59 protein-coding genes, 3 pseudogenes and 2 riboswitches (1 of these 64 running past the window's edge) are annotated in these 57671 nt (G+C 39.2%); of the genes and pseudogenes, 43 read left to right on the top strand and 19 right to left on the bottom strand.

Annotated elements, in window-relative coordinates; genetic code table 11:
- From NST97_RS19025 to NST97_RS18970, 12 genes are all read left to right on the top strand, one after another.
- On the top strand, positions 1–144 hold the 3' portion of the coding sequence (locus NST97_RS19025) for a monovalent cation:proton antiporter family protein (RefSeq protein ID WP_341343603.1). It extends 1710 nt beyond the left edge of the window; 144 of the gene's 1854 nt are visible here — the last part of the coding sequence; its start codon lies beyond the left edge, outside the window; its stop codon occupies positions 142–144.
- Between the two features lie 54 nt (positions 145–198).
- Positions 199–307: riboswitch (TPP riboswitch) on the top strand.
- A gap of 123 nt (positions 308–430) precedes the next feature.
- Positions 431–1045 carry a thiazole tautomerase TenI gene (gene tenI, locus NST97_RS19020; protein WP_235600427.1) on the top strand — a complete coding sequence of 205 codons (615 nt, stop codon included), beginning with the start codon at positions 431–433 and terminating at the stop codon, positions 1043–1045.
- A gap of 1 nt (position 1046) precedes the next feature.
- Positions 1047–2159 carry a glycine oxidase ThiO gene (gene thiO, locus NST97_RS19015; RefSeq protein ID WP_327856669.1) on the top strand — a complete coding sequence of 371 codons (1113 nt, stop codon included), beginning with the start codon at positions 1047–1049 and terminating at the stop codon, positions 2157–2159.
- 7 nt (positions 2160–2166) lie between these two features.
- Complete coding sequence (gene thiS / locus NST97_RS19010) at positions 2167–2370, top strand: sulfur carrier protein ThiS (protein WP_339199181.1); 204 nt, start codon at positions 2167–2169, stop codon at positions 2368–2370.
- 6 nt (positions 2371–2376) lie between these two features.
- The gene (locus tag NST97_RS19005; RefSeq protein WP_066248317.1) at positions 2377–3144 is read left to right on the top strand and encodes a thiazole synthase; all 768 of its coding nucleotides are present in this window, start codon (positions 2377–2379) and stop codon (positions 3142–3144) included.
- Positions 3141–4154 (top strand): ThiF family adenylyltransferase, encoded by a 1014-nt coding sequence (locus tag NST97_RS19000; RefSeq protein ID WP_311067326.1) that lies wholly within the window; start codon positions 3141–3143, stop codon positions 4152–4154. Before NST97_RS19005 ends, NST97_RS19000 begins: the two co-directional genes overlap by 4 nt.
- A gap of 14 nt (positions 4155–4168) precedes the next feature.
- Positions 4169–4981: a bifunctional hydroxymethylpyrimidine kinase/phosphomethylpyrimidine kinase gene (gene thiD / locus NST97_RS18995; protein WP_341343602.1), complete on the top strand. Its 813-nt coding sequence runs from the start codon at positions 4169–4171 to the stop codon at positions 4979–4981.
- A 98-nt stretch (positions 4982–5079) separates the two neighbouring features.
- Complete coding sequence (fabI, locus tag NST97_RS18990; RefSeq protein WP_063387507.1) at positions 5080–5856, top strand: enoyl-ACP reductase FabI; 777 nt, start codon at positions 5080–5082, stop codon at positions 5854–5856.
- Positions 5857–6135: 279 nt separating this feature from the next.
- Entirely contained in the window at positions 6136–6522 is a 387-nt protein-coding gene (locus NST97_RS18985; RefSeq protein ID WP_339194752.1) for a CotO family spore coat protein, read from the top strand.
- 94 nt (positions 6523–6616) lie between these two features.
- On the top strand, positions 6617–6958 hold the full coding sequence (locus NST97_RS18980) for a DUF1360 domain-containing protein (RefSeq protein WP_339199969.1): 342 nt from the start codon (positions 6617–6619) through the stop codon (positions 6956–6958).
- Positions 6959–7025: 67 nt separating this feature from the next.
- Positions 7026–7757: a sugar nucleotidyltransferase gene (locus tag NST97_RS18975; RefSeq protein ID WP_339199188.1), complete on the top strand. Its 732-nt coding sequence runs from the start codon at positions 7026–7028 to the stop codon at positions 7755–7757.
- Positions 7758–7761: 4 nt separating this feature from the next.
- A complete protein-coding gene (locus tag NST97_RS18970) occupies positions 7762–9057 on the top strand; it encodes a glycosyltransferase family 2 protein (RefSeq protein WP_339211180.1) in 1296 nt (431 codons plus the stop codon).
- A gap of 294 nt (positions 9058–9351) precedes the next feature.
- Here the strand turns inward: NST97_RS18970 and NST97_RS18965 are convergent, their stop codons facing one another.
- From NST97_RS18965 to NST97_RS18955, 3 genes are all read right to left on the bottom strand, one after another.
- Positions 9352–9549 (bottom strand): hypothetical protein, encoded by a 198-nt coding sequence (locus tag NST97_RS18965; protein ID WP_339199195.1) that lies wholly within the window; start codon positions 9547–9549, stop codon positions 9352–9354.
- Between the two features lie 27 nt (positions 9550–9576).
- Positions 9577–9741, bottom strand: a complete 165-nt coding sequence (locus tag NST97_RS18960) for a hypothetical protein (RefSeq protein ID WP_339199198.1) — start codon at positions 9739–9741, stop codon at positions 9577–9579.
- 125 nt (positions 9742–9866) lie between these two features.
- The gene (locus tag NST97_RS18955; protein WP_339199201.1) at positions 9867–10946 is read right to left on the bottom strand and encodes a glycosyltransferase family 4 protein; all 1080 of its coding nucleotides are present in this window, start codon (positions 10944–10946) and stop codon (positions 9867–9869) included.
- 258 nt (positions 10947–11204) lie between these two features.
- On the opposite strand from NST97_RS18955, the gene NST97_RS18950 reads away from it, so the two are divergent.
- Together NST97_RS18950 and NST97_RS18945 are read left to right on the top strand one after the other, a co-directional pair.
- Entirely contained in the window at positions 11205–12209 is a 1005-nt protein-coding gene (locus tag NST97_RS18950; protein WP_339199971.1) for a mannose-1-phosphate guanylyltransferase, read from the top strand.
- A complete protein-coding gene (locus NST97_RS18945; RefSeq protein ID WP_339199204.1) occupies positions 12206–13321 on the top strand; it encodes a glycosyltransferase family 4 protein in 1116 nt (371 codons plus the stop codon). The genes NST97_RS18950 and NST97_RS18945 overlap by 4 nt, the downstream gene beginning before the upstream one ends.
- Here the strand turns inward: NST97_RS18945 and NST97_RS18940 are convergent.
- From NST97_RS18940 to NST97_RS18930, 3 genes and pseudogenes are all read right to left on the bottom strand, one after another.
- Entirely contained in the window at positions 13315–14262 is a 948-nt protein-coding gene (locus tag NST97_RS18940) for a GDP-L-fucose synthase family protein (RefSeq protein ID WP_327862821.1), read from the bottom strand. The two genes, NST97_RS18945 and NST97_RS18940, sit on opposite strands and share 7 nt — an antisense overlap.
- Positions 14259–15482, bottom strand: coding sequence for a glycosyltransferase family 2 protein (locus NST97_RS18935; RefSeq protein ID WP_339199208.1), 1224 nt, complete (start codon positions 15480–15482; stop codon positions 14259–14261). The genes NST97_RS18940 and NST97_RS18935 overlap by 4 nt, the downstream gene beginning before the upstream one ends.
- A 563-nt stretch (positions 15483–16045) precedes the next feature.
- Positions 16046–16423 (bottom strand): annotated as a pseudogene (locus NST97_RS18930) (transposase); the annotation flags it as partial.
- A 246-nt stretch (positions 16424–16669) separates the two neighbouring features.
- Here NST97_RS18930 and gmd point away from each other — a divergent pair.
- Genes gmd through NST97_RS18890 form a run of 8 tightly spaced genes read left to right on the top strand, consistent with a single transcriptional unit; the run spans position 16670 to position 25150 of the window.
- On the top strand, positions 16670–17650 hold the full coding sequence (gene gmd, locus NST97_RS18925) for a GDP-mannose 4,6-dehydratase (protein ID WP_327862823.1): 981 nt from the start codon (positions 16670–16672) through the stop codon (positions 17648–17650).
- 5 nt (positions 17651–17655) lie between these two features.
- On the top strand, positions 17656–18294 hold the full coding sequence (locus NST97_RS18920) for an acetyltransferase (RefSeq protein ID WP_339199211.1): 639 nt from the start codon (positions 17656–17658) through the stop codon (positions 18292–18294).
- Positions 18295–18335: 41 nt separating this feature from the next.
- Entirely contained in the window at positions 18336–19451 is a 1116-nt protein-coding gene (locus tag NST97_RS18915) for a DegT/DnrJ/EryC1/StrS family aminotransferase (protein ID WP_339199214.1), read from the top strand.
- A gap of 6 nt (positions 19452–19457) precedes the next feature.
- Entirely contained in the window at positions 19458–20495 is a 1038-nt protein-coding gene (locus NST97_RS18910) for a glycosyltransferase family 4 protein (RefSeq protein ID WP_327862826.1), read from the top strand.
- Positions 20492–20992, top strand: a complete 501-nt coding sequence (locus NST97_RS18905; protein ID WP_339199217.1) for a hypothetical protein — start codon at positions 20492–20494, stop codon at positions 20990–20992. Before NST97_RS18910 ends, NST97_RS18905 begins: the two co-directional genes overlap by 4 nt.
- Before the next feature lie 34 nt (positions 20993–21026).
- A complete protein-coding gene (locus NST97_RS18900; protein ID WP_339199219.1) occupies positions 21027–22661 on the top strand; it encodes a hypothetical protein in 1635 nt (544 codons plus the stop codon).
- Positions 22662–22682: 21 nt separating this feature from the next.
- Positions 22683–23387, top strand: a complete 705-nt coding sequence (locus tag NST97_RS18895; RefSeq protein ID WP_339211181.1) for a sulfotransferase family 2 domain-containing protein — start codon at positions 22683–22685, stop codon at positions 23385–23387.
- 26 nt (positions 23388–23413) lie between these two features.
- Positions 23414–25150: a DUF4214 domain-containing protein gene (locus NST97_RS18890; protein ID WP_341343601.1), complete on the top strand. Its 1737-nt coding sequence runs from the start codon at positions 23414–23416 to the stop codon at positions 25148–25150.
- A gap of 47 nt (positions 25151–25197) precedes the next feature.
- On the opposite strand, the gene NST97_RS18885 is transcribed toward NST97_RS18890, so the two are convergent.
- A complete protein-coding gene (locus tag NST97_RS18885; RefSeq protein ID WP_339199227.1) occupies positions 25198–25971 on the bottom strand; it encodes a sulfotransferase family 2 domain-containing protein in 774 nt (257 codons plus the stop codon).
- A 179-nt stretch (positions 25972–26150) separates the two neighbouring features.
- Between NST97_RS18885 and rfbC the strand changes: the two genes are divergently transcribed.
- From rfbC to NST97_RS18865, 4 genes are all read left to right on the top strand, one after another.
- Positions 26151–26714, top strand: coding sequence for a dTDP-4-dehydrorhamnose 3,5-epimerase (gene rfbC, locus NST97_RS18880; protein WP_327862832.1), 564 nt, complete (start codon positions 26151–26153; stop codon positions 26712–26714).
- Positions 26711–27691: a dTDP-glucose 4,6-dehydratase gene (gene rfbB, locus NST97_RS18875; RefSeq protein ID WP_339199230.1), complete on the top strand. Its 981-nt coding sequence runs from the start codon at positions 26711–26713 to the stop codon at positions 27689–27691. Before rfbC ends, rfbB begins: the two co-directional genes overlap by 4 nt.
- On the top strand, positions 27688–28539 hold the full coding sequence (rfbD, locus tag NST97_RS18870) for a dTDP-4-dehydrorhamnose reductase (RefSeq protein ID WP_327862834.1): 852 nt from the start codon (positions 27688–27690) through the stop codon (positions 28537–28539). The genes rfbB and rfbD overlap by 4 nt, the downstream gene beginning before the upstream one ends.
- 254 nt (positions 28540–28793) lie before the next feature.
- Complete coding sequence (locus NST97_RS18865) at positions 28794–30014, top strand: IS110 family transposase (RefSeq protein WP_341343600.1); 1221 nt, start codon at positions 28794–28796, stop codon at positions 30012–30014.
- A gap of 288 nt (positions 30015–30302) precedes the next feature.
- Here NST97_RS18865 and NST97_RS18860 read toward each other — a convergent pair whose 3' ends face one another.
- The 4 genes from NST97_RS18860 to NST97_RS18845 all read right to left on the bottom strand — a co-directional run bounded on the left by NST97_RS18860 (position 30303) and on the right by NST97_RS18845 (position 34279).
- Positions 30303–31049: a sulfotransferase family 2 domain-containing protein gene (locus NST97_RS18860; protein ID WP_339199232.1), complete on the bottom strand. Its 747-nt coding sequence runs from the start codon at positions 31047–31049 to the stop codon at positions 30303–30305.
- Positions 31050–31135: 86 nt separating this feature from the next.
- Positions 31136–32107 (bottom strand): CgeB family protein, encoded by a 972-nt coding sequence (locus NST97_RS18855; RefSeq protein ID WP_339199234.1) that lies wholly within the window; start codon positions 32105–32107, stop codon positions 31136–31138.
- Between the two features lie 17 nt (positions 32108–32124).
- Positions 32125–33162 carry a hypothetical protein gene (locus NST97_RS18850; protein WP_327862837.1) on the bottom strand — a complete coding sequence of 346 codons (1038 nt, stop codon included), beginning with the start codon at positions 33160–33162 and terminating at the stop codon, positions 32125–32127.
- A 397-nt stretch (positions 33163–33559) separates the two neighbouring features.
- Positions 33560–34279, bottom strand: a complete 720-nt coding sequence (locus NST97_RS18845) for a hypothetical protein (RefSeq protein WP_339211182.1) — start codon at positions 34277–34279, stop codon at positions 33560–33562.
- Positions 34280–34551: 272 nt separating this feature from the next.
- Between NST97_RS18845 and NST97_RS18840 the strand changes: the two genes are divergently transcribed.
- The 5 genes from NST97_RS18840 (at position 34552) to NST97_RS18820 (ending at position 36138) form a co-directional block, all read left to right on the top strand.
- Positions 34552–35019 carry a hypothetical protein gene (locus NST97_RS18840; RefSeq protein WP_327862839.1) on the top strand — a complete coding sequence of 156 codons (468 nt, stop codon included), beginning with the start codon at positions 34552–34554 and terminating at the stop codon, positions 35017–35019.
- A gap of 76 nt (positions 35020–35095) precedes the next feature.
- Complete coding sequence (locus NST97_RS18835) at positions 35096–35248, top strand: hypothetical protein (protein ID WP_327862840.1); 153 nt, start codon at positions 35096–35098, stop codon at positions 35246–35248.
- 10 nt (positions 35249–35258) lie between these two features.
- A complete protein-coding gene (locus NST97_RS18830) occupies positions 35259–35435 on the top strand; it encodes a hypothetical protein (protein ID WP_339199241.1) in 177 nt (58 codons plus the stop codon).
- Positions 35436–35570: 135 nt separating this feature from the next.
- Positions 35571–35711, top strand: coding sequence for a YjcZ family sporulation protein (locus NST97_RS18825; RefSeq protein WP_327862842.1), 141 nt, complete (start codon positions 35571–35573; stop codon positions 35709–35711).
- A 169-nt stretch (positions 35712–35880) separates the two neighbouring features.
- On the top strand, positions 35881–36138 hold the full coding sequence (locus NST97_RS18820) for a stage VI sporulation protein F (RefSeq protein WP_327862843.1): 258 nt from the start codon (positions 35881–35883) through the stop codon (positions 36136–36138).
- Positions 36139–36470: 332 nt separating this feature from the next.
- Here the strand turns inward: NST97_RS18820 and NST97_RS18815 are convergent, their stop codons facing one another.
- The 5 genes from NST97_RS18815 to NST97_RS18795 all read right to left on the bottom strand — a co-directional run bounded on the left by NST97_RS18815 (position 36471) and on the right by NST97_RS18795 (position 39860).
- The gene (locus tag NST97_RS18815; RefSeq protein ID WP_339199244.1) at positions 36471–36938 is read right to left on the bottom strand and encodes a hypothetical protein; all 468 of its coding nucleotides are present in this window, start codon (positions 36936–36938) and stop codon (positions 36471–36473) included.
- 284 nt (positions 36939–37222) lie between these two features.
- Positions 37223–37897 (bottom strand): DUF421 domain-containing protein, encoded by a 675-nt coding sequence (locus NST97_RS18810; protein ID WP_339211183.1) that lies wholly within the window; start codon positions 37895–37897, stop codon positions 37223–37225.
- A 217-nt stretch (positions 37898–38114) separates the two neighbouring features.
- Positions 38115–38549, bottom strand: a complete 435-nt coding sequence (locus tag NST97_RS18805; RefSeq protein WP_339199249.1) for a GNAT family N-acetyltransferase — start codon at positions 38547–38549, stop codon at positions 38115–38117.
- A complete protein-coding gene (locus NST97_RS18800; protein ID WP_094245364.1) occupies positions 38549–39067 on the bottom strand; it encodes a YjcG family protein in 519 nt (172 codons plus the stop codon). The genes NST97_RS18805 and NST97_RS18800 overlap by 1 nt, the downstream gene beginning before the upstream one ends.
- Before the next feature lie 61 nt (positions 39068–39128).
- Complete coding sequence (locus NST97_RS18795) at positions 39129–39860, bottom strand: alpha/beta hydrolase (protein WP_341343599.1); 732 nt, start codon at positions 39858–39860, stop codon at positions 39129–39131.
- 175 nt (positions 39861–40035) lie between these two features.
- Here NST97_RS18795 and NST97_RS18790 point away from each other — a divergent pair, with 175 nt between their 5' ends.
- From NST97_RS18790 to NST97_RS18780, 3 genes are read left to right on the top strand one after another with little or no spacing between them, the layout of a single operon-like run.
- Positions 40036–40821 carry an ABC transporter ATP-binding protein gene (locus NST97_RS18790; protein WP_063387523.1) on the top strand — a complete coding sequence of 262 codons (786 nt, stop codon included), beginning with the start codon at positions 40036–40038 and terminating at the stop codon, positions 40819–40821.
- Entirely contained in the window at positions 40805–41563 is a 759-nt protein-coding gene (locus NST97_RS18785; protein ID WP_094245366.1) for an ABC transporter permease, read from the top strand. The genes NST97_RS18790 and NST97_RS18785 overlap by 17 nt, the downstream gene beginning before the upstream one ends.
- A 17-nt stretch (positions 41564–41580) precedes the next feature.
- Complete coding sequence (locus NST97_RS18780; RefSeq protein WP_094245367.1) at positions 41581–42591, top strand: aliphatic sulfonate ABC transporter substrate-binding protein; 1011 nt, start codon at positions 41581–41583, stop codon at positions 42589–42591.
- A gap of 376 nt (positions 42592–42967) precedes the next feature.
- Here NST97_RS18780 and NST97_RS18775 read toward each other — a convergent pair whose 3' ends face one another.
- A complete protein-coding gene (locus NST97_RS18775; RefSeq protein ID WP_339211187.1) occupies positions 42968–43126 on the bottom strand; it encodes a hypothetical protein in 159 nt (52 codons plus the stop codon).
- A gap of 795 nt (positions 43127–43921) precedes the next feature.
- Positions 43922–44059: riboswitch (SAM riboswitch) on the top strand.
- A gap of 116 nt (positions 44060–44175) precedes the next feature.
- On the opposite strand from NST97_RS18775, the gene NST97_RS18770 reads away from it, so the two are divergent.
- From NST97_RS18770 to NST97_RS18750, 5 genes are all read left to right on the top strand, one after another.
- On the top strand, positions 44176–45291 hold the full coding sequence (locus tag NST97_RS18770; protein WP_339211188.1) for a methionine biosynthesis PLP-dependent protein: 1116 nt from the start codon (positions 44176–44178) through the stop codon (positions 45289–45291).
- Entirely contained in the window at positions 45284–46447 is a 1164-nt protein-coding gene (gene metC / locus NST97_RS18765; RefSeq protein WP_339211191.1) for a cystathionine beta-lyase, read from the top strand. Before NST97_RS18770 ends, metC begins: the two co-directional genes overlap by 8 nt.
- Positions 46448–46615: 168 nt before the next feature.
- Entirely contained in the window at positions 46616–47623 is a 1008-nt protein-coding gene (locus tag NST97_RS18760) for a TAXI family TRAP transporter solute-binding subunit (protein ID WP_339194769.1), read from the top strand.
- A gap of 74 nt (positions 47624–47697) precedes the next feature.
- Positions 47698–48216, top strand: a complete 519-nt coding sequence (locus tag NST97_RS18755) for a DUF1850 domain-containing protein (protein ID WP_339194771.1) — start codon at positions 47698–47700, stop codon at positions 48214–48216.
- A 37-nt stretch (positions 48217–48253) separates the two neighbouring features.
- On the top strand, positions 48254–50179 hold the full coding sequence (locus NST97_RS18750) for a TRAP transporter permease (RefSeq protein ID WP_341343605.1): 1926 nt from the start codon (positions 48254–48256) through the stop codon (positions 50177–50179).
- 464 nt (positions 50180–50643) lie between these two features.
- Here NST97_RS18750 and NST97_RS18745 read toward each other — a convergent pair whose 3' ends face one another.
- Complete coding sequence (locus NST97_RS18745; RefSeq protein WP_327847680.1) at positions 50644–50859, bottom strand: DUF3006 domain-containing protein; 216 nt, start codon at positions 50857–50859, stop codon at positions 50644–50646.
- A 323-nt stretch (positions 50860–51182) separates the two neighbouring features.
- Positions 51183–52010 (bottom strand): annotated as a pseudogene (locus NST97_RS18740) (ComEC/Rec2 family competence protein); the annotation flags it as partial.
- Between the two features lie 858 nt (positions 52011–52868).
- Between NST97_RS18740 and NST97_RS18735 the strand changes: the two are divergent.
- The 4 genes and pseudogenes from NST97_RS18735 to NST97_RS18720 all read left to right on the top strand — a co-directional run.
- A pseudogene (locus tag NST97_RS18735) lies at positions 52869–54097 on the top strand (IS3 family transposase).
- Positions 54098–55186: 1089 nt separating this feature from the next.
- Positions 55187–56344: an ISL3 family transposase gene (locus NST97_RS18730; protein WP_340881102.1), complete on the top strand. Its 1158-nt coding sequence runs from the start codon at positions 55187–55189 to the stop codon at positions 56342–56344.
- Positions 56345–56466: 122 nt separating this feature from the next.
- Positions 56467–56703, top strand: a complete 237-nt coding sequence (locus NST97_RS18725) for a mersacidin/lichenicidin family type 2 lantibiotic (RefSeq protein WP_340436148.1) — start codon at positions 56467–56469, stop codon at positions 56701–56703.
- A 129-nt stretch (positions 56704–56832) separates the two neighbouring features.
- On the top strand, positions 56833–57671 hold an 839-nt coding region (locus NST97_RS18720), incomplete at its 3' end, for a DUF4135 domain-containing protein (protein WP_341343597.1).

Below are 57671 nucleotides of genomic sequence, written 5' to 3'. Positions count from 1 at the left end.
TGTATCTTTGTCCGGATTTTTCGGGGTGAAGATTCCATTGTGCCTCACGGCGATACCGAATTGAAAAAAGGGGACCGCTTGATTGTAACGGGTTCCCGCAAATATGTAAATGAGTTAAAAGATGAGCTGGAATTTAGCAAATAATATTTGCAAACAAAACAAATTGTGATAGCATGAAATTAGTATGAAAATTTAATAAGCATCCACTAGGGGAGCCTTTGGAAAGGCTGAGATTAAAGTGTTGACTTTAAGACCCTTTGAACCTGATCTGGATGATGCCAGCGTAGGGAAGTGGGAATTTGAAACATGTGTCTGATATTCCATTACCACTTTCCAGCAAGGAAGGTGGTTTTTTATTGTTTCCAGTCTCACCCTTGGACAGCTGCTTTCCAGTTTTGAACCTTGAAAGACGAGTGTGGGCGTCTTTCTCATGAAAGGAATGTACATGTTGGAGCTTCATGCCGTAACAGACGGAACAAAACCAGTCAACGAGCTAATACGCATAATTTTGTCCATATCAGATCATGTTGATTACGTTCATATACGAGAAAAAAATAAAAGACCATGTGAGATCATTCATCTTGTAGAACAGCTTTTGGCAAACGGGATAAGGAGAGAACAGCTTGTTATCAACGATCGGCTCGATGTTGCGCTCCTAACAGGCGTTCAAAATGTTCATCTTCCGGGAACCGGCCTGCCGGTAAAAAAAGTGAAAAGTGCTTTTCCGCAAATAAAAGCCGGTGTCAGCGTCCATTCATTAGATGAAGCGGTAAAAGCAGAAAAAGACGGAGCAGACTATTGTTTTTTCGGAAACGTTTTTGAAACGAACAGTAAAAAAGGACTTCCGGCAAAGGGAACAGATTTGCTTGGGAAAATCGTTGGACACGTCAATATTCCTATTATCGCCATCGGTGGGATCACGCCTGATAATATGCAAAAGGTTTTAGAAAAAAAAGCAAGCGGTATTGCCGTTATGTCCTATATCTTTTCTTCGAAAGATCCAGAGAGCGCTGCCAAACTTTTCAGGAAAGGGGAAGCTTTTTAAAATGAACGTTTTTGATGTTGGAATCATCGGGGGAGGGGTCATCGGCCAAGGGATCGCCTATGAGCTATCAAAAGCAGGGCTGAAGACCGCCGTGTTTGAAAGCGGCGAAATCGGAGGTAAAGCGACATCCGCTGCAGCAGGAATGCTGGGTGCCCATTCTGAAAATGAAAAAAGAGACATATTTTTTGAGCTATGCTTAGAGAGCCGAAATTTATATCCGAGCCTTGCAAAAGAATTATTGGAGCAATCTGGTGTGGATATTGAGCTTGTGCAGGAAGGCATGTATCGGCTTGCATTTACTGAGGAAGAAGGCCGCTTTCTGCAATCGCTCGCAGATGAGAATGAACTAGAATGGCATTCAAGGGAAAACGTACTGGCAAATGAGCCACATGTTTCTGAAGACATTGCGGGAGCTCTTTGGCTTAAGCATGACGGCCAAGTGAAAGGTTCATCTGTTTGCCACGCATATGCGAAAGGCGCTAGAAAATATGGTGCATCTATTTTTGAACAATGTCCTGTTTTCGACGTGATTAAAGAGGGAAAAGCATACAAGCTTGTCACTTCCCAAGGAGTTTTTATATGTGGAAAAGTCGTCGTTTCAAGCGGAGTTTGGAGTGGCTTTTTCTTTGAAAAGCTGGGGCTGAGAAATCCAATGAAGCCCGTTAAAGGAGAATGCTTAGCCATAAAACCGAAAAAACTGGTGATCAACAAAACAGTGTTTTACGAGCACTGTTATATCGTACCGAAAAAAGACGGCACCGTTATTATTGGAGCAACTTCTTATGAAAACGACTGGGATACGCATCCGACAGTCAAAGGAGTATCCGAATTAATGATAAAGGTTCAGAAAATTATGCCAGAAATCGGGTCTGAACCGGTCGTTAGTGCTTGGTCGTCGCTCAGGCCGCAAACAGCTGACGGCTGGCCGTATTTTGCCGAGCACCCGGAGCATGAGGGAATCTTTTTTGCGACCGGCCATTATCGAAACGGCATTCTTCTAGCGCCGATTACAAGCTTGATCGTAAAAGACATGATTTTGAAAACGAATCAATATGAGCGTTATGTTCATAGCTTTTCTTTAAACCGATTGCTTTCTGATGCGAAAGGGAGGTGATTAAACAGTGAAACTTCGCATCAACGGCCAGCAGATGGAAGTGGAGAATAGTGTTCGAAGCATTGAAGATTTGCTGAACTTTTTTCAATTACAGGAAAGAATTGTTGTCGTTGAACGAAATGGTGAAATTGTTTCAAAAGAACAATACAGCTTCCAGACATTACATGATGGTGATCAAATTGAAATTGTCCATTTTGTTGGAGGGGGATGATGATTCATGTTAAAAATAGGAGATAAAACATTTCAGTCGAGATTAATGTTAGGAACTGGAAAATATCCGTCTTTTGAGATACAAAAAGAAGCGGTGGAGGCCTCAGGTGCTGAAATTTTGACATTTGCCGTCAGAAGAATGAATATTTACGAGCCTTCTCAGCCAAATTTTTTAGAAATGTTGGATTTATCGAAATATACGCTTCTGCCGAACACGGCCGGGGCAAAAACTGCGGAGGAAGCAGTCAGAATCGCTAAACTTGCGAAGGCATCAGGATTATGTGATATGATTAAGGTGGAAGTAATTGGAGATGATAAAACGCTTCTCCCTGATCCGATTGAAACATTGAAGGCATCAGAGATGTTATTGGATGAAGGGTTTATTGTTCTTCCATACACTTCAGACGATGTTGTTCTGGCGAAGAAGCTTGAAGAATTAGGGGTTCATGCCATCATGCCGGGAGCATCTCCGATCGGATCAGGCCAAGGAATTGTCAATCCTCTCAATTTATCATTTATTATTGAGCAAGCCAATATTCCAGTCATTGTTGATGCCGGAATCGGTTCGCCGGCAGATTGCGCACTCGCCATGGAGATGGGAGCAGATGGAATCTTATTAAATACAGCTGTTTCCGGTGCAAAGGATCCTGTGAAAATGGCGAAGGCAATGAAGCTGGCGATTGAAGCAGGCAGACTTGGATATGAAGCAGGACGCATTCCGAAAAAACGGTATGCACAAGCAAGCAGTCCAACGGAAGGAATGTTAACGACATAATGGAACGATATTCTCGCCAAATCTTGTTTTCTCCTATTGGAGAAGAGGGACAAAAAAAATTGCTGAAAAGCCATGTGCTCATTGTTGGAGCTGGAGCACTCGGCTGTGCAAGCGCTGAAATGTTAGCCCGTGCTGGAATCGGTAAAATAACCATCATTGACCGTGATTATGTCGATTGGAGCAATCTCGGGCGTCAACAGCTGTATACGGAAGAGGATGCGAAACAAAAGCTGCCAAAAGCGGTTGCTGCCAAAAAACATTTGCAGGAAATCAATTCGAACATTTCGATTGAAGCGATTGTGGGCGATTTCTCAATTGATTTTATAGAACATGTAAAGGATGTCGATCTTATCATCGATGGGACTGACAATTTTGAAACGAGATTTTTCATCAATGATTTAGCGATGAAGCACGAAATACCTTGGATCTATGGGGCAGTAGTGAGAAGTTATGGAATGACCGTTTCCATCGTTCCGAAACAAACACCATGCCTCCATTGTATGCTCCAAGCGATTCCGTCTGACGGAATGACGTGCGATACAGTTGGCGTGATCAGCCCGGCGGTGCAAATCGTCGCCTCTTATCAAACAGCAGAGGCACTGAAATATTTAGTCAGCGGAGAGGTGTCCAAGCAGTTAGTTTCATTTGATGTTTGGACAAGGGAGCATTCTGCAGTGGACATGACAAAATTAAAAAAGGCCGACTGCCCATCGTGCGGACATCACCCGACATATCCATATTTGTCGGTTGAAAATGGATTAAAAACAGCGGTTTTGTGCGGAAGGAATACCGTACAAATACGTCCGCAGCAAAAACAGAAGATTTCGCTATCAGAAATTACCAATCGTTTGCGTCCGATCGTGAAAGACTTAAAGGGAAATGCTTATTTAATATCCTTTCAGGCGGATGATTTCCGCGTCGTGCTTTTTCAAGACGGAAGAGCATTAATTCACGGCACTAAGGAAGAAGAGAAAGCAAAAGCTATTTATCAACGTTACTTCGGAGCTTAAATGGAGGTGTGTTTATGACCATCGGAAAAGCGTTGACGATTGCCGGGTCCGATTCAGGGGGAGGCGCGGGAATTCAGGCAGATTTGAAAACTTTTCAAGAGTTGGATGTATACGGAATGAGCGTAATCACGGCCGTTACATCTCAAAACACATTAGGTGTTCATGGTGTCTACCCTGTTCCGGCTGAAGGGGTGATCAGTCAGCTTGATGCAATTGCTGAAGATTTATCGCCAGATGCAGTTAAAACAGGAATGCTTTTTAATCAAGAAATTATCCAAATCGTCTCAAATAAAGTTCAAAAGCATGGATGGGAAAAAATTGTCGTTGATCCAGTAATGATTGCAAAAGGCGGACATCCATTACTTGAAGAGTCTGCCATCAACGCGCTCATCAACGACTTAATTCCGCTTTCGTTTATTGTGACGCCGAACATCCCGGAAGCGGAAGCGATCACGGGCATCGAGATAAAATCGTTTGATGATCGGAAAGAAGCTGCGAAAAAAATTTGCCAAATGGGAGCAAAGCATGTGATCATAAAGGGAGGACATCAGCCGTCGGACAGCGAAATCATTGATTTGTTGTTTGACGGGTATGATTTTTATGAATTTAAAGGCAACTATGTAAACACAAAGCATACGCACGGAACAGGCTGCACTTTTTCTGCTGCGCTGACAGCTGAGCTCGCCAAAGGTAAAGACGTTATCGAAGCCGTAAAAACCGCAAAAGAGTTTATCCATCTTGCTGTAGAAAATGCACTAGGCATTGGAGGCGGCCACGGTCCGACCAATCATTGGGCATATAAAAGAAATTTAGCTGCTTCTAAATAACATAAGCCGGACATATATGTTCTGGCTTTTTTCTCTTTTGTCCTTTATAATTATGATCAGGTATTAATAACTTGTAATAATGTTTAGGAGGATTTTCCATGAAATTGAATTTGGAAGGCCGAAACATTGTGGTCATGGGTGTTGCTAACAAGCGAAGCATTGCTTGGGGAATTGCCCGCTCTTTGCATGAAGCAGGAGCAAGATTGATCTTTACATATGTTGGCGAAAGAATGGAGAAATCGGTTCGAGAGCTTGTAGATTCGTTAGGACGGGAAGATTATCTCGTGCTGCCTTGTGATGTAACAAAGGATGAAGAAATCGAGCAGTGTTTTGAAAAAATTAAAAGCGAGGTTGGTGTGATTCACGGTATCGCTCATTGTATCGCCTTTGCGAATAAGGAAGAGCTGAGCGGTGAATATTTGAACACAACAAGAGACGGCTTCCTGTTGGCCCACAACATCAGTTCTTATTCTTTAACGGCGGTTGCGAAAACAGCCCGTCCTTTGATGACAGAAGGCGGAAGCATTGTTACATTAACTTACTTGGGCGGTGAGCGAGTCGTTCAAAACTACAACGTAATGGGAGTTGCGAAAGCGTCATTGGATGCTAGCGTGAAATATTTGGCGAACGATCTAGGTAAAGAAAATATTCGCGTCAATGCCATTTCCGCTGGTCCGATTCGTACGCTTTCGGCAAAAGGTATCAGTGATTTTAATTCAATTCTGAAGGAAATAGAAGAACGTGCTCCGCTGCGCCGAACCACAACACAAGAAGAAGTTGGAGACACGGCGTTGTTCCTGTTCAGCGATCTTTCCCGCGGCATTACAGGGGAAACGATTCATGTTGATTCAGGTTTTCATATTTTAGGTTATTAAGTTAGCTAAAAAAGATTAATCTGTGTGCGTGGCTCGCACAAGATTAATCTTTTTTTATGGCAGGATAAAATGAAATTTTGCTGTCAGCTTCAAGGTGCCACTATTTCAAGCCGTGAAGCTTGGATTTATTGTTGATGTTCTGTTACGACTTTTTGTGTCAATGTGCAGCGATTTTCAAATGCTCTTTTGTCATAAGAAAAAGTTAGATTTCCGTCATGATTTCATTCTATCGTGTCATAAAATAATGAGAGAAATCATATTAGAGGGTGGCGATCAAACTTGATTAAAAAAGAAAAATTAGAACCTTTGATGTATATTGTCCAGCCGAATATAAAAAAACCTGAAGTGACCATGCAGTCGACGTTATTAAAAAAAATTGCAAATAATTCTAAGCAAGCGGTAAAGAGCTCATGGACGAAGGAAGAAATTTATAAAAGAAGAAGAGAATTGGCAAATATGACGATTCATGAAAAGATTGATTTCTTTTCAAGTCTTCCGGAGCATGTGTATAAAAACGTATGTGAAATTAAAACAGTAGAGAAAACATACAAAGGAATTATTTTGTCAAAGGAAAACGATGTCGTTCAAATCCGTACATTTGATCAAAATGAACCTTTGAAAATAAAATCGAAAAGTATTTTAGACATAAAAGTGTTAGGGAATTAAAATGGAGAACTCGGTTATGCCGGGTTTTTTAATTTTATTTGAACGCTTTAAATATTCAAAACATATGTTGGTGAAGGAAAGGAGAATTGATTCCATGGAGTGGTATTGGTTTTCATTTGTTCTCACTGCATTGGCATCTTTTCGATTAACGAGAATTATAGTGTTTGATAAAATCGCTTCATTTTTGCGGGCTCCTTTTTTAACAATTGTGGAGGAAAAAGGGGAGACAGGAGAAACCGTTTCTTTTTTCAGACCGAAAGGAAAAGGACTTCGATTGTGGATCGGTGAGCTTTTAAGCTGTTATTGGTGCACAGGAATATGGTGTGCCGCCATTTTATTTTTTGGAAATGAATATTTATACGCCATTTTCCATCCAATTACGGTCATATTAGCGATCTCAGGTTTGGCTGGAATTATTGAACATTTGCTTGATTAGCGCCATTTGAAATGAACTGTTTACCGGAATATCTCCGGGAATTGCATCGTAAAGGAAGTGAAAGGTTTTGAAAGGCGTCATTTTGGCAGGAGGAAAAGGGACGAGATTGAAACCATTTACGAATGTAATCAATAAACATTTACTTCCGGTTGGAAAATTCCCAATGATATGCTGGCCGATTTCAAGGTTGAAAGAAGCAGGAATTAAAGATATTTTAATTGTTACTAATGAAGAACATCTACCACAGTTTTTCAAAATTATTGGAAATGGAGAAAGTTTAAATGTAAATATCCAATATACGATTCAAAAGGAGCCAAATGGAATTGGAGATGGTGTTAGAAAGGCTGAATTTTTTACGAATGGCGATCCATTTGTGCTTTTGCTGGGGGATAACATTTTTGAAATGAATTTAAGCTCATTTTTGAAATCTTTTGAAAAGAGCGGGAATGAAGCTCATCTCTTTTTAAAAGAAGTGGATGAGCCGTCGAGATATGGCGTTGCTTTTTTGGATAAAGAAAAAAAGGAAATCACGGATTTAGTCGAAAAACCGACCTGCAGCAAGTCCAATTTATGCATTACAGGCATTTACTTGTATAAACCGGTTGTTTTTCACGTGCTCAACGAGATCAAGCCGTCTTTAAGAGGAGAATATGAAATTACAGATGTAAACCGAAAATTTTTGGAAAAAGGAACGATCGGTTTTTCCTATGTGGAAGGGTTTTGGTCAGATGCTGGCACGTATGAATCATGGGTGGATGCCAATCTATTTGCTTTTCATCAAATAAATAGCAAGGTGTGAGATGATGAAGCCGAAGGTTTCCATCATTTTAACGAGCTATAACAAGCCGGATACGGTTCATCTAGCGATTGAAAGCGTGCTTGCCCAAAAATATGACAATTGGGAGCTATTGATCATGGACGATCATTCCAATGATAAGACAAAAAGAATTATAAAAGGCTTTTTGCAAGATTCACGAATTCAATATTTTGACAGCGGCATTCGAGATGAGGATCGACATAAAACAACACGTTACGCAACATTGATTAATGAGGCGTTGGAAAAAGTATCCGGCGACTACATTTCTTATTTAACAGATGACGACATATATTTGCCGGAACGGCTTTCTGAAATGACAACTATTTTAAATAACAGTCCATCTTATGGTGTTGTCTATTCAAAACAGCTTGTCCGAAAAATTGATCAAAGCGGAAGAACCGTGTATGAAAAAGTGCGGGAAACAAACGGGATATTAACAAAACCTCAAAATCTTGTTGATCATTGTTCGGTGATGCATCGAGCTTCACTGTTGCCGCTCATACTGGCGAAATACGGTTCATATTGGGACGATTCGCCTGAATATTGGCATAACGGTGATGCTGCTTTTTGGGCCCGTTTGGCAGAATGGTCACCATTTTATCCTATTCCAAAAGTTTTGGATATATGTTTAAAAACACCTGATTCATTTCAAGAATTGAACGCATTCATGCCGAAAGAATTGCCGACTGGGCTGGTTGTCCTCTCAACAAATGAAAACACATTTTTAATTGACGGAAACATAAGGCGGAAAATCGATGAGGCAGCCTTTCGAATGTTAAAATATGATCGAAAACAGCTGGTAAAAGTACATGATCCATTGCTTTATCAATATCGTGAAGGGGCCCCTATTGAAAAATCTGTTTTTTCCAATGCCAAATTGTTTCCAAATTATCGTTTCATTAAATGTGGGAAAAGTATTTTTTATACAGAAGGGGGATGCGCCAGGCCGATTGAGTCGGCCGATGCTTTGCGGAGATTAAAGGCAGACTTAAAAGATTTCATTCTTGTAGCGCCTGACATGTTGGAAGATTTTCAAATTGGCAAGCCTATTTCGAGAACATTTGATCAAAAAAACCCGATTCCGGAAGGAAAATTGTTTTTGTATAAACGGCATTTTTTTATTAGTGGAAATGGTGAACTTAAACCAATGGAAGCAAAGGTCCTCCGTAAATTAAAATACGACAAATCGCTTGCCATTCCATTAAGCAAATATGAATTTGCTTCATTTCCCAAAGGCGAATCATTAAAATGGGAAGTTGTCCGCTGGAAAGATAAGAATTGAGAAGCAATTTGAACTAAAATGTTTATAGTTTCAAACATTAAAGAGGGGCTGTCCAGAAAGTCAAAATCCATTGAAAACGACATAAGCATTGATATATCAACGTTTCTAAAACATTAAAGGGGCGTCTATAAGCCGGAAAATCGACTTATTATTAGACAGCCCCTGTGTTTAATTTTAAGGAAAAATATTTCGGCATTCTTTATCCAAAAATTGTGGAAGAAACCGGAATTTTTGACAGGATCAGCTCGTTTTTTTCCGGTTTCTTACACCTGAAAGACTTGGTCAGCGCCTTTCTTATAGATGCATGCTTTCAATTGCAGCAATGGTGTATGGATTTCGGCATTCTCTAAGCGCTTCTCTACACTCGCGCCGTTCGCTTCGACAGATGCTTAATGGTTCCCTGCATTGGCGCAGTTCGTTTCTGATCTCCCTTAACGTTGCTCTTTCCTGCCGTAATTCATTTCGGCATTGAATCAGTTCAGGACTCGGCAATTCTTTCACCCTCCTATTTAAAATAGTTTACATTTCTTCTCTGCATTCTCGTAATTCTTCTCTGCACTGTGCTAATTCTTCTCTACAATCGATTAGCTTTTGCCGGCATTCAAGTAGTTTATTTCTTGTTTGCTGCTGCGATAAACGTGTTTGTTCTAATTTTTCCCGGCACTCTTCTACAGTTTGTGGCAAAGCATACCCCTCCTATTTATAAAATTAGGAAGTGCTGCTCAGATGGAACTTCCTAATACTATACGTATATTCAAAGTCGATCAAAAAGTATAGTCATTTATAATTATTAATTAATTTTCACAAGCCTATTCTTTTTGTTTATACCCAAGATGTTTAAGCATTTTGATAAAAGATTCACCATATTTTTCAAGTGAAAATTCGTGTTGAATTAAATTCAGACCGTTTTGAACCAATTTTGAACGGAGAGGTGCATTAGTTAACATATCCTTTGCTTCTAAAACCGCTTTTTGAAGGCGGTTTTTTGGGATGATTTTTCCTGTCCGATTATGAATGACAAAGCTTTTCACTCCGTCTGAATCTGTACATAGAACGGGACATTGGCAGCTCATCGCTTCCAACGGAGCATATCCGAATCCTTCTAACAGCGATGTTGAGCAAAAAAAGCCTCCTGATTTTGCGATTTTAGAGTAATAGATTGGCATTTCACCATGGGGGATATTTGCGAACATTTTTACATGCTCTGTTAGCTCGAGACGTTTCAGCCACCTTGCGAACTGTTTTCTTTGTTCATCCATGCTTAAAGTGGGGTCCTCAAACATCCATAATTCAATGTCAAATTGTTGATTTAACAAATGTCTCCCAAGGCGGAGAAAAAGTTTCCAATTTTTGTTCTCCTCTATTCTGCCTACCCACCCTATAATCCTTTTTTGAGGAGCTTCCACTTCTTTTTTGGAGAATAACTTCGTATCGATGCCGTTATGAAAGCTATAAAGCTGTTTATCCGGAAAAGCTTTCTTTATTTTTGTAATTAAGTGGGATGTGTTGGGGGATAAAATGGCAGCGGCATGTTCTTCAACGAACGGTTTAGCTTTTTTTAACAGTTGATCGATTTCTGTTCCAAACCCTTGAATGTCATATACGATCTTGCCGTTAAAGCCTAGTTTTCTAATTTTTGACAAAAAAAGGTAGTCTGCACAAACAAAAATCAAGTCGTATTTTTCTATTTCAAATATCCGCTTAATCTCTTGTTCATCATTGGTGACAAACGCTGTCATTCCGCTTGCCTCTATATTTTTCCATCCGGAACCTTTTGTTAAATATAATGCATGGCTTTCGACCCCGTATTTTTTTAAAGCGGCAAAACGTTGACGATTCAACGTTTCGACGCCGCTTCCCGCAATATAAAAAGTAAACAATATTTTCATGCGAGATACGCCCTTTCTATTTCATAAAATTCTTAAAAAAAGAAAATGTAAATATTTAAAAATCCGCTGTTCTCCATCGCCAATGTCTGTTCTTATATATAATTTTATGAAAAACGGCATGATACTTGCTCTATCACTTTAAGGATTCCTTCTTTCAGCGCCTAAATCTGTTTATTCAAGGCGGTTTATTCAAACAAAAATCTATGCCTTGCGTAAAATACTGTGAAACTCGAAACGAGGTGTTGCTTTTTGAAAGTCGTGATAATGGCTGGAGGACAAGGTACAAGATTTTGGCCTTGGAGTACAAAGGAAAAACCTAAGCAATTTCTTCCGCTCACCAAACAGGATGAAACGATGCTAGAGCAAACATATAAACGTTTTTCCGGGCAGATGCCGGTTGAAAATATATATATTATTACTACAGCACAATATAAAAATTTGATAAAAGATCAATTGGGCATCTCTGATGAACAGATCCTCATCGAACCCGCCCAAAGAGATACTGGACCATGCATGGCTTTTTGCGCTCGAACATTTTTAAAAAAACAGGATGATGAAGTATTTGCTGCTGTACCTGCAGATCACTATATTCCAGATGCTAATGAGCTGTTAAAGGCTTTGAAAGCTGCCGAAAAAATAGCTTGCAGGTCTAATACGATCGTGACGCTTGGCATAAAACCGGATAGGCCGGAAACGGGTTATGGCTACATTCAATGCGTGAAGAAAGAGGATTCGGTATTCAGGGCGAAAGCATTTATTGAAAAACCTTCCTACGCTCTGGCAAAAACGTTGTATCAAATGGATCATGTTTTTTGGAACAGCGGCATTTTTATTTGGAAACCATCGACCATTGCGTACTATATGGAAAAGTTTCAACCTGAATTGTGGGAGCCGTTTACGAAAGACGATGAGCATGTCCAAAAAGTGTATAAGTCCTTGCCGAAAATTTCAGTTGATTATGCCATTTTAGAGAAAGCGGACAACATTTACACAATTTCTGTTGACTTACAGTGGAATGATGTAGGGAAATGGAGTTCATTGGAACATTTTTACTCCTCATCAGAGGAAGAAAACATTTTGATAGGGCAAGTCACAGCCAGTGATGTAAAAAATTGTCTTGTAAAAGTCGATCAAAAGCATGCGTTATTAATTGGAATTCAAGATTTGATTGTCGCTTCAACAAAAGATGGTCTCTTAATTTGTCATAAATCAAAAGAACATGAAATCAAAAGGTTGTTAAAGGAACGAGATGACGGAACATGAAAATTGCGGTAAACATGATTCAATTTTGGTCAGGAAAAATGGGCGGGATGGAGCAGTTTGCTGCCAATTTAATAGAGGGAATGTCTAGAACATCTGAGCATGAATTTTATCTGTTTCTGAACGAATTTCAGATGCATTTGTTCAACATCGAAGGATGTAATGTAAAAAAATTGAGCGTTTCCATGAACAATTCTACGGAAAAACAGTTGAAGACTTGGATTGATCAATTAAACATTGATGTTTTATTGTGCCCATTGTTTACAAGGTTTCCAAAAGTTGTTCACATTCCGGTTTGTGTTTTAATTCCCGATGTTCAGCATGAATATTTTCCGGAGTTTTTTCAACAAAGTGAAAGGGAAAAACGCAATCGCGATATAAAAGATGCCCTCGAACATGCCGACCGCATTATAACGATTTCAGATTTTTCTAAACGGACAATAATCGAAAAATTCGAAGTAAATAAAAAAGAAATAGATGTCATTTATGGAGATGCTCCGAAAGAGTTTCAGCAGCCTATCAGAAAACAAAAAATCGAACGCATCAAAAAAAAATATCAGCTTCCGGTTGAATTCGGTCTATATCCAGCCAATTTCTGGCCTCATAAAAACCATCTGAATCTGCTGAAGGCGTTATCCGTTGCAAAAAAATACCACAACTATTCAATATCCATTGTTTTTACAGGTTATGAAAAAGCTGATCTTCAACAGTTTGACAAAATCCAAAGTCTCGTTCAAAAGCTGCAATTAGACGAACAAATCTCCTTTTTAGGATATGTGCCGAAAAAAGATATACCGTATATGTATCATCTCGCTAGTTTCCTCATCTATCCTTCTCTTTTTGAAGGATTTGGCATTCCGTTAGTTGAAGCGATGAAAACCGGTACCCCCATCGCCGCAGCAAACGCCGGGAGCATACCGGAAATCGTCCAATCAGCGGGACTTTTGTTCAATCCGTATGATCCGAACGATATAGCAGATAAACTCGTGAAAATAATGGATGTAAAGATAAGAAAAAAGGTGATTGCGAAAGGAAAAGTCCGCTCAAAAAATTTTTCATGGGATAAAAGCGGTCAAAAATTGCTTGAAATCTTTCATCAAATAAAAAATCATTGATTGGTGAAGTCCCTATGTTTTCGGTACCATTCAATCGTTTGCTGCAAACCTGTTTTTAAATCGGTTTTGGCTGAAAAGCCAAATTTTTCTTTTGCCAAACGGATATCCAACTTCCTGCGGGGCTGTCCGTCCGGTTTCGTTTCATCCCATAAGATGTCTCCTTCAAACTCCGTCAACTCTTTAATTAAATGAGCGAGCGCTTTAATAGATATTTCTTTCCCTGTTCCGATATTGACAGGCAGTCCCTCGTCATAAAGTTCCGTCGCCAATACAATTGCACATGCAGCATCTTTCACATAAAGAAATTCTCTCGTTGCATGGCCGGAGCCCCATAAAACAATGTGTTCGCTTCCTAGTTCTTTTGCATCCAAACATTTGCGGATGATTGCGGGAATGACGTGGGATGTTTCTAAATCGAAATTGTCCCATGGACCGTATAAATTGACAGGGATTAAAAAGATGGAATTAAAACCAAATTGCTTTCGGTAACTTTGAGCTTGTACAAGCAGTGCTTTCTTCGCTATGCCGTAAGGTGCATTTGTCTCTTCAGGATAGCCGTTCCATAAGTCTTTTTCTTGAAAGGGAACGGGTGCAAGCCTAGGATAAGAACAGACTGTGCCGACAGTGACAAACTTTTTTACGCCGAACCTTCTTGCTTGTTCCATTAATTGAACACCCATAATTAAATTGTCATAAAAAAACGTTGCCGGTTTTTTTTGATTGGCTCCAATGCCGCCGACAACAGCTGCTAAATGAATGACAATGTCTGTTTTGAAATCTTTGAACATATTGATAATGTCGCTTTCTTTTCGTAAATCGTAGTCGCGGCTTCTTGGAATAAAGATATTTTGGCATCCTCGTTCTTTCAGGCAGCTGACAACATGTTTTCCAAGAAAACCAGATCCTCCAGTCACAATGATCTTTAATTCTTTTATGTTCATGTATTTTCATCCTTTTCTTGAAAGTGTGCATCAGGAAAATGTTGATGAACCCACTTCGTTATTTCACGAGCTCCTTTTTCAAAATTTTGGTAAAATTCCCATTCCTTTTTGGATAGAGGAAGGAGATGGTCCAGCCGAAAAATTGTTTCTCCTGCGTAATACTGGTCATGAGGCCGTTTCAATTTCACTTCAATTATCTCCCTGTTTTTTATGAAAAGAGGAATCACAAGTTCAAAAGATCCTTTTCGAATAGTTGAATGATAAACCGTTTTTCCATTGTGGACAATCTCAATGCGGCATGTGCGAAATTTTTTTAATTCACCTTTAAATAAAATGGCTTGAACAGGCTCTGAAGGATTGGAATTGATCGTCGCGGAAAAACTTGGAAGGTAATCTACCTTCTTTGACAAATGTACTTTTGAACTTTTTCCAAGCAGCGAATATTTTTTAAATAAATACAGAAATTGGTAAGACCCTTTGTGCCGGAAATGGTTGAGAAAAAAAAGAATCCATTGTTTGGACACTGCCCCAAAATGCTGTTTGAGCGTTTCGATAATTTCAGGAAAGCCGGCATCAAACAGTTTCGCACCTGTTTTGCTGTTTGCATAAAATCGGGTGTTTGCTAAATATTTATTTAGAAACCCAAACGTTTCTTTCCTTTTTGCCATTCGAATCCATAAATCGTAATCCATGCAAAAATCAAGATGTTCATTGACCCCGCCGGCACGATCGAAAGCTGTTTTTTTGATAAATGCTGCCGGCTGGCATATGAAACAAGAATGAAATAATTGATTCATAGTAAAAGGACGAACAGGATAGGAGCGGATGATTTCGTTTTTTTCATTTATAATAAACGCTTTTCCATACACAACTGTCCACTCTGGATGTTGCTCAAATGCTTTCACTGCGTTTGAAACAGCATTCTGGCAATACGTGTCATCGGAGTTCAGCCAGCCGATGATGTCCCCTTTAGCCAAATTCAGCCCTTTATTGATTGCCTCTGACTGTCCATTATCCGGCTCAGAAATATACCGAAATCGCAAGTCTGTTTGGCGGTATTTTTCTAAAATGTCAAGAGTTCCATCCGTTGAACCGCCATCAATGACAATGTGTTCCAATGAGAAATAATCTTGAGACAGCACGCTTTGTATTGTGTCTTCGATAAAATGAGCTTGATTGAGAGATGGAGTGATAATGGTAACATGGGGAACTGTTTGCATCATGTACCTCCTCAAAAAAATTTAAGATCATAAAAAGCCTATCTATATATATGGGTGAACTTCTTCATATGTGAGAGATGGAAATATGGTCAAGTCCAAATTATTGTGTAAATTCCCCTTTGATGTTTTTTGCAAAATAAAAGTGCAGAGAATTGCAAAATCCTTATGCAGTGATATGCAATGGGGCTTTACATGGAGGAGGAGCCATGATAACCTTTTTTGGTTTTGCCAAAACTGTTGAAGCTGGCGCTTGGCTAAAGAATCATGGCTACAGAGGATCCATGTCAAGCCCTTGATGGATAGATCACATATATGTATATTTATTCAAAATTTTGATAAAGATATACTGCAACACTCTGTATTTTTTTTCTTGCAGAAAACACCTTTGATAGAAAACATGGACCTGATGGCTTGACGTATAGAAGGTAAGTCCGGCAAGTCTCCCAGCCGGTCGCCTTCCCGGACAAACAATCATGTTGTCAAGGAACAGACGTGCCAAGGAGTTTTGCGGCATATCTCGCTTCGCTCCGATATTCCATGTTCTCCTTGACACAGCGAAGGGGTTATCCTACTCTCTTGATCGCCGAAGCCTTCTGATTCACCGATCGAGCTTCTTGCTCTTTCATTTTCCGCCACTGCCAATATTCGGACATATCCAAGTATTTACGTCCGGACATCCATTTTTCGTCAATTTCGATCAACACGGCACCAACGAGGAGGTACACCGATTCCCAGTTCGGAAAGATGCGAATCACCCGTTCTCTACGGCGGATTTCTTCGTTCAGCCGTTCTACCCAGTTGGTCGTGCGCAGGTGCCGCCGCTAATGGTCCAGTTAGTCCAATGCAGCTGTGGCGTCTTCAAATCCTTCTTCGAGGATCTGCATGGCTTTTGGCACTTTTTCCTCCCATTTGGCCAGCACTTGTTCCAATAGCAGCCATGCCCCGTGCAAAAGTTCATCATTTCCAGTAATATGATTTTGAGCCATTGTTGTATTCCTCCTTATGTGTAGTGTTTTGTCCACAGTTTATTCTACCAAAGGGGAAACAACATGGCTCTTTTTCTATTTCCTTTTTACACAATTATATGGACATAACTGAAAATAGGCTGATCATTTATACGCTTTTCTTTTTAAAACATATATTGTTAGCACGTAGAAATGGCTTTTGATATGGATGGGGATGATAACTTGAAAAAAGCGTTGATTACCGGTATAACTGGGCAGGACGGATCTTATTTAGCCGAGTTTTTGCTGAAGAAAGGATATAAAGTATATGGATTAAAAAGGAGAAGTGCAACGCCAAATCACCAAAATATTGAACATATCGAAAAAGAAATTGACATGATTCCCGGTGATGTACAAGACTTATATTCTCTTATTCATGCAATGAAGATTGCCCGGCCTGATGAAGTCTACAATTTAGCTGCTCAATCATTTGTCGGCGATTCATGGCACCAGCCGTTTTTTACAGGCAGTGTGACTGCACTGGGTGTCGTCAACATGCTTGAAGCTGTAAGGAACGTAAACCCAAACGCAAAATTTTATCAAGCCTCAAGCAGCGAAATGTATGGGAAAGTGGCTGAAGTACCGCAAACGGAAACAACCCCTTTTTATCCAAGGAGTCCTTATGCTGCTGCAAAAGCATACGGTCATTGGATTACTGTTAATTATCGGGAAAGCTATTCTCTTTTTGCCTGTTCAGGCATTTTATTTAATCACGAGTCGCCAAGGAGAGGCCTTGAATTTGTTACACGAAAAATATCAGATGGGGTGGCGAAAATTAAACTGGGCTTGGAAAAAGAACTAAGGCTTGGGAATTTGGAGTCCAAAAGGGACTGGGGATTTGCCGGTGACTATGTGGAAGCAATGTGGCTGATGCTTCAGCAGGAAAAACCTGATGACTATGTCATCGCCACCGGAGAAACCCATACAGTAAAAGAATTTGTCAATATTGCCTTCAATCATGTCGGTCTTGATTGGCGAGAATTTGTCATCCAAGATCCAAAATTTTTCCGGCCTGCTGAAGTCGATTTGCTGCTTGGCGATGCGACAAAAGCGAAGAAAAAGCTCAACTGGAAACCGAGAGTATCTTTTGAAGAGCTGGTAAAAATGATGGTTGACTATGATTTAGAAAAATATTCATCACAGTTAAAAAAAGTTAATAGGTGAAGTCCATGAAAACAAAAATCGTGATCATTGGTGCCGGAGGTCATGCGAAGGTCATTATTGATATGCTAAAAAGCAGCAGCCAATTTGAGATAGCCGGCTGCACAGCCCCATCGAAAACAGAGTCCAACGTGCAAGGAGTGCCCGTAATAGGTGATGACAGCATCCTTCCCGGACTCCTTAAAAAAGGCATCCAGAATGCGTTTGTTGCCATCGGAGACAATAAAAAGAGGAGAGAAGCATTCGAACAGCTATCCTTATTAGGATTTCAGCACCTGAATGTCATCAGCCCGTTTTCTTATATAGCTCCGACTGTCAAGATGGGCAAAGGGGTTGCGGTAATGCCTGGGGCGGTGATAAATGCAGATGCAGTTATTGGTGATAATGCCATTATCAATACTGGTGCAACAGTTGATCACGATGCTGTCATCGAAAGCCACACCCATATAGCACCTGGATCGAATGTTGCTGGAAATGTACATGTTGGAGAAGGGGCGTTCATCGGAACTGGAAGCAAAGTGATTCCAAATGTGAAAATTGGAAGATGGTCGGTTATTGGAGCCGGAGCTGTGGTCATTCGGCAAATACCTGATTATAAAAAGGCTGCCGGCGTACCGGCAAGGATATTCAAAGAAAACAAGCCTTGACACAAAAATCAGGGATGAATGAATGTAGAAAGGTGAACAACATGAGCAATCGTTATAACATTTCGTTAGCACACCCGCTTTTGAACGGGAATGAAAAAAAATACGTATTGGACTGCCTTGAATCAACATGGATTTCTTCGGTTGGAAAATATGTCGATGAATTTGAAAAGAAATTCGCTGAATTTTGCGGAACAAAATACGCCATCACATGTGCCAACGGGACTGTTGCCCTGCACCTTGCTTTACTGGCATGCGGCATAAAACCAGGAGATGAGGTGATTGTTCCGACATTAACGTATATCGCATCAGCCAATGCTGTTTCATATTGCGGAGCCTCCCCTGTATTCGTTGACAGCGAGGAGAAAACATGGAATATCGATCCGGAAAAAATGGAAGAAAAAATTACCGATCGCACGAAAGCAATTATGGTCGTTCACTTATACGGACACCCGGTTAATATGGAGCAAGTAATGAAACTTGCTGAAAAATATAATTTGTATGTTATCGAAGATGCAGCTGAAGCACATGGTGCCGAATACAAGGGAGAGAAAGTTGGAGCAATCGGACATATAGGCTGTTTCAGTTTTTTTGGCAATAAAATAATTACAACGGGAGAAGGAGGCATGATTACGACAAATGATAATAAGTTGGATGAGAAAATCCGATTGCTTCGAAATCAAGGAATGGATCCAACAAAAAAATATTGGTTTCCTGTCATCGGCTACAACTACCGCATGACAAATCTTCAAGCCGCTGTCGGCCTCGGGCAGCTTGAGAACATTCAATTTCATTTAAAGAAACGCCGCACCGTTGCCACTTTATATGACCACTATTTAAAACCGCTGGGAAAATTTATTGAAACTCCAAAGGAACAAAGTTGGGCCCGTCATTCATTTTGGATGTATTCGATTTTGCTGAAAAACCGCTCAAAAGTAGATCGAGACCAGTTTATGAATCTCTTGAGAAATGATGGAATCGAGACGAGGCCAATTTTTTATCCAATGCATACATTGCCGCCATATCAAGAGACGGAAGGCCGTTTTCCAATTGCTGAAAACATTGCGCGGCGGGGAGTGAATTTGCCAACTCATGCTCTCTTAACAGAAGAAGAAATTCAATATATAGCAGAACGTATTTTATACCATTGCAAAGGATAAAAGATGATGAAGATATTAATCGGAAGCACGTATGTACCTTATGTGAGGGGCGGCGCTACGTTCATAGCTGATTGGCTAAAGGCAAAGCTAGAAGAGTATGGCCATCAAACGGAAATGTTAAAAATACCTTTTCTCTCTTACTACCCGACGATGCTTCAGCAAATGAAAGCAATTCGTTCTTTTCCAATAAGCGAAAATATAGATCGGTTTATTGCCATCAGACCTCCAAGCTATTTGGTGAAGCATCCGCAGAAAGTGATCTGGTTTATCCATCATCATCGAGGGGCTTACGATTTTTGGGGAACCCGCTATCAAGATATTCCGAATACTGATAGCGGAAGGAATATTAGAAACAGAATGATAGAAGCGGACAATTTGGCCTTTTCGGAAGCAAAAAAAATCTTTGCTAACTCGCATACCGTCAAGAACCGCTTAAAAACATTTAATCATATTGATGCTGAAGTGCTCTATCCTCCTTTATATGATCCTGATGCATTTTATTGCGATAAGTACGGTGATTTTCTTTTTTATCCGAGCCGAATCGTTCATCATAAAAGGCAGCAATTAGCCATAAAAGCCATGAAATACACTAGGTCAGGTGTAAAGCTCATTATTGCAGGAAAAACCGAATCAAAAGAAATGGCATTTCTTTTAGAACAAATGATCGAAAAGAATGGCTTAGCAAACAAAGTTTGGATTCTAAATAGATGGATCACGGAACAGGAGAAAATTGCATTAATGGCAAAAGCGCTCTCCTGCTTATATATCCCATATCAAGAGGATTCTTACGGATATCCCTCTTTAGAAGCCTATTACTCTCGAAAACCTGTTATTACTTGTACTGATTCCGGCGGCACACTCGAACTGATTGAACATGAAGAAAACGGACTCGTGTCACAACCGGATCCGAAAGAACTTGCCAAATGTTTTGATAGACTTTATTTCAGCAGGAAACTGGCTAAAAAGCTCGGTGAAGCAGGATATGAAAAATTGAAATCAATGGACATTTCTTGGAACCATGTTGTTCGGAGGTTATTGAGTTGAGAATCGCTGTTGTGAAAAACTTTATACCTTTCCAAAAAGATTGTATAGACGAATTAGCCAGGAAGTTAGTAAACAAAATAAGTCAATTCGGACATCAAACGGAAATTATCCACATCCCTTTTGATTGGACAGATTCAAAAGCTTTGATTGACCACGTGAAGTCGATCAGGCTGCTTCATCTTCAATGTTTTTTTGATCAAATTATTGCACTTGAAATTCCGGCCTGTTTCGTCGATCATTCGAGCAAAACATGGTGGCTTATGAACACCAGTTCTTTTTTTCAGGAGTTGGAAAAAAAGAATTTAAAGCCGCGTATGATCGATAAAGTGATTCACTTTGGAGCAAGATCAATTGCTGATGTTTCAGCCATTTATACACCGTCGATTAAAGATCGTGAATTCATCCAGAGACATTGGAAGAAAGACTGTGAAATATTGTCACATCCTTTATCTGAACATAAATGCTGGGACAAAGTCATCGAGAAACTCATCTGTTGATGTGAAGAAAAGACCGAATTTTGGAGGTGTCAGAATGATTGCACCAAGGATTTATTGGCTTTGCACTCATCAAACGCTGCGATATGAGGAAATTCCGTTGTTAATTGAGGCCGGCGCCGAAGTCATTCCATGTTTGGGAGACCGGTTTTGGTTAAAATTTGACAGCCGCTACGATGATGAAACAGACCGGCTTTATCCGCATTGGAGGAAGTCATGCACGCTTCCCACCAATATTGTGGAACAGATTAGAAGAATAAACATATTAGGAAAAAAAGGAAATTTGTCAACAGAAGAAGCAAAACTGATCAATCAATGGATCGATTGCATATTTGTTTCAAACTACCCAGAAATTTTGCAAAATATTAGCAAATGGTTTCATGGATACATTGTATTCCGTGTTTTTGGCCATGGAGATTATACAACTTATACGGAGCAAATGAACCGTCTTCATGTAGATATCGGTCAAATCACTGCATCCGAACGATATGTTTGGTGCCCGATATTACATTCTTTAGATGATCGGGAAGATAAGAGAATCATCAAAAATAAATTTTATTTAAATGCATTTGTATCAAAAGAAAGGCTTGAATTTGCATGGAAAGGTCCATTTTCCAAACCATATGTAAGCACGACGATTTCCTATTTGGACAGTAATCCTGCAGCAAGGGGGATTTTCGAAAATTTTATAAATGAATTTCAAGAGATTCCATTCGTTGTTCTTGGAAAAAATTCTAAAAATGCAGTTAAAGGCATATCCGACAAAATTCTTGGCCATTTGGACGATTTGTCATTTTATTCGAAAATTACAGAAAGCCGGATTTTCGTTTATTTCGGTTTAGGCTCCAACTACCATTTGCATTACACTCCGATTGAAGCGATTGAAATGGGAGTGCCAGTCGTTTTTCTTGAAAAATCAGGTCTGGCTCAAGAAGCACGCGATCACGGTATAAACGACAATGAACTGAAAAAAATCGGCATGTGTGCAAATCCAAAAGAAATAAAACAGTTTGTCTTGAGCAAAATGAACAATATTCAAGCTTTGCAAAACCTTGCGAACGATCAATCGAACGTATTTGGAAAAATATTCAGCCGCCAAGCAGCATTAACTAGAACGAAAATATTTTTCCGCCGCATAAGGCCGTACATTCGGGAACGTCGAAAAGAAGAGCGTGCACAAACAACGATTGCCAATCTATCAAAAAATACCTTATTCCGAAGTCCTGATATTCAAACGGATTTGCCGGTCATAATGGGGCAACGGACAGTTTTCAGTATGGAGAACATCAGCGGAACAACGGGAAAAATGATTTACGACCACAAAGGCGAATTTATTGCGAAGAGGGCTGAAAAAGGTTCAGATCCGGTTGGAATGTTGATAGGACAATATATTCAGAAGATGTCCCCTGGCAGGTATTCTTTTTCTCTTGAATTGATCAGTGGACAATCGTTTCCTTCATCTGTTGGAGTTTTTTCGATCGGAGTTTGGAATCCAGAGTTTCAATTGATTAGATCAACCGCTGTTTCCAATTTAAAGCAAGGAAAAAATATTGTTGCGTTTTCTGCGGAAATATCGCAACAAACAGCTGAACTATTGAAGGAAATTAGGTTTGTCTGGAATGGAAATCATACGTTTGAGTTAAAGAATTTAATCGTCGAAAAACTGGATTAATCTGAGGAAAGGGTGAGCAAAGTGAATGGAAATGAACTTCTTATTTTTCTTCACATCCCAAAAACAGGCGGTACGACTTTAACAAAAGTGATCGAACAACAATATCAAAACAATTTTCATTATGAAAAAGGGGATTTATCTAAACTAAAAATGGATCTGGATCGAGCTGAGACAATTTTAGGTCATCTGCCTTTTGGCGCGCATCGTTATGTATCTAAAAAATGCACTTATATCACAATGTTGAGAGAACCGGTTGAACACGTGACTTCATGGTTTTATTACCGCTATAAAAGCCCCTACCTCGACCCTTATGACGGCAGTTTTGAAGATTATTTAAACGATGACATATTCAATTTGACCTATAGCAATTTGCAAACCCGTTTTATTTGTGGGGATGATCCTCCAAGTTTTGAAAAAGCGAAAATGATTTTAACAACTTATTTTTCTGTCGTGGGCATTACGGAATTTTTTGCCGAGTCACTGTTTTTTATGAAAAAGAAGTTTCATTGGCAAGAAGTCTTTGTGGAAAAAAGTAATGTCAACCGCAATCGGCCTTTAAGAGAACACTTGCCAAAATCGACGATTGAAATAATATGTAAAAAAAATGAAATTGATTTAAAAGTGTACAATTTTGCTAAAAATAAGCTTTTAAAAAAAATAGCAGGGCTAGATGATCAAACGAAGCGTGAGCTCAATCAATTTAAAAGAAATTTTGCATCCATTTGAATTTGGATGGAAGGAGATGCCGTCAAATGAATTTTGCCGAATTGCGAAAAAGAAACAAACAATTACAAAAAATGTATGGCCATTGCGACAAGACGGTTGTGCATTTTTTGTCAAAAGTGCTTCAGCTGGATGGAAATGACTTCGTTTGGGAGCTATACAGACAAATACTTGAGCGGGAGCCGGAAAAAGATAGTTTGCAGGCTCTTGCTACACAGGCTTCTAGTAGTCACAAAAAGTTTGCAATAATTCTAAAAATGATGCAAAGCAAAGAGGCTAAAAAATTATATGCAAACAATCAATTGAAAAACAACGAACAAACAGTATTAAAATTTATAAGAGAGTGTCTGTGTACCCAAAATGAAGACTTCATACTTAAAATCTATGAACATTTTCTTCTTCGCAAGCCAAGACAAGAAGAATGGAATGATCAAATTCAGCGGCTTCAACAAGGCATTTCCCGAATCAAAATCATCTTTCGTCTCATCTATTCAGAAGAATTTCGAAAGCTTTTAATGGCTCTTGCTTTCGCTTCCAAAGTCCGGCCAGAAAGAGAACATCTTCATAAAGGAAGGAGCAAGGTGGAAAAATCATTTTCGAACAATGTAACAATAGGAGTATTTCTCTGTTACTCTATAAAGATTCACAATTTTGACGGCGAAGGGATTGGGCGTTTTGTCATAAGACTTCTTGAAGGAATGTTAAAAAACAACGGCCGTATTAAAACAATAATAGCAATAGAGGCGCTTAATTATGGCGTAATCCAACAGGCGTTTCAAACTTTGTTAAAAGTATTTCCTGCACAAATAAAGTTGATTCAATTTGATACAATTGGCTGGCTGAACGAAAACGTAATGGTTGATGGCTGGATCGTCCCATACGCCGGGATGAAACAGGCAGCTGATTTAAAACAGCCGATGATTCTCTGTCTGCATGATCTTGTTTACACACATTTTCAAGGTATGTATAAACAAAATAAAATCTTTTACGATCAATTTCATGAAACTGTAAAAAAGGTAGCAGAGAAAGCTAAAAAAATTGTATTTCATTCCGAATTTATCAGAAATCATGAAGGGCTGCATGTGCTAAAACTGCCTATTGAGAAAACGTGCGTAATCAGACTTGCTGCGCCGAGGGAGGAGTACAGCTCATCCGCTGTAACAACGGAAGAAGCATTTAGGAACAAATATAAACTGTATGGAAATTATATGACATATCCAACAGTGTTTCGCTGGCATAAAAATATAGAAAGGCTTATTGAAGCGTTTTTGCGATTTAGTAAAAATTATCCAGAAGCCGATCTGAAATTTGTTTTCACTGATCATTATGTAAACAGCCCTTTAGCTGGAAAGATAAAAGATATTTTGCAGAAGGAGCAAGTAGCGGACTTCAGAAACCGGATTATTTTTTTAGGTAGGCTGCCGTGGACTGATATTTCCCTTCTATATAAATATGCCATTGGCACAGTTGTTCCAACGCTTTTTGAAGGCAGCTGCCCGTTTCAAATGCTGGAATCATTACTTATGGGGACTCCTGTTGCTGTCAGCAATATGGAAGTGGTAAAAGAGATAGTTCATGATTTGAACGATTTTGTCCCATTTAATCCTTATCAAATAGAAGAGATTGAACGGGCGCTCTTCAACTTGTGGAAACAGCACAATTATCTCCTGCCAAAACAATTGGCGGCCTTTCGCTCAACTTTGGAGCGAACGTGGTCAGATGTATCAAGCGAATATTTGGCATTGATGCATGAACTCATAGGTTAAAGCTCGCTAATTTCTCTGAACTCTCATCTCCGTTTCCCTCTGCTATATTAATGTAATTGTTTATACTCGTTTATTTTTTTCTTAAAAATTTTCAAATGTTTTTTTGTCAAAAAATCTAAAGAGGAAATTCGATCGGTTAATCGCTGTTTGGCAAATTCATAAAGTTTTATATCTGTTCTATTGTTTTCTTTGATTTTTTCAATTGTTTCCTGGGAAATTTCATGTTTTGCGGGTCTTTTTTTTGTGACATTTGCTTTCGTATAAAGCGTGTTCGCCCATTGAAATTGTTTCATCAACAAAAATAAAGATTCATCAAACATGTCCGTAATGCCGACAACGGAAAAATGTGTTTCTAAATTTTTTTTTGCCTGTTCAAAATCTTCTTCTGATAGAGGAGAACCAAACTTTCCCCCTAAAATGTAATGAGTTTGCAAATTTTGATTCATTGGTGATTCCTGATATTCTTCCAAACTCATCTTTGAAACTTTTAAATGAGAATTATGCCAGGGAATGCTTCGGATAAAATAATACTCTGAAATGATCCGATCAACCGGATCTCTTAACAGTGTAATATAAGTGCTTGGCTGCTTGAAAACATGATGAACTCCGAAAGGCATGTGACCTTGCAAGCACTTGACATCTTTTTCAGCTATCTCCTGAAGCCGTGTTTCCAATTGTTGATGGTCTAAGTATACGTCGAAAACATTACTTCTCGGGTAATTTTTTTTGATGATTTTTTTTAATGTTGTTCCGCCGGTTTTCGGCATATGAAGATGAATTACTAAAGGGGCTTTTTTTTGAATATGAATCATTGTTCCCATTTTCATCCGCCTTTTTTACAATTTTTTATCATTTGCTGTTTTATATATAATTACAATATTTTTAGCAATGTATGAAAGTTCTAGGTTGTTCCTTTAATTTCTTTCTCTTTTAAGAGGCGGATGCAGTTCATGAAACCGTTGATGCGTTCATAAAATGAAGATATGGGGAGGAACGCGCAATGAATGTCATAAACACGATGTTCCCGGATGTCTTTCTGTTTGAACCAGACGTTTTTCTAGATGAACGTGGATATTTTATGGAAGCATTTAACGAAAAAACGCTGCAAAAGCTTGGATTTTCTTTCAAATTTGTCCAAGATAACCATTCTTTTTCCAACTCTTCTGGAGTTTTGCGTGGTCTGCACTATCAGCTTTCTGAAAAAGCGCAAACAAAGCTGATTCGCGTCATTAAGGGAGCTATTTGGGATGTGGTCGTTGATCTTAGAAAAGGATCGCCGACTTTCAAAAAGTGGGAAGGATTTATTTTATCAGAGAATAACAAAAGACAGCTTCTTGTACCGAAAGGCTTTGCCCACGGTTTTTGCACCATCGTCAAAGAAACAGAAGTAATCTATAAAGTGGATGAATTTTATTCACCGGAATTCGACCGCGGAATTTGTTGGAATGATGATGAACTTCAAATCAGCTGGCCTGTTCAAAAACCGATTCTTTCGGTAAAAGATGCAAGTCTTCCTCCGCTTCGTGAGGCAGAAAACGATTTTGTCTGGAGGAGTTGGCCGTGAACATTCTTGTTACAGGCGGATGCGGCTTCATCGGAAGTCATTTTATTCGCCGGATGATCGCGCGATATGCCGATTATAAGCTGGTGAATCTTGATTTATTGACTTATGCGGGGGATTTGGAAAACTTAGGAAATATTAAAGCGCATCAAAACTATATGTTTATTCAAGGCGATATTCAGGATCGGAAGCTCGTCCGACAAATCATTGAATCTGAACAAATTGACGCCATTGTCAACTTTGCCGCCGAATCCCATGTAGACTTAAGCATTCGCGAGCCGGAAGTTTTCGTCCGTACAAATGTGCTTGGAACGCAAACTCTTCTGGAAGCTGCAAAAGATTTCAGTATACAAAAGTTTGTCCAAATATCTACCGACGAAGTATACGGATCCCTTACTAAATTCGGCTGTTTTACGGAAGATTCGCCGCTGAAACCGAACAACCCGTATTCTGCAAGCAAAGCAGGAGCTGATCTTCTTGTGCGATCCTATTATAAAACGTACGGGTTAAACGTTAATATTTCAAGATCATCCAACAACTACGGTCCTTTTCAATATCCAGAAAAGCTGATTCCGCTAATTATTACAAACGCATTGGAGGGAAAGAGGCTGCCGATTTATGGAACCGGAGAAAACATCCGGGACTGGATATATGTAGAAGATCATGTTGCAGCTATTGATTTGATACTTCATAAAGGAAAGCCGGGAGAAATATATAATGTCGGCGGCCGAAATGAACGTACAAACAATGAAATCGCCAAGCTAATTTTGGAGCAATTGAATTTATCTGATGAATGGATCGAGTATGTGCAGGATCGTCCGGGGCACGATTTCAGATACGCGGTCAATCCTGAGAAAATTGAGAAAGAGCTTGGATGGAGGCCGAACCGCTTATTCAGGGATGGTTTAAAGAAAACGATTCAATGGTATGTGGAGCATGAATCGTGGTGGAAGCCGCTAAAAAAAGGTGAGAAGGGATGAAAATTGTTGTTACGGGAGGCAAAGGGCTGTTAGGGACAGACTTGACACAAATTATAAAACAGAAAGGGTATGAAGTTTTTTCTTTTGGCAAAGCAGAACTAGATGTTACGAATTTTGACAAAGTTTATAAAGCATTTCAAGAGGCTGAACCTGATGTTGTCATTCATGCGGCTGCCTTCACGAATGTAGATTTGGCGGAAAGAGAGCAGGATCTAGCTTATTTGATCAACGGAATAGGTACGCGAAACGTTGCGGTATTGAGCGAAAAAGTCGGAGCGAAGCTGATGTTTATCAGCACAGATTACGTTTTTGATGGGGAAAAGAATCGCCCTTACAACGAATTCGATGTTCCAAAACCGCTCAATATATACGGACATTCAAAACTGCTAGCAGAAACATTTGTCAAACAGTTCCATTCAAAATGGTTTATTGTCCGAACGTCATGGCTGTTTGGCGAAAAAGGGTTAAATTTTGTCAAGACGATGATCAAATTGGCGAAAGAAAAGAAAAACATTCAAGTTGTAAATGATCAAATCGGTTCGCCAACATACACGAAAGATCTTTCCGAAAAATTGATCGAGCTTATGGTTACGGAAAAATACGGGGTGTACCATATTTCCAATGCCGGAGAATGTTCATGGTTTCAATTTGCCAATCAAATTTTAAACGAAGCAGGCTACACAGATATCAAAATCATCCCTTGCACAACAAAAGAAATAAATAGACAAGCAAAACGTCCGCATTATTCCGTCCTTGACAATTTTGCTTTAAGACTAAATGGATTTGCCGGCCTGCGTTCGTGGGAAGAGGCTTTGAAGGAGTATATGGTGAACAATAGGGGACATTAACGAAACAAACATACTAACATTAGTAGTACAGACCTAGGCCAAGGTTTGTGCTACTATTTTTTTATAGTAGAAGTGAAGGAAGGTCGAACATCCCCTGGGACCAAATAGAGTCCGTATTAAAAACAGACCAACTTCACATCCTTATTTGAATCAGTTTAGTATGTTGGGTCCGAAGAGACCGTGTATAAGAAAATGGAATCAATAAGGCAATGTGAAGAACTTCTATGTTTGGCTAAAAAGGAGAGGCAGAAAATATGAAACACGTAGTGGCATTTGATGTCAGTATGGGGAAAAGTACAATGGTCATTTATGACCGTTATCGTCAATGCGAATATGAGGGTGAAATAACCCATAACCGCTACTCTTTCGAGAAATTAAACGAAACCCTTATATCTTTAACACAAAAAGATGCACAGGCACCTGATATTGTCTTTGAAGCAACAGGCGTATATTCAAAACCACTAGAACGATTCTTAGGTGATCAAGGTTATATGTATTATCGAGTTAACCCACTCGAAGCGAATATTCAAATGGCTTCAATGAGGAGACAAAAAACAGATAAAAGCGACGCTCATGAACTTGCGAAAACTCACTTTAGAGTTGAACGTGAACAAACTTATCAAGAAGGGGAATATTATAAACAAATGCGTGCAATGACGAGATATTATGATGAATTAAGTAGTGAAATGACGCATTTATATAGTCGTTTACATGCGATTCTACAATTGAGTTTTCCCGAGTTAGAAAAGCTATTCAGTAAACGTTCTGCTTTATTTTTGAATGTCGTTCAATTATACCCTCATCCGGATCATGTGTTAGTTTGTTCAAAAACAGTGATTCGTAATCGTTTAAAAGCCAACACAAGAAAAAACTTATCATTGGCACGTGCTGAAGAAAAAGGGATCGCTTTAATCGAAGCAGCAAAAGAAGCGTATCCAGCAATTTCAAAAGATGATATTCGCTGTGAACAAGTGCGGGATTATGTCAAACGGATTGCAGACTTGAAGGAGAAAAGAGATCAACTTGTCCAAAAGATGGTTAAATTATCGAAAGATAAACAAGAGTATCAGATTTTAATTTCATTTCCAGGAATCGGAGAAACGACTGCAGTTCGTTTAATTGGAGAATTAGGAGATATTCGACGATTCAAAAACCATAAACAACTGAATGCTTACGTCGGTATTGATATTATGAGATATCAATCTGGGAATACCTTTTATAAAGACAAGATTAATAAAAGAGGAAATAACAAACTTAGAAAGATTCTATTTTACATGATCCAGACCATGATCCAACTACGGAAAAACACACAAAATCATATTGTAGATTATTATGATAAATTAAAAACGCAACCCCAGAGGAAACCTCATAAAGTTGCGTCCATAGCATGCGTGAATAAGTTCTTGAAATCGGCTTATCACCTTATCACACATAATCTGAAATACGATTACGAAAAGGCAACAATGCATCAGTAATCGTAAGTAAGATTATATCACAAAGACCTGGCGAAAAAAATGGAAATCGTGAGGTCTATTTGTCATGCGAAAATTTATTTTGGAAGGAAGGGGTACCCCTTCCTTCCAAAATAAAATCTATATTAACCAAATTATTTACTAAAAAATACTTGACTAGAGGTAAGAAGGGGCTGTCCAGAAAGTCAAATCCCCATTGAAAACAAAAAATCATAACACCGATATATCAACGTTTCTAATACATTAAAGGGGGCATCAATAAGCCGTAAAAATGACTTATTAGACACCCCCTCAAGTTTGTTTCTTCAAATATTTGTTCAATTCTTGTTTTTCTTTAGCTGTAAGCTCATCCAGCATCTTCTCCAATTTTTCTTTTGCTTTACTATAAAGGGCAAGATCCAACTGATTTTTTGACTCAATGAGCTGGATCAAAGAATCGTCAAGATCACTTTTTTTCGGTCTGTTATTAGTTTGATTTACCTTTTGATAAGAAATATTTTTCCAACCTAAATGTTTTTTCATTAAAAAAATCGATTCGTTAAATTTTTCCGTAACGCCGACAACTGAAAAAAACTGCTCCATATTTTTTAGCGCAAGCTTTAAGTCAGGAATTTTTTTACCGGACATAAATCTCGTTTGGTGGTTGTTTACCGGAACATGAAATTCAGGATGTTTTTCTTGGACAAACTGTTCGAAGGTGACTTTTTTCGCCAATTGGTGCAATCGATTTTGCGGGCGTTCTAAGATAAAATAATAAGTGGAAATAACCCGTTCAACAGGATCTCTTAGCATGGAGATATACGTAAAGGACCGCTTTTGTATATGCTGATGAATTCCAAACCGATTGTGTCCATAGAGAGCCTTTATTTGTGTGTTATCCGCCTGTTTCATTTGTTGATTAAGATCGAGATCAGATCGAATAAGCATAATTTCTTTCAGACGGTATTGTTGTTCCATCAGTTTTCTAATAGTAAGTCCTCCGGTTTTTGGAATATGCATGAAAATAACGAGCGGAAGCCTCATGTGTTTTTTATACATTTGCTCACTCTCCTTAAAGTATCTATACTTTATGTTTTATGCATTTGAAGAGTGAATGTGTTTCTTAGAAAAAAAAAATACATCAATTACTCATTTTTTCCAGAAATCGAGTCAATCATTTGTTTCAATCTGTTTTCAAATGAATCACGGCTTTTGGCGGTTTTTTGTGCATTTCGGCCGATTCGTTCCCGTTTCTGCTTGTTTTTCATATAACGATCTATTTTTTGTACGGCTTCTTGAAAGTCAGAAAAAATGCAAATTTCTTCTTCTTCCATAAAAAAATCTTCCAAGTCATCGCTTTTTTCAGCAATTTGAAAAGCTCCGCACGCTGCAAGATCAAACGTCCGATTGTTCAATGATCGAAATGGTATGAAGTCAAGCGTGTCATTATGGGAATCGTTGATGGGCCTTAAAGTGTTGACATTGATCTCCGCGCTGTTGTAATAGGATGAAGCGATGCCGGGAGAAACCCAACCGTAATGGACAGATACCCGTTTTTGTTGATGTTTCGAAAGATTTAATTTCCATAATCCAACTAGTTTTAGTCGGTAAGGCGTTTCCTTGATCAGAAGCTCCGCGAGTTTTTTTCGGTTCTCATACGGGTAGCCGATGATGCAAATATCGCTTTTAAAAAGAGGTGCCGCTTGTTTTGGATAAAATGTAGAAAAATCTGTTCCAAGCGGCAAATAAAAGGCGTTTTGAATTCCCTGTTTTTGATACCAGCCGGCGCTAAATCGGTCAACAGTAAAAACAAAGTCAAACCAAAAAGCATATTGTATTGTTTTTTTTAAATAGTAAGGATCTTCTGTCAGCCAAACCGTGGCAGGAACGTTTCTTTTTTTCATAAGTTTTAGTTTTTGCAGCGGAATTTTGTCGCCAATCATTGTTAAAGCAAGGTCTGGCTGAAATTTAAGTAGCAATTCTGTAAGCTTTTGAATCGGCTCTAAAGGGTGGTGAACGACAAATGGAATGGACAGTTTGTTAAAGGCGCGAAAAAGGGATCGGTCAAAAAACGTGTAGATTCCTTTATGGCCAGATGGAATGTAGAGAATTTTCATTAAAACATGACCGCCTTTTAATTTATAATAATTTTGTTTTCAAATGGAATGCCGTTTTTCTTTTCCTGGCAATATACAAAACCTTCAATGACTAGCGCTTCATCGAAATCATCTAAAGGGAAAACAATGTGAAATCCTTCAAAGGAAATTTTTTCGTATGGTTCGATCGCCATTTTTTCACTAGGTTTTAGCCAGTATTCCCCTTTTTCTTGAATTTGTTTTCGCCAATCAGGGTGCAAATACTTCCATTCCATGGAAGAATCAGTTTTATAGTTGAAATCATTTTCGTTTTGTTTTTTTGTTGTAATAATTTTTCCGCTGAATTGAACATGTTGATGAGGGTGGATTTTAATGCATAATACAGGATGGTGCAAAGTTTGTTCTGTAATGTTTTCTATCTCGGCATGGCCAAGAATCGTTACCGGATCACCGTTTTCATGAGGAAGAACAATCGAGTGTATAAAACGAGCGCGAATCGGGTCGTCCATAAAGGCGGTGTTTTCCTTTCCTACCGCATCAACCTCTTTTTGTTCAACGTGTTTCTCGTATAGTGATTGGAATAAAAATTGAGAAGTATTTAAAAGTTCATTTCGTTCAGCTGTCAATAAATCGATGCGAAATTGTTCTTTTTCAAGCCTTTTATCTAGTTGTGTAATCAATCGTTCTTTTTCCAACAATAGTTGATTGATCTTTTCGTCAGAAGATTGCTTTTCTTTTAATAGGTTAGTAACTGCTGCTTTTAACAGTTTTAATAGGTCGTTTCGTTCCTCTTCAACAATGGAAAGCTGCATGTTCATCTTCTCAGCATTTTTTTCAGCTTCTTTCAATTTGGATTGAACGTATTGGATTTCTTGTTCAAATTGTTCTTTTGCGATGCGATATTGTTCGCCGGTTCGGATGACTGCTTTGTAATATTCTGTTTTCTCCCGTTCTTGAAGAAGTTTATTCTGAACGCTTGCCAATTCGTGTTTGTATTTCGAAATTTCGGACTTATAGTGGATAAGCTGCTGCTGAAGTTGTAAATAATCCTGTTTGCCCCGTTTTGTTTTGTTCATTGAATCGCCTCCTCGGACAAATAAATATTTTGCTTTTTTCTTGAAAATAGAAAACAGTTATTAGCCATTTCTTTCAAAAAGAAGCGCTTTTAAAACATAATTGTAACAGGATATAAATGGAAGAAATTAGTCATTCTATCTGATTTTGACCAAGCCTGCAGTTGATTCTGATCATTGGTTTAAATCCCATATGTATACGGAATTTGGCGCATAAGCGGTTCAAAATCCGTATAAAGGGACGAAAACTTTCGAAAGCGCTGTTCTCGTTTAAGTTTCAACAAAACCATCTTTGAAAGAACAGTTTTTCTATACATATGTATGTTCACTTCTTTAAACACTTTCCCGGAAAAATGAGAGGAAAAATAAAAAGGGGAGGACATCCCCTTTTCCAGTTGATTTAGTCATCCAAGTCGTAGTCGTCACCAGGGAAAATTTCCGGACATTGCGGCGGAACTTGCACGGCCGAACATGTAAGAGTTGTAGGCAGTTCGCGACGGGGTTTGCAAAATTTCCCTTCCACCTCAAGCTTCACTTGGGCTTCCATTTGCACATCTAGACAAATCATGATGGAAATATCTAGTTGGCTGAATGATGTATTATCACAAATCATGTTCGCGTCGCTTTCAAAAAAGGAAACATGGCTGTTTAATGTTGTGCCGGGTGGTGCGCAAAGGAAGAAGGTTTGAACCGTTGCAAATGGAATAGCATCTGACACACAAGTGACAGATCCTTGCAAATCGGAGAGAGTAACGACAATATACCCTCTGATGAGCACTCTTACTTTTTGAAGGGTAATTTTTCCATCCCTTGGCAAATGAACGACTACTGATTGACGACCTTGCGGCTGAACAATTTCTGTCACTGATATAGCGTTTGGAGAATTTGGATCAACGGGATTTCCTAAACTGTCTGACAAGTAGCAATTGACATTTACAGGCCCATCATCATACAGCGCACACGGATCTTCCGATGTACCTGTCACTCCTTCGCAATCAAAACCGATGGATGATAAATCTCTAAAGCTTAACTGAGGAAGATCAATTTGACGGCTCACCCAGTCATAAACTTTCGGAACGCGAATACATAATCTTTCTGTATCATGTCCCAAATGGCTCATGCTGTTACCTCCTAATCATTCTGATTTCCAAAACCTTCTTAGGTGTCGGACTACTGTATATTATGAGCAAACTGGTTAAATGTGCAGTGACAGGAGCGGAAATTTTGAATTTGTTTTGCTAAAAAAATCCCTTTCTTTGAAGCAATGAGAGAGAATCTCTATATTTGCCTATACGCACATGTCAATATACAAAAGTCATATGCATCTTTTTCCTGGGCTTTTGTCAACATTTTTCATTTGAGCTCATACATTTACAGTAAGGGGTGAGGAAGATGGCGCAAATAAATAAAGAATTTTTGCAGCGGATGAGAGCGGAACTTTCGTTTTATAAAGAAAAAGCAAAAGAATCGATAGAATTAGAAATATTATTGCAGGAAAAAGAACGGGAACTTGAAAAAATCATCAAAGAAAACGAGAAGCTAAAGGAAACGATCGAACAGCACCGCCAAAGCAATGATCGAAATCATGAGTGGGAGGAACAAAAAAAACTTTTAGAAAAAATCGAGGCGTTAAAAAAGCAATTAGCTGAAAAAAATCACCATCCGTATGAATATGAAAAAAAGGCTGATGAAAAGAAGCAGGGAGATTGGTTTTTCCGAAATTTAAAAGAAACGAAAGCTATTCAAGGAAGAGTTGAACCTCATGAGTGGAAAGAATATTTTATAAAAGAAAAAAACGAAAAGAACAACCAAAGAGAATTTCATTTTTTGATGATGGATGATGCGGCCAAAAACGATTAGAAGGAACACAGATCAACCTTATTCTTCATAGAATGGAATAAGGTTCTTATTTTTTGGAAGAAAGGGGAGAAGCACATTGAAAAAAAACGTAAAGGTTTATTCCGGTTCAATGGCAAAAGGAGATGTTTTTAAAAAGAAGATGATGAAAAAGAAAGCTTACCCATCCGACATAAAAATTTACAACTCATCGAGTTCCGGTGGCTGCGGCTGTGGGAAAAAAGGATTTTAAAAAGGGAAAGATGAACAAGCTAGAAAAGGAATTCGTCAAATGGATAGAAGGTATATACGAAGACCATGACAAAGTTCAGCAAAAATGTTTAAGCTGGATGATGAAAAAAGACGGTGAGCTTTTAGACCTTGAAAAAACGGCGGTAAAATTTGAAAAAGAGATCGAAAACATGGAAAAACATATTTAAAAGGGAAACGAAAAGTGAACCAAAACAGGTTGAAACCTCACTAAAAAATCCGCACTTGCCCATCTTGTGTGTCCACTCCAAATGAGGAACTGCTTCATACTGTATAGTGATGAATAAAGGAGGAGGTGCAGAAAAATGGGCTTTGGTTGCGGATATGGAGGATACGGCGGATACAGCTATCCTTATAGCGGCGGTTTTCATAACAACAGCTTTGTGCTAATCGTCGTTTTATTCATCTTGTTGATTATCGTCGGTTGTTCCTGTTTTAAATATTAATCTGTAAGTCTTTTACAAAACTAATGGTGAGTGCTGGTCACGGATGGATGTCCGCCTTTTAGAAGGCGGACTATACTTTTTCCTCATCACGTTTTCATTTCATTTTCATAAAATATTAAAGCCTGTTATACAGGACATTTCGACAATTTAGGAGGGGACGAATTTCAGAATGGATCATATTTTTAAAAATATTGAGAAAAAAACCGGCGTCAATATGAAAGATGTGTTTGAACTGGCCAATTCCTTGCAAAATTCCAATTTCAACGATGAAGCAACCGTCAGAAAAGTGATCAAGCGGGTTGCACAATTGGCAAATCGGCCGGTTTCAAGAGAATTAGAAAATAAAATTGTCAATGCGATTGTAAATGGAAAAGAGAATATGGATTTTAACACCATCGCCAATATGCTGGACAATAAGAAAAAATAGCGCGTCAGCGGGAGTACTCCCGCTGACGGTTTTATAGCAGCATTGGTTATAAAACCCCACAAGAGCTAGAGGACTACATTCGGCGTACTGCCTAATGGCTATCTTAAGATTGTGCACCCGCTTTACATGGAGTGGCGGGCATGATGGCCTTGTTTGGCGATGCCGATTGTTTTACACTTCTGCTTTATGGCAGCATGGAAGGAAAAGAGAAAATAGGGCAGCTTTTTTCCATCCAGACTTCTGCCAATTAAGATAGCAGAGCTGTTCAGCCAACAGCAGATTATGCGAAACGAAAACTGCGAAACAAATGTTAGAATGGATGAAAAATATTCTTAGACGGCTAAGACTGGCCGTATGAAATCCATAAGTTCTTGAGATGCGCTGCTCTTTAAATTGTGAGCTGCCAAAATCGTACCGCTCAGGACCTCTCGAATCACGTATAAGGTTTCATTTCCTTTTTCAGGTTGAACTCCATCAATAAACAATATGATCCCGCCATGTTCATTGACCACTTTTTGGAGATCATCCTTTACAGTCTCTTTGACATTGGCTCGAAGTAATAAAGCATAACGTTCATAAAGTTTCTGTACTTGACGGTCTGAGATTTTTACTTTCTTCTCTTTCAAAATAGAAGCCATTTCTGTTCGTGCTTTATGTTCTTTAAAGCGTAAATGGCCAATATATGCAATGACATCCATACCATAAGTAATGTGCTTCATACTTAAATGTTCAGCTTGTGCCGAACGATAAACTGTTGTGTTAGAACAAGATGGGTTTTCACAGCGATATCCCATATTCACGATCTTGAATTCACCATCTAAAGTGGAAATGGTTTTCTCCAAACTGGATGGCAATATGTAAGTTTTTCACCACAATCGGAGCAATGGGTGATTTCAGGACGAAAATACTTTGTATCTATAGGAGTTAATCGGTTTTTTGTACGCATAAATAAACATCAACCATTAAGATTTATAAGTCAATTATAACTTAAATCTCAACTTAGTGTTATTTATTCCATCTAAGAAAATATTTCAATTTCCAGCAAAAGCACATACATGAGTTTCATGATATGCTTCGAAACAAGCTAATATTTTTGGACAAATAATCCGTTGTTTTGATCCCATTCCGCGTAAAAAACATCTTTCGCGTCTTCCACACTGTAAGCGAGAAGCTGCTGCTGAAGCCATTTTTCATCAAAACCTGCTTCTTTTAAATTTTCACTAACCACTTCGCCGTCAACAATAATCGTGTAGGGGATGGTAGCTGGCGAAGATAGAATATTTAAATCGTTTCGGGTCGGCTTATCAAATTCCGATTTTTTCAATACGCTGATCGTGCCGTCCGTTTCAAGAACTGCGTATTCCACTTCGCGGATCGAAAAAGCTCCTTTTGCTCTTAGCAAATGTTGAAGCTGGTTCATATCAAGCTTGTTTTTTTTCAGCTGATCCCGTAAAATTTTTCCTTTGAGGATGACCATTGACGGAGCGCCCTCCAGTATTCCGCGGGTTCTTCTCCATTTTTGTGTGATGAATTCCAACAAATAGATTAACATTCCCCATATCACGACCGTAAATAATATTTTTTCAATCCCCATTTTCACATCATAAACAGCATTGCCAACCAGCTCGCCTAAAACGAGTGCAGAAATAAAATCGAACGTCGTGATTTGCGTAATTTGTGTTTTACCTAGTATTTTTGTCAGAAGAAAAAGGGCAAAGAATCCGAAAATCAGTTCAGTGGCAATTGCTACAAATTCCATTCCCATCACCTTTGCTAAGATCGGTAATGGTTAGGTTGTCCCAACTGCCAAAATTCATGTACATTTTTTAAAAACTATGGGAAGGTGTGCGGCGGAGAAAATGGTGAAACATTCAAATTGATCTGAATGTAATGAAGGGATTTTTAACCTCTTTTTCACGCTTTCTGACCCTTCAAAATGAAAGACCGCAATTCGCGGCCTCGTTTGTTTTTCAGCTTTATGAATGTGGATGTAACGTTTTTTCCATCGTGACATGAGGAATGCCCGCATCCATAAAAATATCGGAAACGGTTTGATATCCATGCTTTTTATAAAAATTTTCCGCTTGTGTTTGAGCGTTTAATTTTATTTTCTTTAATCCTTTTTCGGCCGCGAGTTTTTCAAGTGTTTCCAAAATGATATTTCCCGCTCCTTTTCCTCGGTATTGTGGCAGAACACAAATTCTCTCAAGCTTTCCGGTGTCGCCAATAACACGAAACCTGCCGGCTCCTACAGGCTGATTGTCGTCATAAAGCACGACATGCTCGGCAAAGTCTTCATATTCATCGAGCTCAATTTCAATTGGAACGTTTTGCTCCTCTACAAACACTTTTTTTCTAACATAAAAAGCATCATTTCGTTGTTTTTCATTAATAGCTTTGACTGCCTTCATCAATCTCGTCCTTCTCCAAGCAGGAATGTTTCATAAACAGTCCATGAGCCGTTTTCTAATTGATACAAAATATGGAATCGGTCAATCGTTTCCTCATGTTGAATTTTTAACATTTTTAAACGGCCGAGAACGTCAGAATGTTCATCATCCGATAAATTTTGTCCAATTGTAATGTGAGGGACGAAAGCGTATTCAGGCTTCTCTTTAAATTTTCCTTGATGGAGAAGCTCATGCAATTTTGTTAATTCCGGATTTGGTTCAACTTTTAAATAAATAACGTTATTGACAGGAGCAAATGAACTGAATTTGTAGACAGAGAGTTTAAAAGGCTTCACTTGTTTCGCAATTTTCCTAAGTTCTTTCACAATATCGCCAATTTCTTTTTCGTCAGCTTCAAACGGTGCCTTCAATGTTAAATGAGGAGGGACAAGCGCATAATGCGGATCGTAACGTTTTCTATATGAGTTGGCAATGTCTTGCAACTTTTTTGAAGGAAATAACACAATTCCGTACTTCATTTTTTTGGCCTCCTTGATATTTACTCGTATTCTTTATTATAACAACTTAAAGAATGAATTTTCATGATACAGCAAACATTTTTTTTAATATGTCTTTTAGCAGCGGCTGCCAATATGTCCAGCGGTGATCGCCGTCAAATTCTTCATAAATGCATTCGAATCCTTTATGTACCATTTGTTCATGAAGTTTTTGATTGATTGTATAAAAATCTTTTATTTTCCCATCAGTCGTTTTTACAGCCGTTTCCTGTTTCCCGATTTGATGATAAATAGATAGTAAAGAGGGCTGTGAAAAAGCATCGATCGCTTCTAACACCTTTCCATCCACATATGGTGATTGCATGATCACTTTTCCAAATGTATGCGGATAATGAAGCGCTGCCATAAGCGAAACGGTTGCAGCTAGAGAATCGCCGATAAGCGCGCGGCCTCTTCCTATTGGCAAAAGCGGAAAACGTTCTTCTAAAAATGGAATTAATTCATGAGCTAAAAAACGGATATAACTGTTGAACTGGCTTCCATCGGGATGATATTTTCTTCTTCGATCTTGAATGTCTTTATAAGGAATGCCAACGACAATCAAATCTTCAATCGTTTGCTCCTCCGTTAACTCCTCAACAAAACGCGCGATCCTTCCCAGTTTAAAATAGTCTCCGCCATCTTGAGCAATGAGAAGATGATGATGAGATAATGGAGAAAAGGAAGTCGGCAAATACATGAGCAAAGAAACTTCTTCCCCCAGCTCTTCGCTAAAAAACGTTTCTTCTTTTATAGGTGCGACTTTTTGGGCCATACCAATTCCTCCAAAATTGACTAATTACCAGTTAGGCTGGACTTCTCATTATTTTATCACTCTTTTGAAAAGTCTCCAACAAATAAAAAGGTTGACAAAATAAAAAATGCTTATATAATGATAACGACTAATCCGATAAGATAGGTAAGAATGATCATATACTGGGGGAATTACTTTGTCTGTCCAAATTGCGCATATTTCAAAAACATTTCAACATCATGGCGTCTCCCAAACGGTTCTTGACCAAATTGATTTGACTGTGCAGAAAGGAGAATTTGTTTCCATTCTTGGCCCTTCCGGCTGCGGCAAGTCGACGTTATTATCGATTGTTGCCGGGTTAACAGCCCCCACATCGGGAAAAGTGCTGGTAAACGGGAAGGAAGTAAAGGGACCTGGAAGCGACCGGGGAGTAGTGTTCCAACAGGCAGCCCTTTTTCCATGGCTGACAGTTGAGGAAAATGTCATGTTTCCGCTGAAGAAAAAAATGCCGAAGGAAGAAGCGAAAAAAAAGGCGTACGAATATTTGGCCATGGTTCAATTAAGCCAATATGCCAAGCATTCTCCGCACGAGCTTTCCGGCGGCATGCAGCAGCGCGTATCGATCGCAAGAGCTTTGGCGATGGATCCTGAGGTGCTCTTAATGGATGAGCCGTTCGGAGCGTTGGATGAGCAAACGAGATCACGCCTGCACGAAGTGTTGGAAAAAATTTGGATCGATACGAAAAAAACAATTCTTTTTGTTACGCACAGCATCCAAGAGTCGTTAAAATTATCGGACCGTATTATCGTCATGGGTACAAGGCCTGGGAGAATTATTGATGAAATAGAAGTGTCTTTTCCGAGACCACGTGATGAATTTAGAAAGCAGCTTGCTGAATATGAAGAGCGCATTCAAAAGCTGTTGAAGTCAGAAATTGATAAAGTAGTGAAAGAGGAAGAAAGTTATGCAGCAGGTCGTTAAACGAATCATTTTTTATGCAGCCGCACTGGGTATATGGGAAGCAATCGTCAAGCTGTTAAATATTAAGGCTGTCGTCTTTCCGGCTCCGAGCGATATTTTTCAGGCATTGTGGAACGGTTTTGCTGATCTAACTCTTGTCTATGATTTGCTGGCAAGTTTTCAGCGGCTGGCAATCGGGCTTGTGATTGCTCTTATTCTTGGAACAGTGTTAGGCGTCGTTTTTGCAAAATCGAAAGTAATTGATGATACCATTGGCTCTTTAATTTTGCCGTTGCAAAGCGTGCCGAGCATCGTTTGGCTGCCTCTAGCCATCATCTGGTTCGGTTTAAATGAAAAAGCGATCATTTTTATTGTCGTGCTCGGTGGAACGCTTGTGATGACATTGAATATGCGGACAGGGATTAAAAGCGTTCCTCCAATATATACAAATGCGGCAAGGACAATGGATTACAGCGGATTTTCTCTGTTTACACACGTGATTTTTCCAGCAGCCATCCCGCATGCAGTAACTGGTGCAAGGCTTGCTTGGGCGTTTGGGTGGAGAGGCCTGATGGGTAGCGAGCTGTTAAGCACCGGCCCGGGTTTAGGCTATACGTTAAAATTCGCATCAGATTTTGGCGATATGGCGTTAGTGATGGGCATTATATTTATCATTGCCTTAATTGGAATTTTAGTAGATTTAGTTTTTTTCAGCAGAATTGAAAAGAAAGTGATGAAAAAATGGGGATTGCTTGAACAATAAAGGAGGAAGTTGAGATTATGAAGAGAAAAGGTTTGCTGCTATCATTTATCACCTTGCTGCTGATCGGTATTTTATCTGCCTGCGGAGCCGGTGGAGGGAATGAGGCATCAGGAAAAGAGAAAAGCGGAAAAAATAAAGTAGTCATCGGCTATTTCCCAAATATTGACCATGTTCCGGCGATGATTGCGAAGGAAAAGGGCTACTATGAAGAAGCGCTTGGGGATCAAGTAGATATTGAATATAAAACTTTTCCGGATGGCGGCGCTTTTATGACAGCGTTGAAAACCGGCGAAATTGACGCCGGGCTTGTCGGTCCAGCTCCTGTCATGAATAACTATTCTAATGGTGCAGACGTGAAAATTATTGCCGGTGCGTCATCTGGGGGTACTGTCGTCGTAGCAAGCAAAAAAAGCGGAATCGAAAGCTTAGATGATATTCATAATAAAACATTCATTACTCCTGGTGTCGGCTGCACTCACGATGTCCAATTTGAAACGTACTTGCAAGATTACGACATTGCTTCATCAAGAATCGGCGGCACATTAAAGCATACAACTGGAAACCCGGCACAATATCAAGCTTTCTTTGAATCGGGAAAAGTGGATTTAGCCGCTGTGCCTGAGCCTTGGGCTTCATTATTAATAAAAGACGGGGCGAAAGTGATTGTCGATACGAAAGATATCGCCTATGGCACAACGCTTCCGAACACTGTTTTAGTGACGAGCAACAAATTTATTAAAGAAAATAAAGATTTAGTTCAAAATATTGTCAAAGCCCACAAAAAAGCAGTCGACTTCATCAATAAAAACAAAGAGGAAGCACGCGATATTGCCATTCAATCGATTAAAGAAATAACAAATCAAGAGCTTGACCCAGAAATTATCGACAGCGCTTGGGAACGTGTCCGCTATACAACCGAAGTGGATGAAAAAGTTCTTCAAGACTTTTCTAACTCTTCTTATGACTTGAAATTTTTAAAAGAAAAACCGGATCTTAAAGGTCTTGTAGATACAAGCTTTTTGAATTAAGTAATAAACCCCCTATACAGAAGCTTTTTGATATTATGCGGCTTCTGGATAGGGGGGTTATTTTGTTGATGTAAATTCAAGATGAAGCAGTTGTTAAAACAGGGCTTATCCCAAAAGTTGTTTATGACTATGCCTGTATATTGGGATTCTGTTGTTGTGAGAGCTTTTTATTCAAATCGCTCGAATAAGCTCCCGTTTTTTCACATTGTTTGGAGCTGTCCAGAAAGTCAAAATCCATTGAAAACGAAAGATTATAAACATTGATATATCAACATTTCTAAAACATTAAAGGGGCGTCTATAAGCCGGAAAATCGACTTATTAGACAGCGCCTATATGAATTTCAATTTCTCCATTTGGGCTTTAGGCTGTATTTTTCAAGCACGCTCTATTAAACCAGTTTCTTCTTGCTTCCAAATCTTACTCCAAGTTTTAAACATGCCTTGTTCGTCCGTCTTATCTACTTGGAAAACTTTATATTTCGTGTTGCTCGGGATTTCAATTAAAAGCTTCCCCATTATTTTCTTCAATTGCAATGCTTAATAAATAATCTCCTCTGTAGTCGCTTTCATAATCATAATAAATTCCGTACACATTGTTTTGATGATGTTCCAGTTTTTAGAAAGCGTTTTCTCACATAATTTTGATTTGCCCCATCATTTGCTCGTCATGAAAATTATTGGTTCGTATGCTGTCGATTATATACAGCATCATAAACAGTCTTTCCTTTCCATAATATTGATAAAAAAGAGAAGGCGCATCAGTAAAGAATGTTCAGCAAATTTTCCAACGGCACGTTTATGTTCATCTTTTTTGCTTCCCAGCTTCACCTGCAAAACAAATATCGCATCTTCGTTTTCTGTTCAGTTGCTTTATGGAGTACGGGTTCGTTTGACAGAAGTTGGCGAAAAATTTATCAAACGATTAGTTTGCCAATTCAATCGTTTCATTCACTGTTTATTAAATACTCTTAAAATTTTCCAATTCCTCTAAAGAAGATCACCTCGTTCACAATTTTTCTTAAAAATACGACAGCTTCCGAATTGGATATTTGCATTTTAAAATCAATTCAAAATTTAGGAAGCCTCAGGGGAAAATAAAACCACTTCATTGAAATGATGGAGGATCAAAGGTGATCCATACAAAAAAATTTCCCTTTTGGCTTTCGCAAAAAAACATTTCAAGAATCGACGGATTATTTAAAGAAAGTTCTTATTTTTCTTTAGTTTTACTGAAAATAAATCAAAGTTATCGGAATTGTTGGCAGGAAACGTCTTGAATTTTTTTTAAAACTGAGGTAAAGTTATACCTATCAAAAGTTCATATCGGAATTCTTATCGAGAGAGGCGGAGGGAACTGGCCCGAAGAAGTCTCAGCAACCGGTACAAGGACGGCGGCATGATAACCTTTGTACCAAGGTGCTAAATCCAGCAAGCATTTTGCCGTAAGATATGCTTGGAAGATAAGAAGGAGCCAAACAATAAACGCCTTCTTCTTATGAAGAGGGCGTTTTATTTTTAAAGCCTCCTCTACAGGCAATGAAAGCAGCACATTTTTACTAACTAAAAAAGGAGGAAAGTCAAAGATGAATATTGAAACAGTTTTGGCCCAATTAGGAAATCGAAGTGAAGCTCTTACAGGAACAGTAAGCGCCCCCATTTATTTGTCCACAGCCTACCGGCATAAAGGAATAGGTGAATCAACAGGTTATGATTACACTCGGACAAAAAATCCAACGAGAGAGCTTGTCGAGGACGCCATAGCCAAATTGGAGGGAGCCGATCAAGGATTTGCATTTTCTTCCGGAATGGCAGCGATTCAGACGATTATGGCTTTATTTAAAAGTGGAGATGAACTGATCGTTTCAAAAGATTTATATGGCGGGACATACCGCTTGTTTGAAGAAGAGTGGCGCAAATACGGTCTTTCCTTCCACTATGACGATTTTACGTCTCGCGAATATACGGAATCATTAATAAACGAAAATACTAAAGCGATTTTTCTAGAAACGCCCACTAATCCGCTTATGCAGGAAACATCGATTTCCTCGTTGGCGGAATTGGCCCGGAAGCACAATTTGCTGCTGATCGTTGACAATACGTTCTACACACCTGTTTTGCAGCGTCCGATTGAAGAAGGAGCGCATATCGTGATTCACAGCGCAACGAAATATTTAGGCGGTCACAACGATGTCCTTGCCGGCCTGGTCTGTGCAAAAGGGAAAGAAATTTGCGAAAAATTAGCCATGCATCAAAATGCAATTGGTGCGGTATTATCTCCTTTTGATTCGTGGCTGCTGCTTAGAGGAATGAAAACTTTATCATTGAGAATGGCCAAACATCAGGAAAATGCAAGGAAGCTGGCGGCATATTTAAAAGAGCTTCCTGAAATTGATGATGTATTATATCCTGGCAGAGGCGGAATGCTTTCCTTCCGTGTGAAAAAAGAAGAATGGGTCAACCCGTTTTTGCAGAATCTGAAATTAATCTGTTTTGCGGAAAGCCTTGGAGGGGTAGAAAGCTTTATAACGTATCCAGCTACCCAAACACATGCGGACATTCCGGAAGAAATCCGAATTCAAAACGGTGTATGCAACCGGCTTCTCCGTTTTTCTGTAGGGATTGAAAGCGTGGAGGATTTGAAGGAAGATCTCAAGCAGGCATTGCAAGCAGCTGCGAAAGGGGATTTACTAAATGCATGACCAATGGAGCTTTCAAACAAAATTGATTCATAATAAACATAAGGTTGACCCGACAACTGGTGCTGTCAGCGTGGCGATTCAGCAAGCGTCAACGTTTCATCAGCAAACATTGGATGAATCTCCTGAATTTGACTACAGCCGTTCAGGAAATCCAACACGAAAAGCGTTGGAAGAGGCGATTGCCGAACTGGAAGGCGGAGTGAGAGGCTTTGCGTTTGCTTCTGGGATGGCCGCTATATCAACAGCTTTTCTTTTACTTTCTTCCGGTGATCATGTTTTGGTCACAGAAGATGTGTACGGCGGAACATACCGGATCGTTGCCGATGTTTTATCGCGCTTTGGCATTGAATATACGTTTGTCGATATGACGGACCTTGATGCCGTAAAAGCAAATATACGTCCGAACACAAAAGTGATTTACATTGAAACGCCCTCGAATCCGCTGTTAAAAGTGACGGACATTCGAGCAATTGTGCAGCTTGCAAAAGAAAACGGCTGTTTAACATTTGTTGATAATACATTTATGACTCCGGCTTTGCAAAGGCCTCTCGATTTAGGGGCCGATATTGTTTTACATAGTGCAACAAAATTTTTGGCAGGTCATAGCGACTGTTTGGCAGGACTGGCAGTTGTGAAAGATGAAAAGCTTGGCGAAGCGCTTTACAAACTTCAAAATGCCTTCGGCGCTGTTCTCGGCCCGCATGATTGCTGGCTTGTATTAAGAGGGTTAAAAACACTTCATGTGCGGCTGGATCAATCCGTCAAAACAGCTTCTCAATTAGCAGAATTTTTGAAAAAGCACCCTGCCATTAAAAAAGTGTACTATCCAGGTCTTCACGATCACCCAGGGTCAGATATTCATTTGCGGCAAAGTGTCAACGGTGGAGCGGTTTTATCGTTTGAACTAGAAGATGAAAAAGCGGTCAAGATTCTTGCTGATCATGTTCAGCTGCCTGTTTTTGCAGTCAGCCTTGGTGCAGTTGAATCGATCTTGTCGTATCCAGCTAAAATGTCCCATGCCGCGATGCCGAAAGAAGAACGGATCAAAAGAGGGATAACCGATGGTCTTCTTCGATTAAGCGTAGGGCTAGAAAATTTTGAAGACTTAAAAAATGATTTGGAGTCTGGTCTTTCTACTGTTTTGGCCTATCAATAAATTTTTTCTTACCTTAATAGAAGACAGGGAGATGTCGAATACCGACAATTCCTGTCTTTTTTTTATGTTGATAATCTAGCTGACATATTATCCCACATTTTTTCATTTGTTCTTTAATATGATAGTAATGCACCCAAAGTCAAACGAATTTAAAAAGGGGGAGTATCAATGATCAAATGGCGAAGCGGACTTATATTCTTAACAGCTCTTCTTTTCATAATGATCATTTCTGCGTGTGGAAATAACAGCGAAGGAGGAAGCAGCAAAAGTGATGGCTCCAATCAAAGCGGGGAAAAGGCAGGAAGCAAGACGTTAAGCATTTTAACCGGAGGCACAGGAGGAACTTATTACCCGCTCGGCGGATCGATGGCGCAAATTATTTCGGAAGAAACGGACTTTAATGCAAATGCACAATCTTCAGGAGCATCAGCAGAAAATATGCAAGCGCTAAAAAATGGTGAAGCTGATATTGCGTTCTCGCAAACTGATATTGCTGCTTATGCATTAAACGGTGAATTGATGTTCAAAGACAATAAAGTCGACAATGTTAAAGCAATTGGGACTTTATATCCGGAGACGGTACAAATTATTACAACAAAAGATAGCGGCATCCATTCTGTTGAAGATTTGAAAGGCAAGTCGGTTTCCGTTGGTGCCCCTGGGTCTGGAGTGAATGCAAACGCACAGCAAATTTTAGAAATTCATGGATTAAGCTTTGATGATATTAAAGCGCAAAGCTTATCTTTTGACGAATCAACGGACGGCATTCAATCCGGAAGCATAGACGCTGCATTCATTACTGCGGGGACACCGACGGCTGCAGTTGAATCGCTCTCAGCACAAAAAGAAATTAGAGTAATTCCGATTGCGGATGACAAAATCAAACAATTGATAGAAAAATATCCTTACTATGCTGAAGATACAGTACCAAAGGGGACATATAAAATTCCTGAGGACGTAAAAACAGTCGCTGTAAAAGCGATGCTGGTCGTCCGCGGCGAATTGGATGAAGATGCCGTATACAATATTACAAAAGCGATTTTTGAAAATACAAATAAAATTACTCACGCAAAAGGCAAATTAATCAAAGCGGAGGCAGCCCTTGATGGAATAGGCAATTTGCCGCTTCATCCAGGGGCTGAAACGTATTTTTCAGAAAAAGGAATCCAGCCATAACGCATCAAAGATAGGCCGTTTTAAACGGTCTATCGATTTCATTATATGTAACTCCATTTTAGGCGGGGATTTTCATGAGAGCTAGGATGAAAGCTTTGTTCATCTGTCTTCCCCTTTTTATGACAATCAACGTTTTTTTATTTTTCCTTCCTATTGTAAATGCCATCGCTTTTTATCATGAAGATCAGAATGACTTATTAGGTTATCTGCCTGTCCGTGATGATGACTTGTTTCAAATTCAGTACACTCATTCCATCCATCTTACGGATGTGAAGGAGACATATACATTACGCAATAACAAAATCATTCAGACAGAACTTGAGTATGAAAATTTTGCTGTTGGAATGCCTTCTAATGCGGAAGGGGAGGGGAAATTTTTAGAAAAGGATGGAAAATTTTTTATAAAAAACATGGAGCGAGAATTTTCCTATATTGATTTGAGAATTGGACAAGTACAGGCCGATCACCGAATCGTTTATCAAGGTAACAGCTACAAATTGGCGGATTTTTTTGGACCCGGCTCATGGGTAAGAATAAAACCGGCAAAAATCAGTATTTGGCAGCAGGTGAAAGGAGTGAATATTCGTGAGTAAAGAGAAATTTGACGTACTGTCAGAAGAAGAGCAGCAAATGCTGCTTGAAAAATATGATCCTGAAGCAGGAACGAGGAAGCTAAAAGGCGTGTTGGGCGGCATCGCATTTGCCGGATTATTGGCATTTTCGCTGTTTCAGTTGTATACATCAATTTTCGGTGTTTTTACAGCGCAAATTCAGCGCTCTGTCCATCTCGGTTTTGCGCTTGCTTTGATTTTTCTTTTGTTTCCGGCTAATCGAAAAAAGAGGAAAGAATATAAATTTCAAGTGGCTTGGTATGATATCATCCTTGCTCTTTTAAGCATTGGCGTTGGAGCATATTGGCCGCTGTTTATTGATGACATTGTAATGCGCGTCGGAGTATTAACAGATATGGATTTTTATATCGGAATTTTAGCTATTTTACTAGTTTTAGAGGCAACAAGGAGGGCGGTTGGGCTGCCGATTACGATCATCGCGCTGCTTTTCTTGGCGTATGCCTATTTTGGTCCTAGCATGCCTAATTTTCTTCAGCATAGCGGTCTTAGTTCTGAACGAATTGTTCAAACTATGTTCTTTACAACCGAAGGGATTTTAGGAACTCCGCTAGGCGTGTCATCAACCTTTATCTTTTTGTTTCTCCTTTTCGGCTCCTTTTTAATCAGAACAGGGATCGGTCAATATTTTAATGATTTGGCCGTTGCCGTTGCAGGGCGCAGAATTGGCGGTCCTGCAAAAGTAGCTATTTTTTCCAGTGCTCTTCAAGGAACGATCAGCGGAAGCTCAGTTGCCAATGTCGTCACATCCGGCGCGTTTACCATCCCGATGATGAAAAAGCTTGGTTATAACAAAGATTTTGCAGGAGCGGTGGAGGCTTCTTCATCTACAGGCGGTCAGTTAATGCCGCCGGTAATGGGGGCAGCTGCGTTTTTAATGGTTGAATTTATCGGGAACGGCATTACATATTGGGACATTGCCAAAGCGGCAGCTATTCCGGCTATTCTATATTTTGCAGGGATTTGGATCATGACTCATTTTGAAGCAAAGCGAATCGGTTTAAGAGGCTTGTCAAAAGAAGAAATGCCGAATCGGAAAGAAATTTTGAAAAAACTGCATTTGTTAGCCCCGATCGTTGTTATTATTATTTTGCTAATGTCAGGAGTGACCGTTACACATGCTGCCATTTATTCGATATGTATTTCGATTGTCGCTGGATTTTTAAATCGTGAGAATCGGATGACATTTAAGGATATTGTATTAGCGCTCGTCGACGGCGCCCGTACAGCATTAGGGGTTGCGGCAGCAACAGCCGCTGCCGGAATTATTGTCGGCGTTGTGACGAAAACCGGGCTTGGTTTGAAGCTTGCCAACGGTCTGCTTGATATCGCCGGGGGCAATCTCATTCCGACATTAATGCTGACGATGATAGCTTCGTTGATTCTTGGAATGGGTTCGCCGACTACAGCGAACTATGTTATTACTTCAACGATTGCTGCACCAGCGATTATTTTGTTGGGGGTACCTGATCTGTCTGCACATTTATTTGTGTTTTACTTCGGGATTATTGCCGACATTACACCGCCAGTTGCTCTTGCAGCCTTTGCCGCAGCCGGTGTATCAGGAGGAGAACCGATCCGAACGGGAATTCACTCTTCAAAATTGGCAATCGCCGCCTTTATCATTCCGTATATTTTCGTTTTGTCTCCGCAAATGTTAATGATTGATACGACATGGCTTGGAATTTTATGGGTAGTCTTTACGGCGTTTTGCGGAATGATCGCAATTGGAGCCGGGATGATCGGATATTGGATGAGAAACATGCATTTGATTGAACGAATTGCCGCGGTCGTGGCCGGGCTGTTGCTGATTTATCCAGAACGTTTTTCAGACATTTCAGGTCTCATCATTTTCATCGCATTATATGCGTTTCAATATATATGGAAATACAAAGCTGATCAAAAAGTGAAGGGTGAAAGCATTTAAAGAAGACAGGTTGTCATGGAAGAATCGATCCATTGATTAGAACATGATTCAGTCTTCTTACAGGCGGAATCATTGAGACGCAGAATAAACGCGGAGAGCAATTCACATTGGAACGAACAAAATCAGGATAAAATGTCGGAGAGACAGAAAGGATGTGTTGGAATCAATCCATTAATTTGCAGAAGGCCGATTTATTTTTGTGCTGCAAAATTCAAAATGTTGTTTAAGAAAAACCGCTTTATGTCACGAATAGGTGGGAAATGGAGTGGCATTTCAACCTAGACGGCAAAATGAAATCCGATAGAAAACGAAAATTTAAATCTATAAAAACCAAGCATAGAGGAAAAAATGAATGATCAGCTCTATAGGCGCGATTCTAAAACGGCAAAAAATAATGAAGTGGAAGCATCATTTGACACTTCCACTTCAATCATATTTGCTTGGAATCTTAATTGAAAAAACGATTAATCTTCAAACAATTCGTCCATTAACTCTTCAATTTCTTGTCTTCGTTTGCTTGTTTCTTGTTTATCGACATAATAACGGTTATTTTTCTGAATAATTACATCTCCCGTTTCTGCATTTTTAGGCAACTGGCTTTTTGAAATTTCGATTATTTTGCCGTTTTCATCTTCGCAGACTGCGATGTCATTTTCAAATCGATCAATAATAAATTTCATAATGTCCCACCTTATCTAGGAGTGAAAGATGTTTGTGCTTTATAAGTTTTGTTTTTATAAGTGGCTGATACATCGATTTTAACAGTATAACCTTTTGCAGCACGGCCGATTTTTACCGACAATGGCTTGCCAATAGTACCGGTATAAGTGGTGTTTTTGCTTTTGTATTTAAAAACAGCTTTATATTTTGTTCCGTTTGGCAGCCCTTTTACATTCAGTATTATTGTTGAGTTTTGCTTTGGAGTTTTGTTATCGACACTTGCTGTTAATTTGTAGCTAGTTGGTTTGCTTGCTGTGCCGGACGATGCCGCTTTTACATTAAAGGAAAGATTGGAGCCGTTCGTTGTTGCCACAATATGGCCTTGTTTATCCGTTCTAAAAGTGTTTATTTTGTATGTTTTCAGCCGATTGATCACATCTTGAGTAGGATGGCCGTATGAGTTCTTGCCGACGGAAATGACGGCATATGTCGGTTTTACTGAGTTTAACAGCGCTGTGCTTGTAGATGTTTTGGCGCCATGGTGTCCTACTTTTAGGACGTCAGCTCGCAAATTTTGTTTAGCTTTAATCATATCCGATTCTGCTTTAAGTTCCGCATCGCCAGTGAAAAGAAATGATTTTTTGCCGTAAGTAAGCTTTAAAACAGCACTCCAGTTATTTAAGTCGCTTTTTGGATATGCTTTGACAGGCCCAACGAATTTTGCGGTAACTCCTTTGATCGGCAATGCAACATTTGCTTGAGCGGTCTTTATTTTTTTGCCTTCACGCTTAACAGCATTTAAAAAGTCTTTGTAGCTTTCCGTCGTATGGCTGACTTTTGGCGCATACACTTGCTCTACTCGAAAAGCAGATAGGACAGTGTCCAGACCGCCAATATGATCTGCGTCCGGATGAGTTGCAATCATTATTTCGATATCATCCACTTTTTGCTTTTTCAAATAATTAACAACGTCATCTCCATAACTGTTATTTCCGCCATCAATGAGAATATCTTCTCCATTCGGAGCTTTTATGTAAATTGCGTCTCCTTGTCCGACATTAATAAAATGAACATACATATTTTTTGCCTGAGCGCTTGTTGTTTCGTGAAACGGGATCAGCAAAAAAGAAAATGCAAACACTATCGAAAACAATAGTTTACGTAATTTCATCAAAATCCCTCCGAGTACTGAATAGATCAAATTGATTATACAGCGTGGTAGGAAAAATTTACAAGATTTAATTTAGAAAATTTTATTTTTTTTTACAGAAAATTAAATTTTCTAGTCTAATTGAACTAAAGTCTCATCCGATTTTTTCATGCCGAAAAAAGAAGCCGACCCAAAAGGCTTGGATCGGCCTAAACAGACAAAGGTCTGTACATTTTTAATTTTGTTGAAATCTGGTCATTCCAAAATTTAATTTTTCAAACGTAACTTTTGGTGAATGGAGGAATCAAAAAGTTTAAGTAAAAAAACTAGTTTGCATATTTTAAAACAAGGAGAAACGTAATTTGTTAAAAACAATTGATAAGAAGATTAAATAAAACTTTGTGTTGCTAATTATTATTGTCGCCATTCGGTCGCCAAATTCGCCGCCAATTAGCCCGCTGTACCTAACTCTATAACATATTACACAGTCAAAAAAGGTGAATATACTAAAATTGTTAAAAAATTCAATATAGCGGCAAGAAAACGGAAAATTTGAGTGATATAAAAGGCGTAAACAAAATTTACATTTAAAAAAAATTACAAGTTAAATAGTCTGTTGAATAAACCTGTCCATAAGGAATCACAAATGCAAAAAAATCATTCTCATTGTGAGAAGGGATTTGAACCTTATGTTCTTTTCATTTTTTCAAGAAATAGAAACATGATGAGCTACTAATTATAAAATATTTTTTTAACGAAAAATCGAAATTTGTAGTAAGTCATGGACGAAGTTTAAGTAGCCTCATAAGCCCCAAAATGAACTTGGACAATAGGAGTAATTTGTTTTATACTGCTTAATGTACCAAGGAGGCTGACATCATGACACGAACCAAACACTCCAAGGAGTTTAAATTACAAGTCATCAAAGAGGCACAGGAGACAGGCAATAACAGCCTTGTTGCCCGCCGTTATGAACTGAATTCCAACATGGTATCCCGTTGGGTGCGGGAATATAAAGATGGTAAATATGGTGATGTTGATGTCACTGTTTTGCCGGACCTTGACCCGAAAGAAATATCCAAGGAAAATGAAAAGCTCAAAATATTGCTTGGTGAAAAAGACCTTGAAATCGCGATTTTACGCGACATGATAAAAAAGAAAAACCCTCACTTGCTGAAAAAATTGAAGTAGCCGACAACTGGATCCAAAAAGGCTATTCCATTTCCAAGGTGCTAAAGATTATAGGGATTGCTCGTTCCACCTACTATTATCAAAAGAGCTACCGCGAGGAAGAGAAAAAAGTGAGTGAGGGGCGTCCGGCACCAGGTTATTCCTTCACAGAAGACGGACGAAAAGTATCAGACGAACAAATCAAAGAATTCCTGCTGGAGGAAATTGCAGGCGATGGCTTCAACTATGGCTAACGCAAGCTGACCAAGAGGCTTCGCCGCGAATATAACCTTGTCATCAACAAGAAGAAAGTCTACCGTCTGTGCAAAGAGCTGGGTATTCTACGGCCGCAGCGCAAAAAGAAGGCCCAACCCCCTAGGAAGCTGGCACGAAACCGTACGGTAACAGACTCAAACCAGCTATGGGAAGCGGATATCAAATACGGCTACATCGAAGGGGAAGACCGGTTTTTCTTCGTCATGTCCATCATCGATGTATATGACCGTGGAATTGTCGCCTATCACAACGGATTCAGCTGTACAGCCAAAGATGCCGTCCAAGCACTCCAACAGGCATTGTTAAGACGGCAACAATTCAGCGCAGAGATCAAACCAGTGATTCGAACAGACAATGGGCCACAGTTTGTTTCCCATACTTTTGAGGAATTTTGCGAAAAATACCAGATCGAACATGAAAGGATTCCGCTGAGAACACCGAATATGAATGCCCATATTGAATCTTTTCATCGAATCTTTGAAGATGATTGCCTTTCAAGATGGCAGTTTGAAACCTACGAGAAGGCCTATGAAGCCGTCACGGATTTTATGGTATTCTACAACGAAAGACGGATGCATTCAAGTATTTTGGACCTGTCACCTCAGGAGTTTTACGAACAAAACAAGCAAAATAAATTGGAAATCGAAGAGGTTCGCGTATGATCGATTCATGAGGAGTCAGGGCCGACAGGAATTCCTTGTCCGGCTGCGAAAAGAGCCACAGCGCAGCTGCTTGCCATTGACCACAGCTCCCGATTCTTAGGAGGCGATGGAAGGGGTCGGGGCCCACCAGCGAATACTTAGAATCGGTTTGTCCGTGTTAGCATTGGGCGCATGAAGAGCCCTAAAGGCTGTTTTTTTAGCGATCTTGCGCCGATCCCCCAACACGGACAAAAGCAAGGTCAATGGTGGCGGACAAGAAGCACAGGGTTCATAATCAAGAAAAAGAGAGCTATTTTAAGAAAAAGATAGACTAAGAGTAACTATGTCCAAAACTCGGGGGTTAATCCGCTAGACCAACTAATACTATGACCTCTGCTGACTTCTGATGGTTCGGCTATTTATCACTAAATAGGTTATGAAGAGTACTTCACGTATCCATCAAACCTCCCTGGGTAAGAATGTAATCTTTCCTTCCATATATCTGCTTCATTTACTTTGTATCATCTTCGGCAGAAAGGACTTTGTTTTGTTATGCAAACTCATCCAATGATACCTAGCCTTATATGAAGTTCGTGTTCCTCAGACCGGAAGTTTGCCGCTCGCTTCCTTCAGATTCCGCGTCACCACGGACACCCTTGCGTTAAGCTAACTGTTACTTCTGCCTTCACAGTTCGGGACTTGCACCCTATAGATTACACCCATGCCAGGCGCACATAAAAAAGCTCAAATCCATATGTATCAATGGATTGAGCTTTTGGGTTCGAGCAGTGGATTCAGGTTAATTACAATTTTTCGTTTAGTTGTATTACTTCTATCCGATGAAGGAGACTGTTTAAAATGCTGTGGTAATGCCATGATTGCCGATTAATTCACCCATTCTACTAGATGTTAGCAGTTTTTCCATTACGCTTATACTTACAGACATTACAATTAACCTATTTTTAAACATTTTACAAAATATTGGTTCATCACCAAAACTTGGGGTTGAACTTTCATAAATTCAAATTTTTTACATTTATATATAGAATAAAAGCGAAAACTCATGTATCGTAATTGTTGTTCTGACAAACCACGAGAGGAGTTTTCGCTTTGTACTCTAAGTTTATCAAATTGATTCTACCGTTACCATCTTTTTTTGACATTACACTACCAACTGAAGAGGAGCCCAATGTATTTCGTGCAACAGCTGCACCTCAAACTATCACTTGTCCCATTTGTGCAGGTGCAACCGTTTGTCACGATCGTTCCCTACGTCGTTTTCGTCACGGATATGCTTGGCATATTGGTGTACTTTGGGTGGAGTTATTCGTGCCACGCCAGCGCTGTAAAGAATGCGGTTTTACGTTCACGTTTGACTATGGATTAGGACTCGTTCATTCTTCTACTGAGGCATTTCGTCGTGAAATCGTGAAGCGTTGTCATGGTCGTTCCATCGCTGAAGTTGCGCGTGAGTACGGACTTCTCTATACAACAGTTGAACGTTGGTTTTATAAGTATGCTCCTGAGCAATTGGTGGAAGAAGAGGCCCAACATATTTGTGTGGATGAGTTCGCTTTACGCAAAGGTCACAACTATGCAACCAGTGTATTGAATGCGGTAACAGGGCGTATTTTGGCGATTGTCCCTCACCGTGATCAACAGGCGATTGAAACTGTTTTAAAGAAAGTAACGGGAAAAGTTCGAACCGTCATGAGTGATTTCTCTGCGGCTATGGCAGGAGCGATTCAAACCGTCTATCCAACAGCAGTTCATGTATTGGATCGCTTTCATTTAGTTCAATTTTTTACCGATGCGCAACAACGCAGAAGACGTTATTTGGTGCAGGCAAAAAGGCATCATAAAGCCCGATTTATTGACCGTTGTTTAGCGAGAAAACCGGAAGAATTAACGGAAGAAGAACGTGCTTTTGTTCGAGAATGGCTTGAAGAAGATTTCCATTCAAAACATATTTATCAGGCTCTCAACCATATGCGCTACGTGTTGAAAGTGATGACGCGAACACAAGCAAAACGACGATTGAAAGACTGGCTAAAGCGTTATCAATTTCATCCTTGTGGTGTCGTCGCGAAAATCGCTAAAACCATCATTATCCGTGAAAAAGAAATGATTGAAACAATTCTGTCACCATTCTCAAACGGCATTATGGAAGGTACGAATAACAAAATTAAGCTTATCAAAAGACGGGGATTCGGTTACCGGAACGATGCCCATCTGTTTCTTCGATTGCGATTGGAAACAGGGCATTGATTTTGTCATCCCCGGATTTTGGTGATGAACCAAAATATTACTTAAATGTAATATTTTAATATTTTTTTAAGGATTCTGAAAATATTTCGATTTATCATTAAACATGTAAGGAGGTGAACGAAATGACAAAAGAAACTATCATCAGAGCTTGGAAAGACCCTGAGTTTCGTAAAACTTTAACAAATATTCCTTCCCACCCTGCTGGTTACTTAGCTTCAGAACTTAATGAGGATGAGTTATCACAAATCGTGGGTGGATCTTGTGGTTCAGGTGGAATTCCATCTATCACAGGTGAGTGTACTTGTTTTAACGGCTTAACTGTTTGTAATTGGAGTAAATTGTTACCAGCCTGTCGATAATGTTCTTAATCGGCTTAATCAACAATACGACAGACTAATAAGCACTCGTATTTGCGGGTGCTTATTACTTTAATATACACAAAAGGCATAGAAAATATGCTTAATACTTTTCATTTAGGGGGTTATTTAATGAAACTTGATGTTGAAAAAAAGTCGACAAAAAGTAACTGGGATAATGCTTGTTTTCTTAGCGAACGCATTCCTACGGACACAATCAAAAAGGAATTAAACTTCAATGAACGTGTAAAACAATGGAGAAAAGAAACTGCTCTAGAAAATAATGAACTTTTTTATGAAAGACTTAAATTAGATAACCTTTCCCCTGAACAATTCAATGCTATAGTTTCTAATGAAGATTGGAGTGTCGAGAGTTCCTCCATTTTATGGACAAAAAAATTAAAAATGATGGAAGATGTATTTGATTCAACAAATTCCAATGAAACAATCCCTATCACTATTAAATCTGTTCCATTTCATCAAGGTACGATTCCTTTTATACTTTGGGCGAAAAAGGAATTAATTTCATACAAAGAAAACCTTGAAGATGAATATTCGAAGTTTTTAGATTCACAAATAATCGAAAATATTTTGCTAAATTTATGCCTTCGATTAGTACAGTTGTCAATGCAGACATTTACTTTAGAGATGCACGTTGCAAATTTAGAAGGTAAATTGGTCGGAAATACAGCTGAAGACCGTTTTAAACACTTCGGAGATGAAATCTTGAAAAATAAAACCACTTTATTCTCTATCCTAAATGAATACCCTGTTTTAGCTCGTTTACTTGTCGAATGTACTAATAATTATATCGAGTTTATTAAAACAACACTTACAAGATTATTTACTGATAAAAAGGAATTAGAATTTTATTTCCAAATGGAAATTAATCATTTAACAAGTATTACGATGGGCTTGTCAGACTTACACCGAAGAGGGCAAAGTGTGATTATTTTTACTTTTGATAATAA

Source organism: Aeribacillus sp. FSL K6-1305, from assembly GCF_038050115.1.
In the GTDB taxonomy this organism is placed as follows: Bacteria; Bacillota; Bacilli; order Bacillales; family Aeribacillaceae; genus Aeribacillus; species Aeribacillus composti.
Note: the sequence above shows the minus strand (reverse complement) of the source record. Positions and strands in the feature narration are given on the sequence as shown.

What these genes read in the sequence shown, in the direction of transcription:
- NST97_RS18795 (WP_341343599.1), bottom strand. Translation starts at nt 39,860, where the DNA reads ATGGCCCAAAAAGTCGCACCTATAAAAGAAGAAACGTTTTTTAGCGAA.
- thiO (WP_327856669.1), top strand. Translation starts at nt 1,047, where the DNA reads ATGAACGTTTTTGATGTTGGAATCATCGGGGGAGGGGTCATCGGCCAA.
- NST97_RS18780 (WP_094245367.1), top strand. Translation starts at nt 41,581, where the DNA reads ATGAAGAGAAAAGGTTTGCTGCTATCATTTATCACCTTGCTGCTGATC.
- fabI (WP_063387507.1), top strand. Translation starts at nt 5,080, where the DNA reads ATGAAATTGAATTTGGAAGGCCGAAACATTGTGGTCATGGGTGTTGCT.
- NST97_RS18850 (WP_327862837.1), bottom strand. Translation starts at nt 33,162, where the DNA reads ATGAACAAAACAAAACGGGGCAAACAGGATTATTTACAACTTCAGCAG.
- rfbD (WP_327862834.1), top strand. Translation starts at nt 27,688, where the DNA reads ATGAAAATTGTTGTTACGGGAGGCAAAGGGCTGTTAGGGACAGACTTG.
- NST97_RS18725 (WP_340436148.1), top strand. Translation starts at nt 56,467, where the DNA reads ATGACAAAAGAAACTATCATCAGAGCTTGGAAAGACCCTGAGTTTCGT.
- NST97_RS18750 (WP_341343605.1), top strand. Translation starts at nt 48,254, where the DNA reads ATGCTGCTTGAAAAATATGATCCTGAAGCAGGAACGAGGAAGCTAAAA.
- NST97_RS18885 (WP_339199227.1), bottom strand. Translation starts at nt 25,971, where the DNA reads ATGGGAACAATGATTCATATTCAAAAAAAAGCCCCTTTAGTAATTCAT.
- NST97_RS18820 (WP_327862843.1), top strand. Translation starts at nt 35,881, where the DNA reads ATGGATCATATTTTTAAAAATATTGAGAAAAAAACCGGCGTCAATATG.
- metC (WP_339211191.1), top strand. Translation starts at nt 45,284, where the DNA reads ATGCATGACCAATGGAGCTTTCAAACAAAATTGATTCATAATAAACAT.
- tenI (WP_235600427.1), top strand. Translation starts at nt 431, where the DNA reads ATGAAAGGAATGTACATGTTGGAGCTTCATGCCGTAACAGACGGAACA.
- NST97_RS18770 (WP_339211188.1), top strand. Translation starts at nt 44,176, where the DNA reads ATGAATATTGAAACAGTTTTGGCCCAATTAGGAAATCGAAGTGAAGCT.
- NST97_RS18755 (WP_339194771.1), top strand. Translation starts at nt 47,698, where the DNA reads ATGAGAGCTAGGATGAAAGCTTTGTTCATCTGTCTTCCCCTTTTTATG.
- rfbC (WP_327862832.1), top strand. Translation starts at nt 26,151, where the DNA reads ATGAATGTCATAAACACGATGTTCCCGGATGTCTTTCTGTTTGAACCA.
- NST97_RS18785 (WP_094245366.1), top strand. Translation starts at nt 40,805, where the DNA reads ATGCAGCAGGTCGTTAAACGAATCATTTTTTATGCAGCCGCACTGGGT.
- thiD (WP_341343602.1), top strand. Translation starts at nt 4,169, where the DNA reads ATGACCATCGGAAAAGCGTTGACGATTGCCGGGTCCGATTCAGGGGGA.
- NST97_RS18910 (WP_327862826.1), top strand. Translation starts at nt 19,458, where the DNA reads ATGAAGATATTAATCGGAAGCACGTATGTACCTTATGTGAGGGGCGGC.
- NST97_RS18865 (WP_341343600.1), top strand. Translation starts at nt 28,794, where the DNA reads ATGAAACACGTAGTGGCATTTGATGTCAGTATGGGGAAAAGTACAATG.
- NST97_RS18810 (WP_339211183.1), bottom strand. Translation starts at nt 37,897, where the DNA reads ATGGAATTTGTAGCAATTGCCACTGAACTGATTTTCGGATTCTTTGCC.
- NST97_RS18760 (WP_339194769.1), top strand. Translation starts at nt 46,616, where the DNA reads ATGATCAAATGGCGAAGCGGACTTATATTCTTAACAGCTCTTCTTTTC.
- NST97_RS18845 (WP_339211182.1), bottom strand. Translation starts at nt 34,279, where the DNA reads ATGAGCCATTTGGGACATGATACAGAAAGATTATGTATTCGCGTTCCG.
- NST97_RS18915 (WP_339199214.1), top strand. Translation starts at nt 18,336, where the DNA reads ATGAGCAATCGTTATAACATTTCGTTAGCACACCCGCTTTTGAACGGG.
- NST97_RS18980 (WP_339199969.1), top strand. Translation starts at nt 6,617, where the DNA reads ATGGAGTGGTATTGGTTTTCATTTGTTCTCACTGCATTGGCATCTTTT.
- NST97_RS18855 (WP_339199234.1), bottom strand. Translation starts at nt 32,107, where the DNA reads ATGAAAATTCTCTACATTCCATCTGGCCATAAAGGAATCTACACGTTT.
- NST97_RS18745 (WP_327847680.1), bottom strand. Translation starts at nt 50,859, where the DNA reads ATGAAATTTATTATTGATCGATTTGAAAATGACATCGCAGTCTGCGAA.
- NST97_RS18860 (WP_339199232.1), bottom strand. Translation starts at nt 31,049, where the DNA reads ATGTATAAAAAACACATGAGGCTTCCGCTCGTTATTTTCATGCATATT.
- NST97_RS18800 (WP_094245364.1), bottom strand. Translation starts at nt 39,067, where the DNA reads ATGAAGTACGGAATTGTGTTATTTCCTTCAAAAAAGTTGCAAGACATT.
- NST97_RS18840 (WP_327862839.1), top strand. Translation starts at nt 34,552, where the DNA reads ATGGCGCAAATAAATAAAGAATTTTTGCAGCGGATGAGAGCGGAACTT.
- NST97_RS18920 (WP_339199211.1), top strand. Translation starts at nt 17,656, where the DNA reads ATGAAAACAAAAATCGTGATCATTGGTGCCGGAGGTCATGCGAAGGTC.
- NST97_RS18900 (WP_339199219.1), top strand. Translation starts at nt 21,027, where the DNA reads ATGATTGCACCAAGGATTTATTGGCTTTGCACTCATCAAACGCTGCGA.
- NST97_RS18825 (WP_327862842.1), top strand. Translation starts at nt 35,571, where the DNA reads ATGGGCTTTGGTTGCGGATATGGAGGATACGGCGGATACAGCTATCCT.
- NST97_RS18830 (WP_339199241.1), top strand. Translation starts at nt 35,259, where the DNA reads ATGAACAAGCTAGAAAAGGAATTCGTCAAATGGATAGAAGGTATATAC.
- NST97_RS18955 (WP_339199201.1), bottom strand. Translation starts at nt 10,946, where the DNA reads ATGAAAATATTGTTTACTTTTTATATTGCGGGAAGCGGCGTCGAAACG.
- NST97_RS18805 (WP_339199249.1), bottom strand. Translation starts at nt 38,549, where the DNA reads ATGAAGGCAGTCAAAGCTATTAATGAAAAACAACGAAATGATGCTTTT.
- NST97_RS19005 (WP_066248317.1), top strand. Translation starts at nt 2,377, where the DNA reads ATGTTAAAAATAGGAGATAAAACATTTCAGTCGAGATTAATGTTAGGA.
- NST97_RS18890 (WP_341343601.1), top strand. Translation starts at nt 23,414, where the DNA reads ATGAATTTTGCCGAATTGCGAAAAAGAAACAAACAATTACAAAAAATG.
- NST97_RS18940 (WP_327862821.1), bottom strand. Translation starts at nt 14,262, where the DNA reads ATGAACATAAAAGAATTAAAGATCATTGTGACTGGAGGATCTGGTTTT.
- NST97_RS18970 (WP_339211180.1), top strand. Translation starts at nt 7,762, where the DNA reads ATGAAGCCGAAGGTTTCCATCATTTTAACGAGCTATAACAAGCCGGAT.
- NST97_RS18945 (WP_339199204.1), top strand. Translation starts at nt 12,206, where the DNA reads ATGAAAATTGCGGTAAACATGATTCAATTTTGGTCAGGAAAAATGGGC.
- NST97_RS18935 (WP_339199208.1), bottom strand. Translation starts at nt 15,482, where the DNA reads ATGCAAACAGTTCCCCATGTTACCATTATCACTCCATCTCTCAATCAA.